Annotated in this window: 54 protein-coding genes and 1 other annotated feature (1 of these 55 cut by a window edge); of the genes, 38 read left to right on the top strand and 16 right to left on the bottom strand. The window is 52.3% G+C overall.

The genetic code is table 11. The annotated features are described in order from the left end of the window. The first annotated feature begins 130 nt into the window (after positions 1 to 130). From M3194_RS25535 to thrC, 7 genes are all read left to right on the top strand, one after another. Positions 131 to 520: a hypothetical protein gene (locus M3194_RS25535; RefSeq protein ID WP_251656922.1), complete on the top strand. Its 390-nt coding sequence runs from the start codon at positions 131 to 133 to the stop codon at positions 518 to 520. 29 nt (positions 521 to 549) lie between these two features. Next, a complete protein-coding gene (locus M3194_RS25540; protein WP_251656923.1) occupies positions 550 to 726 on the top strand; it encodes a hypothetical protein in 177 nt (58 codons plus the stop codon). Positions 727 to 793: 67 nt separating this feature from the next. Next, a complete protein-coding gene (locus M3194_RS25545; protein WP_251656924.1) occupies positions 794 to 1,870 on the top strand; it encodes a PQQ-dependent sugar dehydrogenase in 1,077 nt (358 codons plus the stop codon). A gap of 113 nt (positions 1,871 to 1,983) precedes the next feature. Then, the gene (locus M3194_RS25550) at positions 1,984 to 2,418 is read left to right on the top strand and encodes an SRPBCC family protein (RefSeq protein WP_251656925.1); all 435 of its coding nucleotides are present in this window, start codon (positions 1,984 to 1,986) and stop codon (positions 2,416 to 2,418) included. Next, on the top strand, positions 2,402 to 2,797 hold the full coding sequence (locus M3194_RS25555; protein WP_251656926.1) for an ArsR/SmtB family transcription factor: 396 nt from the start codon (positions 2,402 to 2,404) through the stop codon (positions 2,795 to 2,797). The genes M3194_RS25550 and M3194_RS25555 overlap by 17 nt, the downstream gene beginning before the upstream one ends. 410 nt (positions 2,798 to 3,207) lie before the next feature. Continuing rightward, positions 3,208 to 4,260: an undecaprenyldiphospho-muramoylpentapeptide beta-N-acetylglucosaminyltransferase gene (locus M3194_RS25560; RefSeq protein ID WP_285889558.1), complete on the top strand. Its 1,053-nt coding sequence runs from the start codon at positions 3,208 to 3,210 to the stop codon at positions 4,258 to 4,260. A gap of 111 nt (positions 4,261 to 4,371) precedes the next feature. Next, positions 4,372 to 5,772 carry a threonine synthase gene (thrC, locus tag M3194_RS25565; protein ID WP_251656928.1) on the top strand — a complete coding sequence of 467 codons (1,401 nt, stop codon included), beginning with the start codon at positions 4,372 to 4,374 and terminating at the stop codon, positions 5,770 to 5,772. A 79-nt stretch (positions 5,773 to 5,851) separates the two neighbouring features. Here thrC and M3194_RS25570 read toward each other — a convergent pair whose 3' ends face one another. Continuing rightward, positions 5,852 to 6,361 carry a methylated-DNA--[protein]-cysteine S-methyltransferase gene (locus M3194_RS25570; RefSeq protein ID WP_251656929.1) on the bottom strand — a complete coding sequence of 170 codons (510 nt, stop codon included), beginning with the start codon at positions 6,359 to 6,361 and terminating at the stop codon, positions 5,852 to 5,854. After that, positions 6,358 to 6,927: a bifunctional transcriptional activator/DNA repair enzyme AdaA gene (locus M3194_RS25575; protein WP_251656930.1), complete on the bottom strand. Its 570-nt coding sequence runs from the start codon at positions 6,925 to 6,927 to the stop codon at positions 6,358 to 6,360. The genes M3194_RS25570 and M3194_RS25575 overlap by 4 nt, the downstream gene beginning before the upstream one ends. Before the next feature lie 422 nt (positions 6,928 to 7,349). On the opposite strand from M3194_RS25575, the gene M3194_RS25580 reads away from it, so the two are divergent. After that, positions 7,350 to 8,255 (top strand): DNA-3-methyladenine glycosylase family protein, encoded by a 906-nt coding sequence (locus M3194_RS25580; RefSeq protein WP_251656931.1) that lies wholly within the window; start codon positions 7,350 to 7,352, stop codon positions 8,253 to 8,255. Positions 8,256 to 8,274: 19 nt separating this feature from the next. Further along, complete coding sequence (locus M3194_RS25585) at positions 8,275 to 9,021, top strand: SDR family NAD(P)-dependent oxidoreductase (protein WP_251656932.1); 747 nt, start codon at positions 8,275 to 8,277, stop codon at positions 9,019 to 9,021. 135 nt (positions 9,022 to 9,156) lie between these two features. On the opposite strand, the gene M3194_RS25590 is transcribed toward M3194_RS25585, so the two are convergent. Beyond that, positions 9,157 to 10,176, bottom strand: coding sequence for an LLM class flavin-dependent oxidoreductase (locus tag M3194_RS25590; RefSeq protein ID WP_251656933.1), 1,020 nt, complete (start codon positions 10,174 to 10,176; stop codon positions 9,157 to 9,159). A gap of 182 nt (positions 10,177 to 10,358) precedes the next feature. Here M3194_RS25590 and M3194_RS25595 point away from each other — a divergent pair, with 182 nt between their 5' ends. Beyond that, positions 10,359 to 10,637, top strand: a complete 279-nt coding sequence (locus M3194_RS25595) for a hypothetical protein (RefSeq protein ID WP_041613660.1) — start codon at positions 10,359 to 10,361, stop codon at positions 10,635 to 10,637. Between the two features lie 105 nt (positions 10,638 to 10,742). Here the strand turns inward: M3194_RS25595 and M3194_RS25600 are convergent, their stop codons facing one another. Beyond that, positions 10,743 to 12,224 (bottom strand): hypothetical protein, encoded by a 1,482-nt coding sequence (locus M3194_RS25600; RefSeq protein WP_251656934.1) that lies wholly within the window; start codon positions 12,222 to 12,224, stop codon positions 10,743 to 10,745. A 132-nt stretch (positions 12,225 to 12,356) separates the two neighbouring features. On the opposite strand from M3194_RS25600, the gene M3194_RS25605 reads away from it, so the two are divergent. Beyond that, entirely contained in the window at positions 12,357 to 12,833 is a 477-nt protein-coding gene (locus M3194_RS25605; RefSeq protein ID WP_251656935.1) for an NUDIX domain-containing protein, read from the top strand. Between the two features lie 42 nt (positions 12,834 to 12,875). Here M3194_RS25605 and argS read toward each other — a convergent pair whose 3' ends face one another. The 3 genes from argS to M3194_RS25620 all read right to left on the bottom strand — a co-directional run bounded on the left by argS (position 12,876) and on the right by M3194_RS25620 (position 16,234). Continuing rightward, a complete protein-coding gene (gene argS / locus M3194_RS25610) occupies positions 12,876 to 14,564 on the bottom strand; it encodes an arginine--tRNA ligase (protein ID WP_251656936.1) in 1,689 nt (562 codons plus the stop codon). Between the two features lie 57 nt (positions 14,565 to 14,621). Continuing rightward, positions 14,622 to 14,869 (bottom strand) — a binding site (T-box leader). A 42-nt stretch (positions 14,870 to 14,911) separates the two neighbouring features. Continuing rightward, on the bottom strand, positions 14,912 to 15,232 hold the full coding sequence (locus M3194_RS25615; RefSeq protein ID WP_251656937.1) for a thioredoxin family protein: 321 nt from the start codon (positions 15,230 to 15,232) through the stop codon (positions 14,912 to 14,914). 48 nt (positions 15,233 to 15,280) lie between these two features. After that, positions 15,281 to 16,234, bottom strand: a complete 954-nt coding sequence (locus tag M3194_RS25620) for an L-lactate dehydrogenase (protein WP_251656938.1) — start codon at positions 16,232 to 16,234, stop codon at positions 15,281 to 15,283. A gap of 553 nt (positions 16,235 to 16,787) precedes the next feature. On the opposite strand from M3194_RS25620, the gene M3194_RS25625 reads away from it, so the two are divergent. From M3194_RS25625 to M3194_RS25635, 3 genes are all read left to right on the top strand, one after another. Beyond that, positions 16,788 to 17,741 (top strand): ABC transporter permease, encoded by a 954-nt coding sequence (locus M3194_RS25625; RefSeq protein ID WP_251656939.1) that lies wholly within the window; start codon positions 16,788 to 16,790, stop codon positions 17,739 to 17,741. 68 nt (positions 17,742 to 17,809) lie between these two features. Beyond that, complete coding sequence (locus tag M3194_RS25630) at positions 17,810 to 18,724, top strand: carbohydrate ABC transporter permease (RefSeq protein ID WP_251656940.1); 915 nt, start codon at positions 17,810 to 17,812, stop codon at positions 18,722 to 18,724. 65 nt (positions 18,725 to 18,789) lie between these two features. Next, entirely contained in the window at positions 18,790 to 20,490 is a 1,701-nt protein-coding gene (locus tag M3194_RS25635; protein ID WP_251656941.1) for an extracellular solute-binding protein, read from the top strand. Positions 20,491 to 20,744: 254 nt separating this feature from the next. Here M3194_RS25635 and M3194_RS25640 read toward each other — a convergent pair whose 3' ends face one another. From M3194_RS25640 to M3194_RS25655, 4 genes are all read right to left on the bottom strand, one after another. Next, a complete protein-coding gene (locus M3194_RS25640; protein ID WP_251656942.1) occupies positions 20,745 to 21,485 on the bottom strand; it encodes a DUF4247 domain-containing protein in 741 nt (246 codons plus the stop codon). A 31-nt stretch (positions 21,486 to 21,516) separates the two neighbouring features. Continuing rightward, the gene (locus tag M3194_RS25645) at positions 21,517 to 22,023 is read right to left on the bottom strand and encodes a DUF4178 domain-containing protein (protein WP_251656943.1); all 507 of its coding nucleotides are present in this window, start codon (positions 22,021 to 22,023) and stop codon (positions 21,517 to 21,519) included. A gap of 30 nt (positions 22,024 to 22,053) precedes the next feature. Beyond that, positions 22,054 to 22,455: a DUF350 domain-containing protein gene (locus M3194_RS25650; RefSeq protein WP_251656944.1), complete on the bottom strand. Its 402-nt coding sequence runs from the start codon at positions 22,453 to 22,455 to the stop codon at positions 22,054 to 22,056. A 113-nt stretch (positions 22,456 to 22,568) separates the two neighbouring features. Then, positions 22,569 to 23,243, bottom strand: a complete 675-nt coding sequence (locus M3194_RS25655; protein WP_251656945.1) for a PspA/IM30 family protein — start codon at positions 23,241 to 23,243, stop codon at positions 22,569 to 22,571. A gap of 191 nt (positions 23,244 to 23,434) precedes the next feature. Between M3194_RS25655 and M3194_RS25660 the strand changes: the two genes are divergently transcribed. Together M3194_RS25660 and wsfD are read left to right on the top strand one after the other, a co-directional pair. After that, entirely contained in the window at positions 23,435 to 23,941 is a 507-nt protein-coding gene (locus M3194_RS25660) for a DinB family protein (protein WP_251656946.1), read from the top strand. Positions 23,942 to 24,103: 162 nt separating this feature from the next. Then, entirely contained in the window at positions 24,104 to 25,522 is a 1,419-nt protein-coding gene (wsfD, locus tag M3194_RS25665; protein ID WP_251656947.1) for a glycan biosynthesis hexose transferase WsfD, read from the top strand. 70 nt (positions 25,523 to 25,592) lie between these two features. Here wsfD and M3194_RS25670 read toward each other — a convergent pair whose 3' ends face one another. The 3 genes from M3194_RS25670 to M3194_RS25680 form a co-directional block, all read right to left on the bottom strand. Beyond that, the gene (locus M3194_RS25670) at positions 25,593 to 25,769 is read right to left on the bottom strand and encodes a hypothetical protein (protein WP_251656948.1); all 177 of its coding nucleotides are present in this window, start codon (positions 25,767 to 25,769) and stop codon (positions 25,593 to 25,595) included. Between the two features lie 47 nt (positions 25,770 to 25,816). After that, a complete protein-coding gene (locus M3194_RS25675) occupies positions 25,817 to 25,993 on the bottom strand; it encodes a hypothetical protein (protein ID WP_251656949.1) in 177 nt (58 codons plus the stop codon). Positions 25,994 to 26,461: 468 nt separating this feature from the next. Next, complete coding sequence (locus M3194_RS25680) at positions 26,462 to 27,694, bottom strand: aminopeptidase (protein WP_251656950.1); 1,233 nt, start codon at positions 27,692 to 27,694, stop codon at positions 26,462 to 26,464. A 179-nt stretch (positions 27,695 to 27,873) separates the two neighbouring features. Between M3194_RS25680 and M3194_RS25685 the strand changes: the two genes are divergently transcribed. Further along, on the top strand, positions 27,874 to 28,986 hold the full coding sequence (locus tag M3194_RS25685) for a M24 family metallopeptidase (protein WP_251656951.1): 1,113 nt from the start codon (positions 27,874 to 27,876) through the stop codon (positions 28,984 to 28,986). A 187-nt stretch (positions 28,987 to 29,173) separates the two neighbouring features. Here the strand turns inward: M3194_RS25685 and M3194_RS25690 are convergent, their stop codons facing one another. Continuing rightward, on the bottom strand, positions 29,174 to 30,091 hold the full coding sequence (locus M3194_RS25690) for a proline dehydrogenase family protein (protein ID WP_251656952.1): 918 nt from the start codon (positions 30,089 to 30,091) through the stop codon (positions 29,174 to 29,176). Positions 30,092 to 30,206: 115 nt separating this feature from the next. Here M3194_RS25690 and pruA point away from each other — a divergent pair, with 115 nt between their 5' ends. The 10 genes from pruA (at position 30,207) to M3194_RS25740 (ending at position 44,512) form a co-directional block, all read left to right on the top strand. Beyond that, positions 30,207 to 31,754 (top strand): L-glutamate gamma-semialdehyde dehydrogenase, encoded by a 1,548-nt coding sequence (pruA, locus tag M3194_RS25695; protein WP_251656953.1) that lies wholly within the window; start codon positions 30,207 to 30,209, stop codon positions 31,752 to 31,754. A 92-nt stretch (positions 31,755 to 31,846) separates the two neighbouring features. Further along, positions 31,847 to 33,343: a glycerol kinase GlpK gene (gene glpK / locus M3194_RS25700; RefSeq protein WP_251656954.1), complete on the top strand. Its 1,497-nt coding sequence runs from the start codon at positions 31,847 to 31,849 to the stop codon at positions 33,341 to 33,343. Between the two features lie 105 nt (positions 33,344 to 33,448). Then, complete coding sequence (locus M3194_RS25705; RefSeq protein WP_251656955.1) at positions 33,449 to 35,137, top strand: glycerol-3-phosphate dehydrogenase/oxidase; 1,689 nt, start codon at positions 33,449 to 33,451, stop codon at positions 35,135 to 35,137. A 190-nt stretch (positions 35,138 to 35,327) separates the two neighbouring features. Continuing rightward, on the top strand, positions 35,328 to 36,944 hold the full coding sequence (locus tag M3194_RS25710) for a response regulator transcription factor (RefSeq protein WP_251656956.1): 1,617 nt from the start codon (positions 35,328 to 35,330) through the stop codon (positions 36,942 to 36,944). Further along, a complete protein-coding gene (locus tag M3194_RS25715) occupies positions 36,945 to 38,735 on the top strand; it encodes a cache domain-containing sensor histidine kinase (protein WP_251656957.1) in 1,791 nt (596 codons plus the stop codon). After that, positions 38,732 to 39,730, top strand: a complete 999-nt coding sequence (locus tag M3194_RS25720; RefSeq protein WP_251656958.1) for a substrate-binding domain-containing protein — start codon at positions 38,732 to 38,734, stop codon at positions 39,728 to 39,730. Before M3194_RS25715 ends, M3194_RS25720 begins: the two co-directional genes overlap by 4 nt. A 130-nt stretch (positions 39,731 to 39,860) precedes the next feature. After that, positions 39,861 to 41,360 carry a sugar ABC transporter ATP-binding protein gene (locus tag M3194_RS25725; protein ID WP_251656959.1) on the top strand — a complete coding sequence of 500 codons (1,500 nt, stop codon included), beginning with the start codon at positions 39,861 to 39,863 and terminating at the stop codon, positions 41,358 to 41,360. Between the two features lie 84 nt (positions 41,361 to 41,444). Continuing rightward, complete coding sequence (locus M3194_RS25730) at positions 41,445 to 42,437, top strand: ABC transporter permease (protein WP_251656998.1); 993 nt, start codon at positions 41,445 to 41,447, stop codon at positions 42,435 to 42,437. A 121-nt stretch (positions 42,438 to 42,558) separates the two neighbouring features. Next, positions 42,559 to 43,524, top strand: a complete 966-nt coding sequence (locus tag M3194_RS25735; RefSeq protein WP_251656999.1) for an ABC transporter substrate-binding protein — start codon at positions 42,559 to 42,561, stop codon at positions 43,522 to 43,524. A gap of 121 nt (positions 43,525 to 43,645) precedes the next feature. Continuing rightward, the gene (locus M3194_RS25740; RefSeq protein WP_251656960.1) at positions 43,646 to 44,512 is read left to right on the top strand and encodes a YitT family protein; all 867 of its coding nucleotides are present in this window, start codon (positions 43,646 to 43,648) and stop codon (positions 44,510 to 44,512) included. A gap of 5 nt (positions 44,513 to 44,517) precedes the next feature. On the opposite strand, the gene M3194_RS25745 is transcribed toward M3194_RS25740, so the two are convergent. Next, the gene (locus M3194_RS25745) at positions 44,518 to 45,249 is read right to left on the bottom strand and encodes a glycerophosphodiester phosphodiesterase (RefSeq protein WP_251656961.1); all 732 of its coding nucleotides are present in this window, start codon (positions 45,247 to 45,249) and stop codon (positions 44,518 to 44,520) included. 170 nt (positions 45,250 to 45,419) lie between these two features. On the opposite strand from M3194_RS25745, the gene M3194_RS25750 reads away from it, so the two are divergent. From M3194_RS25750 to M3194_RS25800, 11 genes are all read left to right on the top strand, one after another. Beyond that, entirely contained in the window at positions 45,420 to 45,758 is a 339-nt protein-coding gene (locus tag M3194_RS25750; protein ID WP_251656962.1) for a metal-sensitive transcriptional regulator, read from the top strand. A 20-nt stretch (positions 45,759 to 45,778) separates the two neighbouring features. Further along, entirely contained in the window at positions 45,779 to 45,979 is a 201-nt protein-coding gene (locus M3194_RS25755) for a copper ion binding protein (RefSeq protein ID WP_251656963.1), read from the top strand. 280 nt (positions 45,980 to 46,259) lie between these two features. Beyond that, entirely contained in the window at positions 46,260 to 47,159 is a 900-nt protein-coding gene (locus M3194_RS25760) for a hypothetical protein (protein WP_251656964.1), read from the top strand. Between the two features lie 66 nt (positions 47,160 to 47,225). Then, complete coding sequence (locus tag M3194_RS25765; RefSeq protein WP_251656965.1) at positions 47,226 to 47,966, top strand: GTP cyclohydrolase II; 741 nt, start codon at positions 47,226 to 47,228, stop codon at positions 47,964 to 47,966. 78 nt (positions 47,967 to 48,044) lie between these two features. Beyond that, positions 48,045 to 49,421, top strand: a complete 1,377-nt coding sequence (locus tag M3194_RS25770) for an AraC family transcriptional regulator (protein ID WP_251656966.1) — start codon at positions 48,045 to 48,047, stop codon at positions 49,419 to 49,421. A 227-nt stretch (positions 49,422 to 49,648) separates the two neighbouring features. Beyond that, positions 49,649 to 51,172: a response regulator transcription factor gene (locus tag M3194_RS25775; protein WP_251656967.1), complete on the top strand. Its 1,524-nt coding sequence runs from the start codon at positions 49,649 to 49,651 to the stop codon at positions 51,170 to 51,172. After that, entirely contained in the window at positions 51,169 to 52,962 is a 1,794-nt protein-coding gene (locus M3194_RS25780) for a sensor histidine kinase (protein ID WP_251656968.1), read from the top strand. The genes M3194_RS25775 and M3194_RS25780 overlap by 4 nt, the downstream gene beginning before the upstream one ends. Before the next feature lie 19 nt (positions 52,963 to 52,981). After that, on the top strand, positions 52,982 to 54,544 hold the full coding sequence (locus tag M3194_RS25785) for a response regulator transcription factor (protein WP_251656969.1): 1,563 nt from the start codon (positions 52,982 to 52,984) through the stop codon (positions 54,542 to 54,544). Positions 54,545 to 54,636: 92 nt separating this feature from the next. After that, a complete protein-coding gene (locus M3194_RS25790) occupies positions 54,637 to 56,355 on the top strand; it encodes a type 2 periplasmic-binding domain-containing protein (protein WP_251656970.1) in 1,719 nt (572 codons plus the stop codon). 77 nt (positions 56,356 to 56,432) lie between these two features. Continuing rightward, positions 56,433 to 57,392, top strand: coding sequence for an ABC transporter permease (locus tag M3194_RS25795; RefSeq protein WP_251656971.1), 960 nt, complete (start codon positions 56,433 to 56,435; stop codon positions 57,390 to 57,392). A 20-nt stretch (positions 57,393 to 57,412) separates the two neighbouring features. Next, positions 57,413 to 57,671: the start of a carbohydrate ABC transporter permease gene (locus tag M3194_RS25800; protein WP_251656972.1), read on the top strand. It continues 644 nt past the right edge of the window; the window shows 259 of its 903 coding nt (coding positions 1–259); the start codon lies at positions 57,413 to 57,415; its stop codon lies off the right edge, out of view.

Below are 57,671 nucleotides of genomic sequence, written 5' to 3' on the forward strand. Positions count from 1 at the left end.
CTCAGTTCGGAATCGATTAATGCGGTTAATTGGCTAAGTTTTTTGCTTTGCGCGAAGGCGGAGGAGCTACGGGAGGAAGCGGGGGGAAGGAGCGACTAACTCGCCAGCTCCAAGCCAGACCGAGGAGCAGTTGCCGGATGTTTCGCCAAGCCCTCCGGTTGTTGAAAAGGAAGAGATAATAGTTATTCCTGCGAAGCTGGTTGGCTATCTGAAGGATTCCTTGCCTTTCTCGATGGAAGAGGTGCGGAAGATTTGGGTGAAAGGAACGATAATCCCCGCGGAACGTATGTATGTTATACTGCAAAACTTGAACGGGCTGGAGCTGACGAAGGCAGCTTCGGACAATAAGACGTTAAATGTCAAGACATTAATCCGGCTCGAGACCGCTAATACGATATACGCTATCCCTTACGACGTAAACACAAACGAATATCGTCTGGGAGCAGCTTCTCCTATTGAGAAGCAGCGTCCAGCCTACTCTGCTCGGACATTATTATTGATGACGCCGTTCAGAAGATAGGCCATATAACGGAATACAGCGATAGAATTATGCAGATGAACCGGGGTATCGTCTTTATGGACGGCAATTATGCGACACCGGATGGACTGACGGTTGGGATGACCAAAGAGGATGTGCTGCAGAAGCTGGGCAAGCCGAATTTGGAGCTGGAATCCAAGTGGAGCTACAAAATTGGCGGTTATCTGAAATTCCATTCTTTATTTTGACCACAATAAGATGAAGTACATCATGCTCAGTCAGCCTCTGTAACTATTGGGATAGGGAGAGATGGGGATGAGAAAGAGTGTTATGGCCGCAATCGTGTTAACGGTTATGCTGCTGGCCTCTTGCGATGGCAATAAGTCGTCCGTAAATACAGGCGGAGCACAAGAGCCGGGAGAACAAGCAGCCTACCAGGTTATTGCCGAGGAGCTGAAGGCTCCGTGGGTGATCGCATTTGACGGCGACGTGATTTATATTAGCGAGCGGGACGGCAATATTGTGCGGGTTGCTGACGGCAAATCGACGCGTATGACGGTTCAATTCCATAAGAACGTGCATGCTCAGGGCGAAGGCGGGTTCCTCGGCTTTGTGCTGGCTCCGGATTTTCAGACGTCGAAGGAGGCTTTCGCCTATCATACGTACGAAGAAAACGGAGAAATTCTGAATCGGATTATCGTGCTGAAGCTGGAGAATAACGCCTGGACGGAATCAAGGGCGCTGCTTGAAGGAATTCCGGGATCGTTTAACCATGACGGCGGCCGGATGGCGATTGGGCCGGACGGGCTTCTGTACGTCACGACAGGGGATGCCGGACAAGATGAGCTGGCGCAGAATCGGAACAGTCTGGCGGGAAAAATATTGCGCATGAAGCTGGACGGCTCGATCCCGAGCAGCAATCCTTTTCCCGAATCCTATGTCTATTCTTATGGGCACCGGAATCCGCAAGGATTGGCTTGGAGCGGCTCCGGCATGCTGTTTGTCGCCGAGCATGGGCCATCGGGCGACCCCGGAGGTCATGACGAGATTAACAGCATAGTGCCTGGCGGCAACTATGGCTGGCCGGTTGTCATTGGCGGACAGCATCGGGACGGGATGATCGACCCGGTCTATCATACAGGCGAGGGTACGATTGCTCCGTCGGGCATAGCGATGGCCGCGGGCAATAATCTCTTGATTGCCACCCTGAGAGGGGAGAAGCTGCTCCAATACAATACGCTGACCAAGAAGATGTCGACCGTGCTTGAGAATGAAGGCAGGCTGCGGGATGTCCGCGTTCATGACGGCCGCGTCTATGTCATTACAAATAATACGGACGGCAGAGGGACACCATCAGATAGAGATGACCGCTTACTGCTATTGGCGAAATAAGGCTGTTGACAGGAAACCATTTGGTTTCCTATAATGAAAAGCGAAACCAAATGGTTTCCTAATTAGCAAAATGGACATCGTAAATTCGAAATCATTATCGGAGGTATTTGATCATGAGCAGCGGAGTAAATGCATTGCCTGACGTTCGTCAGACGGTGGAGCTGAATGCAACTATTCAGAAGGTATGGAATGCCGTATCCACAAGAGAGGGAGTATCGGCCTGGTTCATGGCGCCAAGCGAGAGTTTTAAGCCGGAGATCGGCTGCGAATTCCATCTGGAGGCTGGCCAGTTCGGACAATCTCCATGTAAAGTGACGGAGGTTGACCCGCCCAACCGTCTGACTTTCAATTGGGGCAAGGACTGGACGCTTACCTTTGAACTGAAGGAGCTGGAAGGCGGCAAGACCGAATTCACGCTGATTCATGGCGGATGGGATGCAGATAAGGTTACCGAGTTTAACCAACCCCATACGGCTGTTCGCGAGCATATGGCCGGCGGCTGGGTTGGCATCGTGAAGAAGTTTGTCGGCTATGTCGAAGGACAATAATCTCGCATCGGAGCCGAAGCATGACGTCTTCCAGGCGATTGCCGATCCGACCCGCCGAAGCCTGCTGCAGCTGTTAGTCGATCAGGAGATGCCGGTGAACGTAATCAGCGGTCATTATTCCATGAGCCGGACGGCTGTGTCGAAGCATCTCCGCGTGCTTCAGGAAGCGGGGCTCGTGAAGGAGCGCAAGGTGGGACGCGAGACGCGTTACCGGCTGGAGCCGGAGCCGCTGCTTGAGCTGAAGCGCTGGCTCAGCTATTACGAGCGGTTCTGGGAGAACAAGCTCCAGGCGCTCAAGCGCTTCGTCGAGGAGGACATGCCGGCGGGCGAGCCGTCAGGTCCGCTGAAGATTGCAGAAGGCAAGCCGAAGGATCAATAATCAAAGCCGCGATTGGCCGAGCTAATGCTCGGACAGCCGCGGCTTTTTGTTATTGCGCCGGCTGGTACACCCGACATGCGATGGAAAGTTTTCGCCGCACACTGGAAATCAACAAGCCTGCTGGCTTACAATAGACGGGATAAGTGAGCGGATTAATGCTTTTGAAGCAAGAATCATCACGACCGTTGGTCGTGTGATAATTCTTAAGTAGATGCTTTTGAAGCAAGAATCATCACGACCTACGGTCTGGTGATAATTCTTAAGTAGATGCTTTCGAAGCAAAGAATCATCACGACCTACGGTGATAATTCTTAAGTAGATGCTTTCGAAGCAAAGAATCATCACGACAGGCCTATAGTAAGCCAGTCGTGTGATAATTCTTTTTAGGAGTGAGAGTATTGCGTAAAATCATGTTTACAGGCGGCGGATCCGCAGGTCATGTGACGGTAAACCTGGCGTTGATCCCCCATTTCATACAAGAAGGCTGGTCTGTGGACTACATAGGCTCGGAGGCTGGCATTGAGAAGCAGCTCATCGAGCCGCTGGGCAATGTGCGTTATCACGGCATTGCGACGGGCAAGCTGCGCCGTTACTTGGATTGGCAGAACGTGAAGGACCCGTTCAAGGTCATCAAGGGAGCCTTCCAGGCTTACCGCATTATTAAGAAGCAAAAGCCCGACGTCTTGTTCTCCAAGGGAGGCTTCGTATCCGTACCGGTAGTAATCGGCGCAAGGCTGAACAAGGTACCGGTGCTCATCCATGAATCGGATCTGACGCCGGGACTTGCGAATAAGATCGCCATCCCGTTTGCAGCGGGAGTCTGCACGACATTCCCGGAGACGCAGCAGCATCTGCCCGACGGCAAGTCCCATTATGTCGGAGCCGTAATCCGCGATCAGCTCAAAGCAGGCGACGCGGCGCGGGGCAGGAAATTCGCGGGCTTCGTCTCCACGAAGCCGGTACTGCTCATCATGGGCGGCAGCCTGGGTGCCCGCAAGATTAACCAGGCTGTACGCGCGTCGCTCGGCAAGCTGACGGAGAAATTCCAGATCATCCATCTGTGCGGCAAAGGCCAGGTTGATCCTGCCCTGCAGTCCCCGCAGTACAAACAGTACGAGTATGTGAACGAAGAGCTTCCGGATCTGCTTGCCATGTCGGATGTCATTATCTCGCGGGCGGGCTCGAACTCGATCTTCGAGTTCCTGTACTTGCGCAAGCCCATGCTGCTTATCCCTCTGACGAAGGAAGCAAGCCGCGGCGACCAGATTCTGAATGCGCGCTCGTTCCAGTCGGCAGGATTCTGCGAGGTGCTCTACGAGGAGAACATGACGCCCGAGACGCTTGTCGGCAGCGTAACCGACCTGTACGCGAACCGGGATAAGTACGTCGATAACATGCAAAAAAATGACCGCAAGGACGCATTGTCCCAGCTTATTGATCTGATCAAAAACACGGCGAAATAAGGGCCGGATCATCTTAAATGACCGCTTTTAACCAGCAAGTATGTCTTGTGGTTATGGCGGTCTTTTTCTATAATAGGGGGAAGGTTAGGCAATAGTAGGAGGGAATTACAGATGGAATATATCAGTACTCGCGGAAATGTAGGCAGAATCGGCTTTGTCGACGCATTTCTCATGGGTCTTGCGGATGACGGCGGTCTTCTCGTGCCTTATGAAATTCCGGTCGTTTCCGCGGCTAAGCTGAAAGAATGGCAGGAGCTCAGCTATCAGGAGCTGGTGCTTGAAATTTTCTCGCTTTATACGAATGATGAAATTCCTTATGAAGATCTGAAGAAAATGGTATATGACGGCTATGCAACGTTCCGCCATCCGGAAGTGACGCCGGTTCATAAGCTCAGCGACAGCCTTTATTTGCTGGAACTGTTCCATGGTCCTACTTTTGCATTCAAGGACATTGCGCTCCAGTTCATGGGTCAATTATATACGTACGTGTCCAGCAAGCAGAACAAGAAGATTCATATTCTGGGCGCAACCTCCGGCGACACGGGCGCTTCGGCCATCGAAGGTGTCAAAGGCAAGGAAGGCATCAAGATCTGCATCCTGCATCCGAACGGCAAAGTAAGTAAAGTGCAGGAGCTCCAGATGACGACGGTTCAAGAGGACAACGTCCTGAACCTGTCCGTTGAAGGCAACTTCGACGACTGCCAGCGCATCATCAAAGACCTGTTCGCGGATCTGGAGTTCAAGTCGGCTAACCATCTGTGCGCGATCAACTCGATCAACTTCGTGCGCATTATGGCGCAAACGGTCTACTACTTCTATTCCTACTTCCAAGTGGCGAAGCAGACGGGTGCCGCCGATGCGAAAGTGAACTTCAGCGTGCCAACGGGCAACTTCGGCGACATCTTCGCCGGCTACCTGGCGAAGCGCATGGGACTGCCGGTTGACAAGCTGATTCTCGCTACTAACGAGAACAACATTCTGGAGCGCTTCATCAAGGAAGGCGTGTACAAGCCGGGCGATTTCCGCACGACGTACAGCCCTTCGATGGACATTCAGGTGGCGAGCAACTTCGAGCGTTACCTCTACTACGTACTGGGCGAAAATCCGGAGCAAATCCGTTCCATCATGGACGGCTTTAAATCCGACGGGCAAATCGTCGTATCCGGCGATGCGCTCAGCAAAGTTCAAGAAGAATTCGCCGCGCATGGCGTACAGGGCCGCGAATGCCTCGATACCATCGCAGCTTATAACAAAGAGACAGGCTATCTGCTGGATCCGCACTCCGCATGCGGCGTAGCGGCAGCCAGTCAAACCGCAGAAGCCGGAACGGTAACGATCTCGCTGGCAACCGCGCATCCGGCGAAGTTCAACGAAGCAATTGAGCTCGTTGGCATTGAACAGGAGTTCCCCGAGCAAATCCAGGCGCTCTTCAATAAACCGCAGCGTCAGACGCTTGTTGACGGCACGCAGGAAGCAATCGTCCGGGAAATCGTGAAGTTCTACAACGCTTAAATATAAAAAGGGCTGCTCCGATCAACCGATGTGTAACAACGGTTGGTTCGGATCAGCCTTTTTTCTCGCCGCTATGGGATCAGCCTCGTGTTTGTTCCAGCTCAAGCAGCGCGGTCTTCATCGGAAGACCTCCGCGGTAGCCGGTCATAGAGCCTGTCTTGCCGACAATCCGGTGGCAGGGCAGGACGATCAGGAGCGGGTTGGCTCCTACGGCAGCTCCTACTGCGCGGGCAGCCTGCGGACGGCCGATGTTCTCGGCAAGATCGGAATAAGCAGCCGTGCTGCCATACTGCACCTCGCTCATCGCTTGCCATACCCGCTGTTGGAACGGGGTGCCGACCAGATCAAGCGGCAGAGAAAAGACGTCCAGGCTTCCTTGGAAATATTTCGTGAATTCATGCGTGTAGCGTTCCATCTCCGTATCCTGCCGGACAAGCTCATATCCCGGCAGGCGCGCTTCGGCCCATTCGGCCAGCTCGTCGAAGGATGCGCCTTGCGAGCCTACATAACAAAGGCCGTTATCGGTCGCGGCCAAATGCAGATTCCAGTCCTCATGCTGAAGCAGGGTCCAATATAATGGGTTGGTCATGGCTCTCGTTTCGCTCCTCGGTATTGGGTTGGGGTAAGTCCGGTTGCGCCAAGAAATCTCGTGGCAAAATGGGCGGCGTTCATAAAACCCACGTGCCCTGCAATATCGGTAACGGGCAGATCCGTTGAGGTAAGAAGCTTCATCGCCTCCCGGATCCGGATTTGCTGAATATAGGCTGCGGGCGTTGAACCCGTTAGTCTTTTGAACGTTCTCTGGAGATGATAAGGGCTGAGATGGAGCACGTCGGCAAGCAGCGTCAAGGTTAGCGGTTCATGGTAATGCGCTTCGATATAGGACCGCGCCTGCGTCTCCCATTCTTCATCGGGCAGCTGCTGCTGGACGGGCTTGCACCGCTTGCACGGACGGAATTGTTCGGACAGAGCATCGCTCGCGGTCTGAAAAATCCGTACATGCGAACGGTTCGGCGGCTTCGACTTACAAGAAGGCCGGCAAAAGATTCCCGTTGTGGTCACTCCATAATACCATTGCCCATCGCAAGACCTGTCATTCGACAGAACGGCATGCCACTTGTCCTCCGGTATGCGTGCTGTATCGCTATTTCCCATTTTGTTCACCTCTAGGCTCAGTATACCTCGAATCCCCGTCAAATCGTAAGCAAGTCGGAATGAAAGCGCAAGATTACGAAAGCAGGCGGCGGGCTTTGTATGTTTGAATGGATGGAGTAGAATGGAGGAAAAGCTTACGAAGTAAGAATTACCACCATTGGCTTCTTACAAAGCCATAAAGTGTGGTAATTCTTTAAGCTCATGCTTACGAAGTAAGAATTACCACCATTGGCTTCTTATTAAGCTATAAAGTGTGGTAATTCTTTAAGCTCATGCTTACGAAGTAAGAATTACCACCATTGGCTTCTTATTAAGCTATAAAGTGTGGTAATTCTTTAAGCTCATGCTTACGAAGTAAGAATTACCACCATTAGCTTCTTACAAAGCCATAAAGTGTGGTAATTCTTTTTAGGAGGTTGTCCATGACAAAATCAACGCTGCGCATCGAGGTGCCGGAGCCTTTCAACTATAAAGAGACACTCAGCTACCTTAGGAGATCATCGAATGAACCGCTCTATCAGGTAGAGGACGACGCGGTATACCGGCTGATCCCAATGGGGGCCGACGAAGAGCCGGCGGCTGTAGAGATTCAGGCATCCGGCAATGACGAACTGCTGGTGAGGTTTATCGGTGAGCCGCAGGTCAGTGAGGGGCGGCAGAGGAAGGCCGAAGCTTATATCCGCGATTGGTTTGATTTCGGGACGGATTTGCTGCCCTTCTACGAGATGGCTCGCTTGGATCCGCTTCTTGTTCAGACGATTGATCGCTTATATGGTCTTCGAAATATTGGAATTCCGGATCTGTTCGAAGCGTTATGCTGGGGGATTATCGGGCAGCAGATTAATTTGACCTTTGCGTACAAGCTGAAGCGCCGATTCGTAGAGGCGTATGGCCGCAGCGTGGAGCGGGAGGGACGTACGTTCTGGGAGTTCCCGGTTCCCGAGGTTATTGCCGCGCTGCAACCGGAGGATATGGCATCGATGCAGATGTCCGTCAAAAAATCCGAATATCTTATTGGTGTGGCCAAGCTGATGGCGGATGGCGCATTAGATAAGCAGCGGCTTCTTGAGCTTGGAGATACCGGCGTAATCGAAAAGCAGCTGACCAGCATTCGAGGCATTGGCCCATGGACGGCTCATTACGCGCTAATGCGTTGTTTGCGTCTGCCGGATGCTTTTCCGATTGCGGATGTAGGGCTGCATAATTCGATTAAAGCTTTGACCGGCAGCAGCTCAAAGCCTGCGATCAGCGAGATCAAGCGGATGGCGGAGGGCTGGAAGGGCTGGGAGGCCTATGCGACATTTTATTTATGGCGGATGCTGTATTAAGGAAGGGGTATGGATCGGGATGAAATTTGATGGAAAAGTAGTCGTCATTACGGGTGCGGGCAAAGGAATCGGCGCAGCGCTCGCCGCTGCTTATGCAGCCGAAGGAGCAAGCGTAGCGGCGCTTGAGCGTGACCGGGATTTGGCGGAGCAGACGGTAAGCCGCATTACTGAAGCGGGTGGTCAAGCTGTTGCCTTTACAGTGGATATCAGCAGACCGGAAGAGATTGAAGCGGCATTCGCGGCTATAGAAGAGCTGTTTGGCCGGATCGATGTGTTGATCAACAATGCCGGCTTGGGGAAATGGAAATCCCCTTATGATCTGGGCTTAGACGAATGGGATTATGTACTGAATACGAACTTGAAGGGCACGTTCCTGTGCGCAAGAGAAGCGGCCAAGCGCATGCGTGACAATGGAGGAGGAGCGATCGTGAATCTCGCCTCGACCCGCGCGCTGATGTCCGAGCCGAATTCGGAGGCGTATGCAGCGTCCAAGGGCGGGATTGTCGCGTTGACGCACGCGCTCGCCGTATCGCTAGGGCCGGATCATGTACGAGTAAACGCGATCAGCCCGGGCTGGATCGAGAACGGCGATTACGACGCGCTGCGTCCGGAAGACCATACCCAGCATCCTGCAGGAAGAGTGGGGAAGCCGGATGACATTACACGTGCCTGTTTCTATTTGACCGATCCGGCAAATGATTTCGTTACGGGAATCAACCTGGTCGTCGACGGCGGTATGACGCGGAAAATGATCTACGAGGAATAGCCGGGAACGGAATGCGGCTGCGTTGGAGTTCAATAAAATCAGCTGTATTTGAAGCAATGAGGCGAACAGAGGTTACGCTGGATAGAATCCAATGTAACCTCTGTTCGCCTTATTTAACGGTTATTCTGCCTATTCCTATTCCTGTCCCTGTCCCTGCAGTCCAAACGCCTCGGCAATTAAACGGTAAGATTTCACGCGCGCGTCGAAGTTGTGAATCGAGCTCATCACGAGCACCTCATCCGCCTGGTATTGCTCCGCCATCTTCAGGATGCCGGCCTTCACCTGCTCCGGCGTGCCGATAATCCGGCGCTCTCTTGCGCGGTTAATCCGGTACAGATCCGACTCCGTGTACGGGTAATCGTAGGCCGTTTGCACGGACGGGAAGCTAAGCTGGTCAACGCCGTTCTCCAGCAGCAGGAAGAATAAGTCCGTGCTGAGCGCAAGCTCATTGGCTTCTTCCTGCGTGTCTGCGCAAATCGCGAGCACGGCAATCATCGAATGAGCCTTGTCATTGATGACGGAAGGCTCAAAGTTCTCCAGGTAATGCTTCATCGCGGTCTCGCCGCCCTGCGTCCCGAAGAATTGTGCGAACGCATAGCTTGTTCCCAGCTGGGCGGCGATTCTTGCGCTCTCGTAGCTTGAGCCAAGCAGCCATACTTCAGGGATCTGCTCGATAGACGGGGCAGCATGCAGCCCGGCAAATGGATGGCCCTCGGACATTTTTTCGCGCAAGTACCCGATTAAATCCATAATCTGCTGCGGATACTTGTTAATATCCACAAACTTGTTTTCTTGAAGCGCACGGGTCGCCATCGGCATCCCGCCCGGGGCACGGCCAAGACCAACGTCAATTCGGCCTGGATGCAGAGCCTCCAGCAGCTTGAAGTTCTCCGCGACCTTGTAGGCGCTGTAATGCGGAAGCATAATACCGCCCGAGCCTACGCGAATACGCGAGGTAGCCGCGGCTAGATGGGCGATCAGAATTTCGGGGCTGGAGAAGGATAACATTTTGCCGGCATGATGCTCGGAAATCCAGTACCGGCCGTACCCCAGCTTATCGGCCTCTTGGGCCAGGCGGGTTGTATCCGCTAGCGTGGTTGCCGCTGTCTGTCCTTCGTTAATATGTGACTGGTCGAGAATACCCAGTTTGATCATGAGTGCGGTGCACCTCCAGTGCGAGTAAGTATATGCAACCTTGATTATACTCTAATTCGCGAACTGTTACAAAAATAAGTACAGTAGGTGCGAAGCCGCATCCCAAGGCGCAAATATTGACTTCAGGCGCTATAAAGGGTATTATTACACAAGCTTGAATACGAATAGTAAGGGTGAAGATCTTGAATTCGAAACTTCAAATTAAGAGCGTAACCTTAGCGGACAAAGACTTGAAATCCGGTTTATTCCAGTACATTATGACGCTTGCCGACGGCTCCAGAGCAAGACTTTTCTACAGCAACAAACCAGAGTGGCATCTGACAGGCGTAACCCGTCTGCTCAACGTTCCATGCCCGCTGTGCATGAAAGACTACTACTGCGGCTGCTTTGAGAAAAATGCAGAGCTGTTCGACCGTCAAGTGAATGAGCATGATTTTATTCCTGCATCCATGAGAGCTTAAGCTTTTTTAGAATGATTGAACAAACGGCTTCGTCTAGCGTTGAACCGGCTGCTGCCCAATCGGCAGAGGTTCGCGCTAGTCGAAGCCGTTTTGTATGGCAATATTTTATTCCCGTGCCCCGCCTTCAACGATATCAAAGTAATAATTAACGGGGTCCTCGCAGGTTGACCAGTCCTCCAAGGTTTGCGGCGCGCATACCAGCATGCGGTTAGCCGTCACCGGGAGCTGCTCGTCGCTGATCGGGTAGATCCCTTTCTCATCAACTCCGAAGTTGTCCTCGTCCTTCATGGCATAGCTTCCTTGCGAGCCCTCAAACGCGCGGTCCAGCTCAATCCTCACATAACGGTGATCTCCGCCTGATGGCTTCAAGTCAATCAATTTCAGGGTTTGCACACGCTCGATAAAACGCTCGGCCATCATCTGTCTTGAATATTGCAGCCATTCGTCTGTCTTGTATCGTGTTAACGTTACGGTCTGATCATCGTCGTGATAAATGGCAGATGTATGAAGGTAGCGATCAGTTGCCGGATCATGCTCTACCCATTCGAATTTCAGCTCTTTCACCTGAGCATTCTCCGATAATGTGGTCTTAAAGCTCTGTATTCTAGCCCGATTACTGACTGGGGTGCGTGCCGCAACCATTCTCCACACCCCGTCAATGCCAACCTCCTCGGCCGATATATGGCGCATGGTCGTGTTCTTTGGTTCTGAAGCCAGATGATTCGCAATTCCGGGCACTACAAGCTGCAAAGCATACAGGAGTAAACCCAGCAGGGCTGCCTTACGCTTAACCGCGAGATTGGTCCTTGATTTTCGGAGGAATAGAAGGCAGATGGCAAAGCCCAGCGGCAGCCGGAAGCCGTTCATCGAAAACGTGAATCCTCCCAGCAGCAAATAGCCAACGAGCCTCCAGCCCAATCCTTTTTCCGGCTCTGCGCGCTTGCGGTAAAGCAAGACCAAACTTCCGATCACAAGCACGGAAATGAAGAGAGTCGGCACAGCCCCGGAATAGGACTTGTTATATTGCTGGTAACCATACAAGTAATAGCCGGAGTAACGAACGGTGACGCCATCCTTGAATTTCTCGCGATGGACATCGTCGATGAATATATCGGATAAATTCCCGGGTCCCTCGCCTGCGCCGTACTGATTTCCAAGCACATCCTTGCCTGTTGGATCGGTGATGGTCCACTTGAAGCCTCCGGTGTAGGTAAAGGTGTCGTTGGTGATCCGAGAGATATGAAGTAACTGTCCGGAGCTACGGTTCGGATGCGGAACGACATTCAATTGGATATAAAAATCGTTTTCCCGCTTGCCGACCTTCTCCAGAACAATGTCCGAATCAAATTTCTTGGCAATAACCAGATCAAGCTCGGTCTCTCCAACCTCCTCCGGAATCCATTCCGGCTTCAGGGAAAACTCTGCGGATATCCCTTCTTTAACTAAGGAGAGGCTATATCCGTCCTGGTTAATGATTCGTTGGTACACCGCCGAGCTGCGGTTATTGTACAGCCAAGATGCCGTCCACAGAATACTAACAAGAAGAGTAAACGCCGTAATTTGCAAAATAATCTTTTTCCTATCCAAGATGTCCATTCCCCGCTTTCGGTCCATCCGTAAAAACCTATAACTATATACACTGGAAAAACAAGGAATGTTGCGGTTAAGGTTAGAATTTATAACGGACTCATTCCTAATAAGACAAAGGCGGGAAATGGCATGGAGAAGATACGTCTACGGGCATGTGCTTTGATTGTAGTGAATGAAGAGATTTTGCTAATCGAGTTTAAGAACGATAATGACGACGGCGTGCATTATAACCTTCCGGCAGGCGGCCTTGAAGCTGGAGAAACGCTCGCGGAAGCAGTGAAACGGGAGGCTCTGGAAGAGGCTTGCGTGGAGGTAGATGTTGGTTCGTTGGCATTTGTATACGAATATCAACCCGCGAAAAATAACCGCATCTACGGAGATACTCATTCAGTAGGGGTTACCTTTGAATGTACCCTGAAGAACGGTTCAATCCCCAAACTCCCGGATACTCCTGACCCTAACCAGACGGGCGTAAAATGGATTCCGATTTCGGAGCTGCACGCTGTTCAGCTGTACCCGGAGATCAATGAGGATATCATCAATTACTGTTGCGGGAGACAGTATCGAAATTATGTTGAGGAATCCGACATTCAAAGGAACAAGTAATTAACGGGGGCAGCGGTAAAAGCGGCTGCCCCCGTTAATTATCTACATTTCCTTCAGCGGTTTTACTCCCAACAGCTGCAGCCCGTCTTGGAGAAGGTCAGCCGTCATGCGGACAAGCGCAAGCTTGGCGCCTTGCTCGGCTGCATGGCCGGTAATGATTTTCTCGTGATGATAGAACCGGTTGAAGGTTTGAGCGAGCTCGATAAGATAACGGGCAACAACAGACGGTTCATGCCGCTGCGAAGCTAGCGCGAGCGCATCCGGGTAGCGCATCAGCGACTTGGCCAGCAGCCAGGAGTGGTCGCCTTCGGCATATTGGTAGTTGGCGGTTTCAGAATGGTTATCTCCTGTGATGCCGCCTGCTGCTTTATGTAGTAAGCTTTGTGTCCGGGCATAGGTGTACTGCACGTATGGCCCGGTCTCGCCTTCGAAGTTAACGACGTCCTCAAGCGAGAAGTTCACCTCATGCAGCCGGGAATGGAGAAGGTCGCCGAAGATCACCGCGCCAACGCCAACGGCTTCCGCAACCTCTTCCTTACCCGCGAGGTTTGGATTTTTCTCCTCAATGATGCGCAGAGCATGCGCTGCCGCTTCATCCAGAACATCCTCAAGAAAGACGACCTTGCCTCTGCGGGTCGACATTTTTTGCCCGTCCATCAGCATCAGGCCAAACGGCACATGCTTGCACTCTTTTGCCCAATCCAAACCCATACGCTCGAGCACCAGGAACAGCTGGCGGAAATGCAGGGACTGCTCTGCGCCAACCACATACAGGAGCTCATCGCCTTGCATCCGGTCATGGCGGTAGATCGCGGTGGCCAAGTCGCGCGTAGCGTAGATGGAGGAGCCGTCGGATTTTTTAATGATGCAGGGAGGGAGCCCTTCTTCGTCGAGACGCACGACTAAGGCGCCGTCGCTCTCTTCAAGTAGTCCGAGATCCGACAGCCGATCGACTACGGCATCCATTTTGTCGTTATAGAAGCTTTCGCCAAGATAGTGGTCGAAGGACACGCCTAGACGGTCATATAGCTTGTTGAAAGCGGCGAGACTATCCTCGATGAACATTCTCCAATAACGGTGAGCTTCCGGGTCGCCGCTCTCCAGCTTGACGAACCATTCCCGCGCTTCCGTCTCCAGCTCCGGCTGCAGCTGTGCTTCTTCATGGAAGCGGACATACAGCTCAAGGTAGGCTTTAATCGGATCCTCGGCTTTGTAAGAGGGGTCTCCCCATTTCAGATAAGCCGCAATCATTTTGCCGAATTGGGTGCCCCAGTCGCCAAGATGATTAACGTTAACCGTATCGTAGCCTACCTTGCGGAGCAGGTTGTATAGCGCGTTGCCGATCATCGTCGAACGCAGATGCCCGATGCCAAACGGCTTGGCGATATTGGGGGAGGACATGTCGATAATGACGCGTTTGCCCCCGCCAATGTCCGGTATTTGCGCTCCGCCATTCTGTACGAATTGTTCTACTACGGCAGCGCGGTTGAACTTGAAATTAAGGTAGGGACCGGCAGCGGATGTTGTCCACTGACTGCTGCCAGGCAGGGAAGCGGCCAGTTGTCCGGCAATTTGAGCGGGGCTTTGCTTCATCGTCTTCGACAGGGCAAAGCAGGGGAAAGCGACGTCGCCAAGCAGCTCGTTAGGCGGGAACTCCAGAAGCTCCGCAATTTGCTGGCTGGATAAGGAGCAATGCTCCGCCAGACTTGCGGCAATCATTTCTTTTAACATAAGGGTAAGCCTCCTGAAAAAATGGTAGCAAAAATAAAAACATAAAACCCCCGTCTCGTAAGAGACGGGGGTTAATCCCGCGGTGCCACTCTTGTTGCTTATTGGCAGGCGGAAGAATAATAATCGCGCTGCTCTAAGCATCTCGCCGTTGTAACGGTACTGAACCGGGCAGGCCTACTGCAGGTTATAGGTTCGGCCAGCCATCTCCCGGGTCCTTTTCGCAAAACGCGCCATCGCCGGCTTTCACCAACCCGGCTCGCTGCTCATGGGCATCATCCTGCTACTATCCCGTTCCTCGATGTTATATAACGAACATCATACTTGATATTATCTGAATAATCAATTTATTATTTCGTCCGATGACTAAGAATTTCAATAAACGACTGGCAGGCTACGAATGTCCGCATCACTGTAATCGGCTCGCCATCCTTATACAAGACTATGGCAGGAACGGCGCGCAGCTCAAGCGGAGCGGCTGTCTGCGGGAACAGATCGATGTTAACGGAAGCAATGGCCATCTCCCCGCGAAGGGAGGGAGCGACGGCCTCGAGTTGTCCGGCAATCGTATGGCAAGGCGTGCAGAAGGTGCTGCGGTACAGAACAAGCACGGAGTCTCCGCTCGCGATTGCTTCCTGTAGCTGTTGATCAGTGAGCTGGTTCAAAGACATAAGAGGTTATCTCCCGGATAATAAGAATGAATGATGTCCTCCATTGTATCATCCCAGCTTCAACTGCTCAATTGCCCCGCGAATGATACCGCATGAAAAATCCATCTGCCGATCTTCTTCCGGCGTCAAATTAAGCTCAATAATTTCCTTTACTCCGCTGCGGGTAATGATGGCGGGAACGCCTGCCGCCATGCCTGTCTGGTTGTATTCCTGCTCCAGGATGGAGGAGACGGCGATGATGCGGTGCTCATCATACAGAACGGAGCGGGTGATGTAGGCAAGCGCATTGCCGATGCCGTAGTGGGTGGAGCCCATGCGGGTGTAAATTTCCCAGCCTGCATTCTTGGTCTGCTCGGCAATTTCATTCAGCTTGAGATGGCCGAACCGGACGGGATGCTGGGTCAAAATATCCCCTATCGGCTTGCCGCCGATGGTCACATGCGACCATGCCGGGAATTGGGATTCTCCGTGTTCACCCAGCACGTAGCCGTGCACGCTTCGCGGATCGACGGAGAAATGCTCGCAAAGCAGCGTCTTGAGTCGGGCTGAGTCAATGGATGTGCCGGAGCCTATAACCTGGCTGCGGGGTAGTCCCGAAAGCTTCCATACGATATAAGTAACCACGTCAACCGGATTCGCCGCCGCCAGAAAAATACCGTTAAATCCGCTGTCCATAATCCGCGGAATGATATGGCCATAGATGTCTGCGACCGCGCTTAGCATGCCCATACGGTCCTTTCCTTTTGGCGGGTAACCGCCGGCGGACAGAATAACGACGTCCATATCTGAGCAATCCTCGTACGTACCGGTATAGATCTTCGTGCGGGAATGGATAAAATCCATGCCATGCGACATGTCGAGCGCTTGCGCCGCTGCGCGGTCAGATGTCCGTCCGATTAGCATAATCTCGTCGCATATCGACTGATTGATAAGGGAATACGCGCAGCTTGACCCCACGTTGCCAACCCCGACGATCGCTACCTTGCGCGCTTTGCTCCTCATGCCTATCCAGCCCCTTACCCTAAGTGTTGTTACTTCTAGTATATGGGCTTGCATACCAATCATGTGACGGCGAAGTTACGATCATGTTTGTCTTTCTTCCATTGCAGATAAACGGACGAACATAGGCTGTTAGAATGGTGCTATCCGCCCCGCAACCATGTCAAAAGTCTTGCCGGCGAAGGCGAAGATTGGCGTTTATGCGACCAAAAGCTCCAAGATACTACATAATACGACAAACATATTTAATATGTTATATAGATTAAATGAAATCAGATGAAATAGATAATTAGAGAAATACCCATGTTTTGTTTGAAAATCCAGCTTTTTTGCTCAAATAACCCCTAAAATCGTTCATTGGTCGTATTGATTATATATATTAAATATATTATATTAACATATATGAAACCGCTTTCACCTTTGGGGAAAGTTAGCCAATTCCGCGATTGAAGTAGCAAGCTGCTTTTAGCCTAAGCAATTGCTAGCGAAGTATGAATCATACCACTGGAAAAGCCCGGTCGCGGGTGTGTTATTCATTTAGGAGGTGGAAGAGACAATGATTGTGAACGAGGCAAAAGTGGAAGTCATGCCGATCCCGAAAAAAAAGAGCGAGACTTGGTCTAGAGTTTGGTATTTCAGGCACGCCTACTTATTTATGCTTCCAGCTGTTATTTGGTATCTGGTGTTCAGCTATTATCCGATGTACGGCGTTTTGATTGCATTTAAAGATTTCAAGTACAACTTAGGAATTATGGGAAGTCCATGGGAAGGACTGCGGTTCTTCAAGCAGTTCTTGAATGACTCCAGCTTTTATTCGGTCCTCAAAAATACGCTGTCGATCAGCGGCCTTAAGCTGTTGTTCGGATTTCCGGCACCGCTGATTCTCGCCTTAATGCTTAATGCCGTGATGCGCAGCAAAATAAAGCGGATCTTCCAAACGATTTCTTACTTGCCCCACTTTGTATCCTGGGTCGTTGTCGTAACCCTGATGCAAAAGATTCTTTCTCCCAACGTTGGTCTTGTGAATGACATCCGCGAAAAAATGGGACTCGATTCGATCTTTTTTATGGGAATGCCGTCCTTATTTTATCCTCTGGTCATCACTTCCGATATCTGGAAGGGGATCGGATGGGGATCCATCATTTATTTGGCCGCCCTAACCAACATCGATCCACACTTGTATGAAGCCGCGGAAATGGACGGGGCGGGCCGCTGGAGCAAGCTGTTCAAAATCACGCTGCCAACCTTGGTGCCTACGATCGGCATTCTGCTGATCTTCTCCTTAAGCGGCATTCTGAATGCCGGGTTTGACCAAATATGGCTAATGCAGACGCCTGCTACGTTAAGCGTCTCTGAGATATTGGACACCTACGTGCTCAAGACGGGTATCCAGCAAGGACAATTCGCTTATTCCACGGCGATCGGATTGTTCAAATCGGCAATCTCGCTGATCCTTATTATAACGGTTAACAAGGTAGCCAAGAAGGTAAGCGACGTATCTCTATGGTAAATGGCATGAATGCCATTTAGGTGATGATTCATTTTAGAACTTTGCTAATTCATTTCAGGAGGTGTGGGATGGGCACGAGAAGAATGTCGACAGCCGATAAAATTTATTCGTCCTTGAATTATGCCGTGCTGATCATATTTTGCCTGACGGCACTCTACCCCTTTATTTATTTTTTAGCGCTTTCGTTCAATGACGGCTATGACGCCATGAAAGGCGGCATTTACTTCTACCCTCGCGTTTTTACGCTTGAGAACTATTCCAAGGCATTTAATAACCCGCAGGTCTTAAATGCCTTTACGATTTCCGTTTCGCGTACTTTTATCGTAACTCTATGCTCCGTCATGCTGACTTCTTTGCTCGCTTACGGTCTTTCGCGGAAAGGTCTGCCGGGAAGGAAATATATCGTCTTTTTCTTCTTCTTTACGACCTTGTTCAGCGGCGGATTGATTCCGACTTTCATTTTGTACCGGCAAATTCATATTATCGATACGTATTGGGTGCTCGTGCTGCCCGTGCTGTATGACTTTTTTAATGCGATTGTAATGAAGACGTTCTTTGACGGGATCCCTCCGAGCTTGTCGGAATCAGCCCGAATCGACGGCGCAAGCGAGCTGCAGGTGTTTGCCCGGATTATTCTCCCGCTGTCCATGCCTGTACTCGCAACCATAGCTTTGTTTGTAGGAGTTGGCGTGTGGAACGACTGGTTTACCGGTCAGTTCTTCATATCGAAAGAAAACCTTCAGCCCGCAGCGACATTCCTGAACAAGATGATCAGCGAAGCGTCCTTCCAGACGATGACGGGTTCGGGCGGCGGATCGTCTATCCAAAACATGAGTCAATCCCAAATGGAGCTGCGGGGCGTAACGCCGGAAGCGCTGCGAATGACCTTTGTTATCATCATTACAACTCCGATTCTCTGCGTGTATCCGTTCCTTCAAAGGTTCTTCGTAAAGGGTGTACTGGTAGGTTCGCTCAAAGAATAGTCGCGAGGGGTATAAAAGGCATTGCCTTTTATATATACAATTAAAAAATGAGAGGGGCTTGTCAAATGCGTAAAACCAGATTAAAAGGTTCTCTTGGCCTGGCTGCTGCGATCCCGCTGCTTGCATTGTCGATGTCGGCGTGCAGCGATAATGGGGGGAACAACGAACCAAATTCGACTGCAGGAAACGCAACGAATACGGGGCAAAAAGAAGCGGATGCACCTAAGCAGGTCACGTTAACCTTCCTAAGCGCCTGGAATGGCGGCGGAGCAGGCTTCCCGCAAGACCAGGTGAACAATCCGGTAGCCAAAGCGATAAGAGAGAAGACTGGCGTCACGCTCAAGATGGAATCGATCACGACAAGCGAAGTCGAGAAGCTGAATACGATGTTCGCTTCCGGCACGGTTCCGGATATCGTAAACGCTCCGTACTGGTCGACGACTGGCGGCGAAGGACAAGTCATCAAGAAAGCCGCTCTGGAAGGTCAGCTTCTTGACTTAACGCCTTATCTCGATAAATATCCGAATGTGAAGAGATTGGTCACAACCGGCATTGCGAAGGACTTTGCCGAGTTTGACATGAACAGTCCCGATCTGGAAGGCAAGCAGTATATTATTCCGACGGAAACGCCTGACGGTTCGATCGAAAGCATTCATAACTGGAATTATGGCCTTTTTGCCCGCGGCGATATTTTGAAGGCGCTGAACGTAAACGCGGCGGATATTGATACCCAGGAAGAGCTGTACGACTTGCTGGAGAAGATCAAAAACGGCAATTTCAAAGATATCAGCGGCAAGCCTGTTATTCCTGCCGGCACGATGCACAACGGCTGGGATTCCAGCCAGTTCACGAAAGGCTGGACGGGTTACAATATTTCGGACTTCCGCGAGGAAGACGGCAAGCTGAACTTCTGGGCTTTATCCAAAGACGAGGAAGACAAGATGCTGTATATGCGGAAGCTGATCAAGGACGGATTATTCGATCTTGAAGCGTTCAGCAACACCGACACGACAGCCAAAGAGAAGCTGACTACCGGCAAGCTGGCGGTATTTGGAGCCCAACCTCTGCTCCTCGATCTGCAAAAAACGCTGTATAAGACCAATCCGGAAATGCAATACGAGCTGCTTGGTCCGTTTAAGAATAAGAACGGTGAAATCGCGACGCAGGTTGAGAAGCCGGGACGTTCCGGATTCCCTGCCATCTTCTTGAGCGCGAAGATCAAAGACCCGGATGCCGCTCTTCGTTACCTTGATTTCGTAAACAGCGACGAAGGCCGCCTGCTCGCTTACTGGGGGATTGAGGGCACCCATTATACGATGGCGGACGGAAAGCCGCAATGGATTCCGGACGTGAAGAAGCAATTTGACGAGAACCCGGACTTGAAGCGCGACGCGGGACTTAACTTCCTTCCGGGAAGATTCATTGGCGCATTCTCCGATACGGTGACATGGCCGAAAACGGAAGAACAAAAAACGCAATGGGATAAGCTGGAGGAAAGCTTCTCGGCGAAAATGCCGATTAAAATTATTGATAAAGTAAGCGCGACCTATCTTGAAAGAGAATGGCCGAAATATCAGCAATATCGCGACAAGATAGGCGGCTTTGATTTTAACGCGGAATTGCAGAAAGCCTACTTCGCGAAATCGGATGAAGAAGCTTTGAAAATCCTTCACAATGCTCAAGATAAGTTCAGGGATGCCGGTGTAGAGGAAATGACCGAGTTTGTCGCTCAAAAAGCTGCAGAACGGGACGACATTGGCTACTAAATGCAGGCTGCATTAACATAACTTACGCAAAAAAACCGTCCCGCAGCGACAGCTCGGACGGTTTCTTTGTGTCTATTGCTTGGTTCTTTGGCGAAAACCACAATCTTCGTCTGTGGGCGCATAGTCGCAGCATTAATAATTACAAGTTGGAGGAGAGCTTAACGCTGTCGCGCATCGTTAAGCCAACTCCTCAAAGCAGGCAGGGCCGACAAAAAAGCCAACCAGATGGGCTGGTTGGCTTCATCACATAGGCATCATCGCCGCCGCGATACGCGGCCGGAGCCCATTCGGATCTTCGGCGCCGATCTCTTCGGCTTGGTGAAGACCGACTTCTTCTTCGACGAGCTTGATGAGCCTCCGGTAATAACCTTGCCGGTTGTACCGGAGGAACCGCCGCTGCCGCTGCCGGTGCCGACCGCAGAGGAATCGGCGTTCTTCGAACGCTTGAAGATCTTCCCGGTCCGGTTGACCGTCATCGGCGGTGCTTTTTTCAAATCCTGATCGGTTGGCTTATGGTAGGTGGTCTGCGGTTTATAGACGTCTTTCTGGGAGTAACCGCGATAATTGCCATGCCCGTACCTGCCGTTATCGAACAGATCGCTCAACACGCTGGCTAGCAAATAACCTTCAAGGAAGCTGCTGCTGTAATTATTGCGAACATATTCCTTGGAGTCGATCTCGATCAGCGTATCCGCCGGATCATCAGGAGCCTGCTGGATCTGGATGACCTCGTCGTTGTAGACGAGGAACATCCGCTCGGTGCTTTCCGCTGACTGCTGCTCCGGCTTTTTCTTATCGATAAGCTGCTTCGCGACCTCCGGAACGGTCTGGTCCGTTGCTCGGTAGACATAAGACGTCTGGTTGCCCGAGCCGTTCACCGATTCAAGCGGGTACTGCTCCTTTACGGTGTCGGAGATCGCACAGGCAGCGAGCATTGGAACAATGAAGCTGATTAATAATATGATTTTGATGCTATGAAGCCACCATTTCTTCATCATGCTCCTCCTAAAAAGAATTGCGAAGCAATTATGCGCCCCTGATCACGCGAACATCGGCAGGGAGCACCGATTCGCCGACATACAGCATGAAGCGCCCGTCCAGCCATTCCACGCGGAGCAGCTTCATATCGTCGGACTGATACTGCCATACATACTGCTCGCCGCCTTGCATGAACGGCGTTTTACCGCTCGCTGCAATAACGCCCGAGTAGTTCTCTTCCATATGGTAGGCACGGTCGTCCAGTTCAAGGGTAGTCGGCACCTCGTCAAAGGTATCGAGTCGTCCGTCGATCTGCTCGTACAACGCGTACACGGTTCTTTCCCGTTCTTCAATTGACAGGTAACGGATGTCCGTCCCGTCCTGGAGCGTCAGGACAACCGCATTGCGGCTGCGGTTGCGGCTGCTGCCCGTCACCTGATACGTGACCAGGGAGACTTCGCATACATCGCCGGGTGCCAGAGACAAAATGCTTTTCTCCGCTTTGACAGGCTCGGGTTTAGCCATAATATTTTTAATCCGTTTAAAAATGCTCATCAAGGTTTACTCCTTCGTACGATTGTTCTGTTACACCGATGCAATGATCAGCGAGCCAGCAATATGAAGGGAACCGGCGATCAGCGCGTAGCCGATCTTGCCCTCGTGAATGCCCTTATCCAGCTGAATACCGGCTACAGCTCCAAAAATAATACGGAAAATCGCTTCAACAATCAGAAGGGTAATAAACGATACAAGCGAGATCACAAGAGCTTCCCACATGTACGTTGCCTGTCCGATCGACGACGCCAGAATGTACGCCTGCGCGCCTAGCTTCATCACAAATCGGACCGCTACAGCAATATTACCATCTTTCATTTCCTTAAAATCATGGTATTTCGTGGACAACGAGTCTAAGTACATGAGGACAAAAAGCAGCAGCGCCCCAGCGCCTGTCCACACCGGAATTTGCAATAAATCCGTCCAAGTCATGAATCTATCCCCCAATAAAGTAGTAGAACTGCAAAATCCGCCGGCGCAGCCGTCAAAGCGATGGCGCCGGCGGACATCATACGTCAGTCCATTTTATTCAATGCGTGACTGGGCTATTCCTTCTTCTCGTATTGCTTCAGAAGTGCGGCAAGCTCATCTTCAACCGCTTTATCCTTGCCCAGAGCGGCGAACTCATCGTCAAGCGACTTGCCTTTCGATTGTGCCAGTTCGTTGCTTGCTTCGGCGCGGGCTTCTGCTTGCAGCATTTTTTCTTCCATGCGTTTGAGGCCTGCGCTTGCAGAGTCGGAGCTGAAGCCGGCGAGCGATTTGTTGATATGCTCCTGCGCTTTCGCCGCTTGGTAGCGGGCAACCAGCGTCTCGCGCTTGTTCTTCATTTCCGTCAATTGCTTGCGCATTTCGTCAAGCTTCGCGCGAAGGTTATCGGCCATTGCTTTATTGCTGTCAAAGCTTGTTTTGTATTCCGCGGCTTTTGCTTCTGCCGCTTTCTTCTCTTCCAGCGCCCGGCGGGCAAGGTCGATATTCTGAGCTTGCGCCGCGATATGCGCCTGCTCGCCGCGTTTTTCCACCAGTTGAGCTTGCTCTTCATACAGCTGCTTGAACTTTTTCTCGAGGGCGATCTGAGCGGCTACCGCTTTCTCGGCATCTTCAAGATCTTCTTGCATGTCACGGATATATTGGTCAGTCAGCTTGATTGGATCTTCCGCTTTCTCAATCAAAGCATACACATTCGATAAAGTAAGGTCGCGCAGTCGTTTGAAAATTGACATTTTAAACATCCTCCCGCATTTTTCGATTTTCAATATTGGAACTTATAACACCTACATACGATTATACGCTTATATTAGTTTCATTTCGATAGTTCGGGAAAAAGTGGTGCCCTGGCTTGATTGAACCAATTTAGCAATGTTTGGTAAAATTAAATGGCAAGTATATCTTCATACCAGGGAGATGAACAGGAATGAGTCATGAAATTATCCGTCAATATGAGTATCATATTTGGGCTAATAAGCGGCTGTTTGAGCATTTGAAGCAGCTTCCCGAGGAAGTGTATGCGGCTGAGGTTCAAAGCGTGTTCCCATCCGTTGCCGCAGTGCTTGAGCATTTGTATGTAAGGGACGAAATGTGGCTTGCTGCCATATCGGGGGAGAAAGCGGACCTGATCCAGCTCGTTAACCGTTTGACGGAGGAAGCGAAGGGGCTGACCGCTTCTCAGCTTGAGGAGCGTTACAATCTTGTTGCGGGCCGATTTCGCGAATTTATGGCCGGTGTTGATGATCTGGACAAGCATACGTCCATTACGCATCCGAGGGCGGGCTCTATGACAGCGCCAATATCCGGGCTTATTCAGCATGTTGTGAATCACGGGACGTATCATCGGGGGAATGTGACGGCAATACTAAGACAACAGGGTCATCCTGGCGTTGCTACGGATTATATCTATTTTCTGTACGGGCAATTTAATTAATCCACAGGTTTATCCACATTATCAACATGGCTAATCCCCAGATATGATCGAGATTTACATAAAGTTAATAACATATCCACAGCAGAGGCTGTCCACATAAAGTCCTAGTCCGGAAGTCAGGTCATACATGCAAAAATGTAGAGATTTGTCGGAGGTTCTCCCTTGAGATCATGGATTCGTTTGGAGTGGCTTATGGTTATTATTGCGGCCGCTGTCATATTGCCGCTCTTATTCTTCAGCCCAATCGGAGTTGCGAATAATGGCGACTTTTACCGCATGATGCTTGCGGGAGGCATTGATTTTGCAGATCCTGGCGAATCCTACCGGGATAAGTACTTCGGATATTTCCATTCGTTATATCATTATGGCCCTTTCTCTGCGGAGAGCTATGTCTCCTCTCAGATTATCCTTGTGTTTGTTGCGGGGATGATCGGCAGGCTGGTCAATTCGCAGCAGTTCGACATCCGGATCTTGTCGCTGCTGTATTCCGTGCTGTATATTGCGGCTTTGCATGTAATCGTCAAATATAATAAGCAGCGCTCGATTGTTAGTAATACCGTCCTTGTCGCAAGCTTGTCGCTGGTATTTCTGGATATCGGGTACGCGGCCTATTTCAATTCGTTCTTTGGGGAAGCCGTCACCGTCATCTTTTTGCTGCTTACCTTCGGATTGGCACTAGCCTTGCCCCGCTCGGACAAGCCTTCCATCTGGCTGTTAACGGCATTCTTCTTATGCGCGGTTTGTCTGGTTGGCACCAAGCTGCAAAACGCGCCCATCGGCCTTCTGCTCGTGCTGCTTGGGCTGCGCTTCCGGAAGCTTCGCGCCGATCGGGCATGGCGAAGAACGGCAGGGACCTGGTCGGCCGTCCTGCTGCTTGCAACCGTTACGATGTACGCCGCCGCGCCAAACCAGCTGAAGCATATTAACCTGTATCAGACGGTGTTCTTCGGCGTGTTGAAGGATTCTCCGGATCCGGCCGCGGATCTCAGGGAGCTCGGCATGCCGGAAGCGTTAAAGGTAAACGCGGGCACGAACTTTTTTCAAGCGGATACGGTTATCAGGCCGGATGATCCTCGTATTCTTGAGGCGTTAAAGGGCATCAGCCATAAGGACGTGCTTCTGTATTATGCAAAGCATCCGGGCAGGTTCATGCAGAAGCTGGAGCGTGCTTCGCGAAATGGCATGAGCATCCGGCCGCTTTACTTGGGCAGCTACGAGAAGGAGGCGGGCAAGCCTTACGGGGCGGTCAGTTGCGCGTATAGTGCCTGGAGCTCGTTCAAGCTGAACCGCATGCCGAATAACCTTGGTTTTGTTGCAGCCTTTGCCGCAGTCTATCTCATTATTCTGGTTGTTGAATATGTAAGGCGGAGAGGGTCGGTGCAGCAACGGCTGTATCTGGAGGCTTTGCTTGTAATCGCGTTAGCCGGGATGTTTGGGTTCGCGGTACCGTTGGTTGGAGATGGCGAAGCAGATCTTGGCAAGCATCTGTTCCTGTATAACGTCTGCTTCGATATGATGGTTGTGGTTAGCGTAATGTACGCGGCGAAGATGACCGTAAAGCTGATTTCAGCAAAAAGATGATACAAACAGCAGGGCTGCCCGCGTGGAGGAGGATCTCCATGGCGAACAGCCCTGTTTTGCTATGCGCTGCTTATCCTTGCGCGCCTGGACGGAGACGGACGACGCCGATCTCGGAAGCGTTGATGGCAAACGCGTTGCCGCCTTGGTTAATCGTTGCGTTCGCGGATTGGCCAACGCGGACGTTTGTTGTGCCCGAGCTCCATTTGACAACATTTTTGTCAGCGGATTTTGTTCTTTTGCGACCCATTCAAATCACCTCCTCGTCTGTCTGGCTTGGACGAATGAAGAGACTGATTAACGCTTGCGTTTCTTTTGCTTCGCCAGCTGCTTCGTAATTCGCACGTTAACGGCATTGCTCGCGAGCACGTTGCCGGCTTCAGCGGTTGCCGATGCGTTTTGATAAATATTGATGATGATGTAATTGTTATGGCCGACGCGGTACCGGTATGTTTTCACATTCTGATGAATCAAGGGGGGCCTCCTCCTGATAGATAAGATGTTTATAGTCTATGCTTGATAAGTAGAGTCGGTCGCGGCTAATATATTGATCGGGTTGCGCAGGAAAGTATCTCCTTCCGGTTGCTGTTGTTATCTTGATATTCTGATCGAATGTTCAGCGGTTATATCAAGATAACAAAGGCAAGCGCTAACGCTCCTCCATGAGATACTTTTCCTTCTCCACCTATCAATCATTGAGGGAGGGACGAAAAAAAGAGTGGAACCGGCTTAAAGCCTAGTTCCACTCTTTATGGTCTCAAAAAATAATCGATAGGATTCGAAGAGAAAATATCTCCCGGAAGAGTGTAACGCTTGCCTTTGAAATCGTGAGATTACTATAAAAACTTGATTCAAATCCTCACGATTTCAACAGCAACTGGAGGGAGATATTTTTTCGGCGGGATCACCGTCGATAACAACGTCCTGAAGGATAGCTGTCGATTAAAACGCCCAGTTGCCGTTCACAAGGATAGGCTCGCGGGTGCCGTCTTCCGTGATGCCGTAGAGGTTGAGCTCGGCGGAGCCGACCATGAAGTCGGTATGCGCCATGCTTTGGTTCAGGCCTCTTTCGAGCAGCTCCTCGCGCGACAAGCCGGCGCCGCCTTTGATGCAGGACGCGTACGCGCTGCCCAGTGCCAGATGGCAGGAAGCATTTTCGTCGAAAATCGTTTTGTAGAACAGGATGTTCGAATCCGAGATTGGCGATTTATGCGGCACAAGAGCGACCTCGCCCAGGAATTTCGCTGCGTCGTCGGTATCGAGCAGGCCTTTGATTGCTTCCTCGCCTTGCTCGGCCTTGAAATCGACAACACGGCCGTTCTCGAAGGTGAACGAGAAGTTATCCACGATGTTGCCGTTATAGCTGAGCGGCTTGGTGCTGGAGATCGTTCCGTTTACGCCGGTACGAAGCGGAGCCGAATAGACTTCTTCCGTTGGCAGGTTCGGTACGAACCAGGTGCCTTGTTCATTTTGCTTGCTGCCGCCGAGCCAGATCTGATCCTTGGGCATTTCGAGCGTCAGGTCAGTGCCAGGAGCCACATAGTGAAGATATTTGTAGGCCTTATCGTTCAAGTAATTCGCTTTGGTTTTCAATTGCTTGATGTGCGCTTCCCAAGCGGCGATAGGATCCGGCTGGTCGGCACGCACCATTTGGAAGATGGTATCCCACAGCTTTGCGATTTGCTCCTCTTGCGGCAAATCCGGGAAGACCTTGGCTGCCCAAGCGGCAGACGGGGCTGTCGCCAAAGACCAGGTGAATTTGAACGCCTGCGCCATCTGACGGTATTTCTCGCTTGCGGTGCGGGCCGTGCGGTCAGCCGTACGGATGCGCTCCTGCGGCACGCCGCGAAGCAGATCGGGATCGGCGGAACCGATGGTAATGGAGGCAGCGCCTTTTTCCGCCATTTCGGTTTTTTCGCCGGCAGACCACTTCGGTTCCTCCAGGAAGGATTCAAGCGGCGCAAGATCATAATGAAGACGGGATACGGCATCGTCATGCCAGAATACTTTTACCTGGTATGCGCCGGCTTCGTACGCTTTCTTCACAACGAGCCGAACGAGCTCAGGCGCATCAATTGTCGCATTAACCATAACCGATTGTCCTTGTTGTATGTTCGCTCCGATTTTTACGATGATGTCCGCATAGTTGTTTAATTTTTGCTCAAAAGTCAGCATGGGCTTCATTCCTCTCTCGTTAAAAATTTATGTATAGTTTCCTGTGGACCCTATAGCTATAGTATGAACTTATTTTCGAGGAATTTCAAAATAATAGAGGCGGGCATTCGTTTGGTTACTACACTCGACCGCGTTATAATAGCTAGGTAGGTGTTAACTGAGAAACGGAGTGAAGAAGCATGGAATCCATTTGGCAAAAAAGAAAAGGGCAGCTGGCTGCCTATTTGAGAGACAACAACATCGATATCGCCTTTATTACGTCTTCGACGAATGTATATTATTTCACGGGCTTTTATTGCAACCCTCATGAGCGGTTCCTGGCACTGGCTCTGGATGCGCGTACCGGCGAGGAGACGCTCTATATGCCGCTGCTTGATCTGTCTGCGGCTGAACCGTTTGGAGGAGACGGCACTCTCGTGCCTATATCGGATACGGAGAATGCTTATGACGTGCTGAGACAGCATACGGCCTCGGGCGCAACGGTTGCGGGAATCGAGAAGGAATCCGTATCGATTGCCAAGGCGGAACGGCTGCAGGAGGCGCTGGAAGGAGCACGCTTCGTAGATCTGGAAGGCTTCATACTGTCGCTTCGCACCAATAAAAGCGAGGAAGAAATCAGCAAGGTGCAGGATGCCGTCATTATGGTGGAAAAGGTAGTTGCTCACGCCGCTTCCCATGTGAAGCTCGGTATGACGGAGCTTGAGCTGACGGCGGAGATTGAGTATCAGATGCGCAAGCTTGGCGCAGACCGCCCGGCGTTTGAATCCATCGTGCTGACCGGTGCCCGTTCCGCGCTGCCGCATGGCACGCCGGGGTATGAAACGATCAAGCACGGCGATTTCTTGCTCATTGATATTGGCGTGCAAGCGGCAGGCTATTGCTCGGATATTACAAGAACGTTTGTGATGGGCGAGGCTTCGAAAGAGCAGCGAGCCATCTATGATACGGTGCTGGCGGCCAATAGGGCGGGGATTGCAGCTTCCAAAGCCGGCGTCACATTGGCTTCTGTGGATAAAGCTGCCCGCGATGTTATTGAGAAGCAAGGTTTTGGGCCGCTGTTCACCCATCGCCTTGGCCATGGCTTTGGCATGGATGTGCATGAGCAGCCTTCGGTATCCGGGCAAAACCAGTCGATTATCGAGCCGGGTCTGCTGTTTACGATTGAACCGGGTATCTATGATCCGGTAATCGGCGGCGTTCGGATTGAGGATGATGTGTATATTCAAGCGGACGGCTCCGTCCGGGTGTTGACGAGCTATCCGAAAGAGCTGATTGTGTTGGGGAACAACTAGCATAGTCAACAAAGCGGCTTGGTCGCGAGGCTTCGTTAGCGGGGCAGGGGAGGAATGCTTTCCCATATGGGGGGATGCCAACAAAGGCCAAAGTCTTCACGATACCGTGGGACTTTGGCCTTTGCTGCAATGGCTTACGCTAACGCTAACGCGAAGTCCATGCTTAACGTTTAGCTCCGCAGGCTCCTTATTTCAAAGCGTTCTTCAAAACCAATATCAAATTAGCCGGTTTCTCCGCCAAGCGGCGAGTGTAATACGGATACCACATCGTGCCGTAAGGCACGTAACAGCGGACGCGGTAGCCTTCCTGCGCAAGCTCGGCTTGCTTGCCCATCCGCAGGCCGTACAGCATTTGAAATTCGAAGGCGTCCTTCGAAATATGGTTCGCAGCGGCGAAGTCCTTGGTCCAATTGATTACCTTGTCGTCATGGGAGGCAACGGCCGTGTAGACGCCTTTTGTCAGGCGATGCTCAATAAGCTTCTTGAAGTTATCGAGTACCTGACCCGCGCTCTGATAAGCCACTTCCGGGGGCTCTTTATACGCGCCCTTCACCAGCCGAAGATTAACCTTCTCCTTGCTCAGCGCCTGCACATCATCCTCCGAACGGAACAGATAAGCCTGAATGACGGTGCCGCAATTGGTCATCCAGCCTGCATGCAGTCTTCGGACGAGATCGATAGTCGCCTGCGTGTACGGGGTATCCTCCATATCAAGCCGGACAAAGATCCGGCTGTACTTCGCCTCCGACACAACCGCCCGGATATTGGCGTGGCATTGCTCCTTATCCAGCGCGAGGCCGAATTGGGTCGGCTTCAGCGAGACGTTGGCGTTTGCTTTTCGCTTCGCAATCTCGCGGACGATCTTTAAGTACTCATCCCTGTAGCCTTCTGCCTCCTTAAGGTCCTTGATCCCTTCTCCCAGATGGTCCAGCGTTACCATAATGCCTTGATTGTTCAGCTCCTCCGTCCGATCCATCGCTTCTTCCAGATTGTCGCCGGCGATGAATTTGGATGCGAGCTTGCGGCCGTAGCGGATGGACAAATGCTCCACAAGCTTGTTGCCCGTAATGCTTAGCAGTGTTCGGCGGTAAAGGCCTCCACCCATGTCAATCGCTCCTTTCTGTGCGCTTTCAATATCCTAAGAGACTTCCTAAGACATAACGTCCAGCCGGATGAACTATAAATGGAATAGTGAGCATGTATCGAAGGGGGATGCGGGTATGAGGGCAACTTTTAAGAACGAGCCGTTTACGAACTTCCAGATCGAGTCGAATAATAAAGCCTACGATGCGGCGCTGGCACTGGTTAGATCAAGGCTTGGAAGGGAGTATCCGCTCGTTATCGGAGGACGCCGGATTACGACGAACCGAACCGCGATATCTACAAATCCGGCTTCCAAAAACCAGGTAATCGGCGTTGTCTCCCAAGCGGATGCCAGCCTTGCGGAGGAGGCCATTAGGGCGGCAGCGCGCACCTTCGACAGCTGGAAGCATACCGAGCCGAACGAGCGGGCCAGGTACTTATATAAAGCTGCGGCACTGCTGCGGCGGCGCAAGCACGAATTTTCCTCGTGGATGACGGTTGAAGCGGGTAAAACGCGTGCCGAGGCCGATGCGGATACGGCAGAAGCGATTGACTTCATGGAATTCTATGCGCGCGAGCTGCAGCGTATAAGCGAACCGCAGCCCCTAACTCCTCTTGATGAAGAGGAGAATCAACTTTATTATATTCCGCTTGGCGTCGGTATTGTCATTCCGCCCTGGAATTTCCCTCTTGCCATTATGGCGGGAATGACGACAGCCGCGCTTGTCTGCGGAAATACGGTTGTCCTGAAGCCGGCGAGCCCGACATCCGTTATTGCGGCGCAATTCGTTGATCTGCTGGAAGAAGCGGGGGTGCCGGCCGGCGTAGTCAATTATTTGCCGGGTCCGGGCAGCGAGGTGGGGGATTATCTCGTTGATCATCCGCTCACGCGGTTCGTCAGCTTTACCGGTTCCCGCGAGGTTGGTCTCAGAATTAATGAACGGGCGGCGAAGACGCAGCCGGGGCAGCAATGGATCAAGCGCGTCATCGCCGAGATGGGCGGGAAAGACGCAACTATTGTGGATGAAGATGCGGATCTGGACCTGGCTGCGGAGTCCATCGTTGCTGCGGCTTTCGGCTTTTCCGGGCAAAAATGCTCCGCCTGCTCGAGAGCAATCGTCCACGAAGCGGTGTACGATGAGGTGCTCGCCAAGGTCCTCGAGCGGACCAACCGGCTTACGGTAGGGGATCCTGCGGACGTCTCCACGAATGTAGGAGCCGTTATTGACGATAAGGCATTCCGTAAAATCCAGGAATATATCGAGATCGGCAAAGGGGAAGGGCAGCTGGTAGCGGGAGGGGCATCGGATGATTCGGTGGGCTATTTCATTGAGCCTACGATTTTTGCCGACGTCGATGCAAATGCCCGCATATCGCAGGAGGAGATTTTTGGCCCGGTGCTCGCTTTCACCAAAGCGGAGTCTTTCGAGGAGGCGCTCCGGATGGCGAACAATACCGAGTTTGGCTTGACGGGGGCGGTGATCACGAGGAACCGCGCGCATCTGGAGCTGGCGCGGCGAGAGTTTATGGCAGGCAACCTGTATTTGAACCGCAAATGTACGGGCGCGCTTGTTGGTGCCCACCCGTTTGGCGGATTTAATATGTCGGGTACGGATTCGAAGGCAGGCGGACGAGATTATCTGCTTCTTTTTACGCAGGCCAAAATCGTATCGGAGCGCTATTAACCGAAGGGAGTTTGGCTCCGCGCCTCGAATAGAATACAATAAGTGGTAGAAGGCACTTGGGATTGCAGGATACTAAAAGGGGATCGATGATAATGACGCAGCAGGAAACTTATATGATCGCGCTTGACCAAGGAACAACAAGCACTCGCGCGATTCTATTCGATAAGGCGGGGAGCCCGCGCGCTGTTGCCCAGACGGCGGTGGACTGCGCGTTCCCGCATCCGGGCTGGGTGGAGCAGGATGCAGAGCAGCTCTGGGAAACCTCCCGAAAAGTCATTCGCCAGCTGCTTGAGAAGGAAGGGCTGACGGCGGAGCGCATTGCCGCAATCGGAATTTCCAATCAGCGGGAAACGACGATCATTTGGGATAAAACAACGGGAAAGCCCGTCTATAACGCCGTTGTGTGGCAGTCGCGCCAGACATCGGGCATTTGCGAAGCCTTAAAGGATGCAGGCCATGAGACCGCGATCCGGGAGAAAACGGGGCTGCTTATCGATCCTTATTTCTCCGGCACGAAGGCGAAATGGATGCTTGACGAGGTAGAAGGAGCGCGCGACAAAGCCGCCGCGGGCGAGCTGTTATTCGGCACGGTAGACAGCTGGCTGATCTGGAAGCTGACAGGCGGCGCTGTTCACGTAACGGATTATTCGAATGCGTCCCGTACGCTGCTGTACAACATTCATGAGCTGAAGTGGGACGCCGAGCTGCTGGAATGGCTGGATATTCCGGCGGCGATGCTCCCGGAGGTGCGTTCATCCTCCGAGGTATACGGCACAACGGAAGCATCGTTGTTCGGCGGTTCTATTGCCATTGCAGGCGCTGCGGGCGATCAGCAGGCGGCTTTGTTCGGGCATGGATGCTTTGAGAGAGGCGAGGCGAAAAATACGTACGGCACCGGCTGTTTCATGCTCATGAACACCGGGGCCGAGCCGATCCGCTCCGAGCATGGACTGCTCACGACAATTGCGTGGGGCATCGACGGGCATGTGGAATACGCGCTGGAGGGCAGCGTCTTTGTCGCGGGTTCGGCGGTGCAATGGCTTCGCGACGGCATGGAAATGATCGAATCGTCCGAGGAGAGCGAGAGACTTGCGTCTTCGGTGGAGTCTACCGAAGGCGTTTACGTCGTGCCCGCTTTTGTCGGGCTGGGTACGCCTTACTGGGACAGCGATGTCCGCGGTGCGGTATTTGGCATGACGCGCGGGACGCGGCGGGAGCATTTTGTCCGGGCAACGCTGGAGTCGATTGCTTATCAGACGAAGGATGTGCTGGATGCGATGGAGCAGTCGGCGGGCATTCCGCTTCAGACGTTATGCGTGGACGGCGGGGCTATCCGCAACAGTCTGCTCATGCAGTTCCAAAGCGATTTGCTGGAAGTACCGGTTGAGAAGCCGGTTATTAGCGAGACAACGGCGCTTGGCGCTGCTTATTTGGCGGGGCTTGCGGTAGGCTATTGGCAGGGCCGCGAGGAGATTTTGGAGCAGCGGCGGCTAGACAGCGTCTTTGAACCGTCGATGGCGCCGGAAAGAGTGAAAGAGCTGTATGCCGGCTGGCAGAAGGCCGTGCAGGCAGCGATGGCTTTTCGATAAGTAGATAGGAAGGAAGACCGTGGCTTTTCTTTATGATGCGTAATAGCATAATGGAGAGATGTTCGCGGTTTTCTTTTTAGACATAAGCGATAGGAGCGGTTCGTAATGGCAAGCGGGAACAGGCATGAGGGAGAACCATACTTTTTTAACGCGTTAAAGAGAGAGGAGCAGTTCGGAAGGCTTCAGGCCGAGGAATATGATCTGCTCATTATCGGAGGCGGGATTACGGGTGCGGGCATCGCGCTGGATGCGGCAACGCGGGGGCTGAAGACGGCGCTTGTGGAGATGCAGGATTTTGCCGCGGGCACGTCGAGCCGCTCTACCAAGCTGGTGCATGGCGGTCTGCGATACTTGAAGCAGCTTGAGATCGGAGTGGTAGCGGAGGTTGGCAAGGAACGCGCAGTCGTATACGAGAACGGGCCGCATGTAACAACGCCGGAATGGATGCTGCTCCCGATCTACAAGGGCGGCACCTTCGGGACGTTCAGCACGTCGATTGGGCTTCGCCTGTATGATTTCCTGGCTGGGGTCAAACGCAGCGAGAGACGAAAGATGCTTGGAGTGGACGAGACGGCCCGGCGCGAGCCGCTTCTGAAGAAGCAGGGATTGAAGGGCGGCGGCTATTACGTTGAATACCGCACGGATGATGCCAGGCTGACTATCGAAGTGATGAAAAAAGCAGTCGAGCTTGGCGCATGCGCCTTGTCTTATGTGAAGGCCGAATCGCTGCTCTATGATAATGGGCGGGTTGCTGGCGCGAAGCTGCATGATGAACTGACAGGCAGAACCGGACAAGTAAAGGCGAAGGTCACGATTAACGCGGCCGGCCCTTGGGTCGATACGATACGGGAGAAGGACGGCTCCAAGAAGGGGAAGACGCTCCATCATACGAAAGGCGTTCATCTCGTGTTTGACCAGAAGCGGTTTCCGCTTGGCCAGGCTGTCTACTTCGACTCGGCGGACGGCCGAATGCTGTTTGCGATTCCCCGCGACGGGAAAACGTACATCGGCACAACCGACACCGATTTCCGGTCGGATCTTGTCCATCCGCGGATGACGGCTGCCGACCGGCAATATATTCTGAAGGCGGCTAACGATATGTTCCCATCGCTCAAGCTGAAGGCGGAGGATGTAGAATCCAGCTGGGCTGGCGTACGTCCGCTTATTCACCAGGAAGGGAAAAGCCCCTCCGAGATTTCCCGGCGCGACGAGGTGCTGGTGTCGCCATCGGGCTTGCTCTCCATGGCCGGCGGCAAGCTGACCGGCTACCGGAAGATGGCCGAGACCGTCATGGATCAGGCAGCGGCGCAGCTTGCCAAAGCTGGACGGAACGGTACCGGCGACAGCCGGACGATGACGCTGCCGATTTCGGGCGGCGAGGTTGGCGGTTCCGCGGGCTATCCAACGTTTGTCGCGGATAAAAAGGCAGCAGCTGTCGCAGCGGGCCTTGCCGAGCCGGATGCAGAGCGGCTGGTCCGCCGGTTCGGCTCGAATATCGATACCGTTCTTGGGCTGCTGCCCGAAGCGCAGGAGGAAGCCATCCGCAGAAAGCTGCCCGTCACGCTTCTGCTGGAGCTGCTCTATGCCATTCGCTATGAAATGGCCTGCAAGCCGGTCGATTTCTGGATCCGCCGCAGCGGCAGCCTCCTGTTCGACCGCAGCCGGGTGCAGCGCTGGAAGGATAGCGTGCACGGTTATATGGCGGAGCTCTTCGGCTGGTCGGCAGGAGACAGCGCCATCTACGCGGAGGAGCTGGAGTGTGAGCTGCAGCTGGCCGTGACTCCTTCGGAGTAGGGGGAGCCGGTAGAAGTTAAATAGATAAACGGTAGAAGCGGGTGAAGCTTGGCTCACTCGCTTTTTTGTTTGCATCGGTAACCTTCGAATAGGATTAACCTTCCTTTTTCTCATTGCCGGCCTCCTCCTCCGATGACTATAATAAAAGCGCATACAATTCCAATCCTGAAAGCTGCTAGGAGGAACCGCCTTGTATACGATATTGCTGGTAGATGATGAAGCGGTCGTGAGGGAAGGCATCAGGGAGCGCATCCCGTGGGGGGAGCTTGGGTTTAATTGCGTGGCGGACTGCGAGAACGGCGTGCAGGCACTGGATGAGATTGAACGGCTGCGTCCGCATATCGTGCTGACGGATATTAACATGCCGTTTATGGACGGGCTGGCCTTATCCCGCGAAGTGATGGAGCGTTATCCGGATACGAAGGTCGTTATTCTGACCGGTTACGATGATTTCGAATACGCGCAGCAGGCGCTTAAACTGAAGGTGAAGGACTTTATCTTGAAGCCGGTGACGGCAGCCGAATTGTCGGCGATGCTGCATAAGCTGCGGCTGGAGCTGGATGAAGAGAAGAAGGAGCGGGAGGACCTGGCCCGGCTGCAAAGCCAGCTTCACGAGAGCATGCCGCTCCTTAAGGAACGCTTCCTCGAGCGGCTGTCGACGATGGCGTTAAGCGAAAGGGAAATTGCCTCGCGGCTGTCCTATTTTCAGCTTCAACTGGGGGGGCCTTGCTATCTGGGGCTGGCGATAGACACGGATAGACTGGAAGAGCAGACCGGCGCCGATACGGACCGGGAGCTGCTCCGGTTCGCCGTATACAATATTGCACATGAAATTATTAGCGGGGAGCCTGGTGCGGCAGTATTCCGCAGCAGAGAGGAACGGGTCATGGCCATTCTTGGCGGTGAACGCGATGAGCCGCTGCAGGAAAAAGCGCAGGAGCTTGCGGAGAAAATCCGGCAGCTGGCGGTTCAATTCTTGAAGCTGACCGTTTCGGTTGGGATCGGGACCAGCGTTCAGGGCTATACGCGGATTAGAGAGTCCTGCAAGGCAGCGGTCGCCGCGCTGGATTACCGGCTTGTTCTCGGGGATAACAGCGTGATCAGCATCCTCGACATGGAAAAGCGCCAAAGCTCGCCGGCAGGGCATCCGGCAGAGTTCGACCGCGAATTAATAGCCGGTATCAAGACCGGTACCGCCGATGAGGTGGAGCGCGCGATTGAAGCGTTGATCCGGCATAACAAAGCAGAGCTTACAAGCATCGATCATTGTTATTTGCGCATACAGAAGACGATTCTCGCCGTCATGCAGGCGCTTGGCGATATCGGCTGCAAGGAGTCCGAGGTATTCGGAGCAGGCGTTAATCCGATGACCGAAATTTATCGGTTCAGGACGATGGATGAGATCGGGGAGTGGCTGAAGAGAGCCTGCCGTCAAGCCGTTCATAGCGTTACGGCAGCTCGTCATGATCAATGCCGCTTCCAAATAGAAGCAGCTATCGCCTATCTGGAGTCCCATTACGAGGATGAGGAGCTGTCGGTGAAGGGCGTGTGCAAGCAGGTTCACATGAGCGTCAGCTATTTCAGCGCGGCCTTCAAATCGCATACCGGCAGGACGTTTGTTGAATATGTGACCGCGATTCGGATGGACAAGGCGAAGGAGCTGCTGAAATTCACGAGCCTTAGAACCTATGAGATTGCGGCTAGAACCGGTTACAGCGATGCGCAGTATTTCAGCGTATTGTTCAAGAAGCACACCGGGGAATCGCCAACCGATTACCGGCATCGAACGGCCGCGGAGCAGGCATAGATGGAGCTATTTAAATTCAAGAGCATTCAGACCAATATCGCTGCCGCCTCTGCTTGTCTTATTCTCTTAACGGCCATTCTGTTAGGCGTGATTTCCTACCAGCTGTCGGCATCTTCCGTCCGCGAGACTGCCCAGGATTATACGGCGGAGCTGATCCGGCAGGTGAATGCCAATATCCAGACGTACATCACCAGCATGGAAAATATATCGGTGCTCGCCCTCAGCAACGAGGATGTCCGCGAGCTTGTCGGTGAAGCGGGCAGCAACCGGACAAGCTCGGAGGAGCTTGCCCGTTCGCAGCGAATCTCGGCGTATTTTCACTCCATAATCGCTTCCCGGAAAGATATTGCTTCCATCAACGTGATTGGCTACAACGGGAGTTTCGTCTCGGACCGCGGGCAGGCGGAGCTGAATCCAAGCGTCAGGCTGGAGGAGCAGCCTTGGTACAAAAGCGCGCAGGAAGCATCCGGCCGGATCGTCGTCTCCTCCTCCCATGTCCAGCATATGTTCAAGGATGAATATGACTGGGTCGTATCGCTCAGCCGGGAGCTGTGGAGCAAGGATCAGACGGAGCCGCGCGGCGTGCTGCTGGTTGACCTGAATTTCAGCGTCATTAACGATACGCTTAACAACATCGATCTGAGCAAGCGCGGGTACGTGTTTATCGTCGATGAGGACGGAAATATCGTGTATCACCCGCAGCAGCAGCTTATCTACAGTAACCTGAAATCCGAAAAAATCGACGAGGTGCTGGCCAAGGGCAGCGGCAGCTTTACGACAGACGAAGGGAAGACAAGCCGCATCTATACGATTCAGGACAGCGGCTTTGGCTGGAAAATCGTCGGGGTATCCTACGCTAACGAGCTGATCGGCAATAAGCGCGAGATGCAGCTGTCGATGGTAGCGGCCGGGATCTTTTGCCTGATCGTGGGACTTTTGCTCGCCGTGCTTGTTTCGCGCAACCTGTCCCGCCCGATCAAGCAGCTGCAGGAGCATATGAAGAAGGTGGAGAAAGGGATTTTTAATATTCGGGTGCCCATAGGCAATCCAAGGGAAATCGCATCGCTTGCCCGGACGTTTAACCTGATGGTCGTCAAGATTGAAGAGCTCATGAGCCAGGTTGTCCGGGAGCAGGAGATTAAGCGGAAGAGCGAGCTGACGGCACTGCAGGCCCAAATTAATCCTCATTTTTTGTACAATACGCTGGATTCGATTATTTGGATGGCGGAGGGGAAAAAGACGGACGAGGTTGTCCTGATGACTTCCGCTCTGGCCAGGCTGTTCCGTTCCTCCATCAGCAGGGGGCAGGAGCTGGTCTCGATCCGGACGGAGATTGAGCATGTCGCGAACTACTTAACGATCCAGAAGATCCGGTACAAGGACAAGCTGGATTTCCATATCGATGTGGACCCGGATATTTACTCTTGCCGTACGCTTAAGGTGCTTCTGCAGCCGCTGCTTGAGAATGCAATCTACCATGGCATCAAGAATAGGATCGGAACGGGAACGATCCAGGTCACGGGCGGCAAGCGGGACGATTATATCTGGTTTGAAGTGAGCGATAACGGCGTGGGCATGGAGGCGGATACGCTCCGATCCATTCTTGAGCCAAGGAAGAGCGACAGGGAAAGCAAAGGGGTCGGGGTCGTTAATGTCCATGAACGGATCCAGCTGTATTTCGGCAAAGAATTCGGCTTGTCCTACAAGAGCGTCCCGGATGAAGGGACAACGGTCACGGTCCGGATTGCGGCCATTCTCGGCGATGAATATGCCGGAGGTGTTGGCGCATGAGTGAATACCGCCGCAGATCGGCATCTGCCGTCCTTGCAGCCATCCTTGTTCTTATTGCTGTTGTCGGGATCTATAAGTGGGCGGCAAGCCAGCGGACAGAGAAGAACGTCGACATCATTGTGACGGTAAAAGCTAAAAGTTCGGCCATCGACTTCTGGAAGGTGCTCATAACCGGCGTGGAGGATGCCGCGAATGAATTTGGCGCAACGGTATCGGTGATCGGGCCTCCCGCCGAGACTCAGATTGACGTGCAGATGAAACAGCTGGAGCAGGCGATTCGCGAGAAGCCGGACGCGATTGTGATGGCGGCAACCGATTATAACCGGCTTGTCCCCGTCGCCCAAAGAATCGTCAAAGCGGGCATTAAGCTGATCACCGTGGACTCCAGCATTAACAGCGATGATGCTCTCAGCTTTATCGCAACGGATAATAGAGCCGCCGGACAGAAAGCCGGAGAAGAAATGGCCAAGCTGCTGCCGGAATCGGACTCCTCGAAAATAGCGATTATGAGCTACGTTTTTGGTACGTCCTCGCAGATGGAACGGGAGCAGGGCGTGCGCGAGTGGCTGCGGAGCAACTCGCGGATTGAAGTGGCGAATACGTTCTACAGCGAAGGACAGCTCGACAAGGCTTACGAGCTGACCAAGGAGCTGCTACAGGCAGATTCGAGCATAAAAGGCATTGTGGGCTTGAACGAGCCGTCAACCGTTGGGGCGGGCAAGGCGATCCAGGATCTTGGCCTTAGCGGCAAGGTAAAGCTCGTCGGCTTCGACAGCTCGGTGGATGAGGTGAAGCTGCTCGAAGGCGGCGTGCTGCACGCGACGGTTGTCCAGAAGCCGTACAATATGGGTTATTTAAGCGTGAAAACCGCTATTGAGGCGGTACGCGGACAGAAGGTTCCGAAGCTGATAGATACGGAATCGGTCATCATTAATAAAGACAATATGTACACGGAACAAAATCAGAAGCTGCTCTTCCCGTTTGTGGGAGAGTAGCTTTTTTTCTTAGGGAAAGGGAAATGGAAATCAGATGTTTTTCAACTATTCAAATACATTATTCCATTCTGGCAAGGAAGGCGCGGATTTACAATGAGTGTAGTTAACAGCGGGATGGAGTGAGGCAGGCATGACGGACATACTCGTTCACATGGAAGGAATCGACAAGCATTTTCCAGGCGTTCAAGCCTTGCAGGACTGCCGCTTCGAATTAAGGCGGGGCGAGGTGCATGCGCTGGTCGGCGAGAACGGAGCCGGCAAGTCCACCTTGATGAAGGTGCTGACGGGAGTCTATCAGAAGGACGCGGGGAGCATTACGTATGATGGACGGGAAGTTGAGATACCAAGCTCCAAAACAGCGCAGAAGCTTGGCATTTCCATTATCCATCAAGAGCTGAACCTGGCGCCTGATCTGACGGTAGCCCAGAACATCTATATCGGCCGCGAGCCGCGGCGGGGATTGCGGTTGTTCCTGAACGAGCGGGAGCTGAAGCGCAAGGTGGAGCGGTTGTTCAACCGGCTGAACATGGATCTGGATCCGGATGAAGCAGTCGCTAATCTTACCGTTGCGAAGCAGCAGATGGTGGAGATCGCCAAGGCATTATCTTACGACGCCAAGGTACTGATTATGGACGAACCTACCGCGGCGCTTAGCGATTCGGAAATCGACGATCTGTTTGTCATCATTAATCAGCTGAGGAGCAGCGGGGTTGGCATCGTCTACATCTCGCACAGGATGGATGAGCTGAAGCGGATTACCGACCGGATCACCGTTATGCGGGATGGACGATATATCGATACGGTCTCAACGGCTTCCGTAACGAACGAGCAGATAATCGCGATGATGGTTGGTCGCGAGATTTATGACGGCACCAAGCAAGGCCAGATCGCGGAGAACAGCGAAACAGTGCTGGAAGTGAAGGGGCTTAGCCGCAAGGGCGCGCTGGATAATATCAGCTTTAAGCTGCGCAAAGGCGAGATTATCGGCTTCGCCGGTCTGATCGGGGCAGGCCGAACAGAGGTAGCAAGAGCGATCTTTGGCGCTGATCCGCTTGATTCGGGGGAGATAACCGTGCATGGCCGCAAGGTTGTGCTGAAGCAGCCTTACGATGCGGTGCAGGCAGGAATCGGCTACTTGTCCGAAGACCGCAAGCGTTACGGCTGCATCGTGGAGATGGATGTGAAAACGAACGTGGCTGTTGCCTCGCTAAGGCAGTACGTGAATCCGATAGGCTGGGTGAACCGGGCCAAGATCAAGAAGGCGGCCGATCAGATTGTCGACATGCTGAAGGTGAAGACGCCGCATATTGACCAGGAATTGAAATTCCTCTCGGGCGGCAATCAGCAGAAGGTCGTTATTGGCAAATGGCTGACCCAGGGCTGTGACATTCTGATCTTCGATGAACCTACGCGGGGAATTGACGTAGGAGCGAAAAGCGAGATTTACAAGCTGCTGAACGATCTGGCTGCCAAGGGCAAGTCGATTATTATGATCTCCTCGGAGCTTCCGGAGATTCTGCGTATGAGCCATCGCATTATCGTCATGTGCGAAGGACGAATCACGGGCGAGCTGAGCCGCGAGGAAGCGACGCAGGAGCAGATTATGCGATATGCCACGTTAAGAGCCTAAGATCGGAGAAAAAGATGATGCTCTCGGAAGTGTGGCATTCATTGAAGGGGGATACGCAAAATGAAAATGCAGCCAAAAGCCGAAATGTCGCAGCTTGGCGGCAAGCAGACCGGGCTTATTCTGAAGCCTGGCGCTCTGCAGCAGGTGCTTGCTTTTGCCAGTCTGATCGTCCTGATCCTGGTATTCACATTCTCGTCCAGCAATTTCTTTCAATTCTCGAATATCGTGGGCATTCTGCTGTCCACCGCGGTTACCGGTGTTCTGGCCTTAGGCTCCACATTCGTCATTATAACGGGCGGCATTGACCTGTCGGTCGGAACGGTGATGACCTTAAGCGCGGTCATGACCGGGGTGTTCATTACGTATTGGGGCCTTCCGGTCCCGCTTGGCATTATCGGCGGTATTCTGACGGGGGCGATATGCGGTCTGTTATCCGGGGTAATGGTTGCCAGGCTCAAGATCCCGCCTTTTATCGCGACGCTTGCCATGATGATGATTGCCAAAGGTCTGGCCCTTGTTATCTCCGGCACAAAGCCGATCTACTTCAACGATGATCCGGTGTTCAGCGAAGTGTCGCAAGGCTCGTTCTTTGACGAGATTATTCCGGGGTTTGCAATCCCGAATGCGGTTGTGATCTTCTTCATCGCCGCGATTATCGGAAGCATTCTTTTGTCGAGGACGATTGTTGGCCGTTACAACTTCGCTCTTGGCAGCAATGAAGAGGCGACAAGGCTTTCGGGCGTTAACGTGAACTATTGGAAAATCGTGATTTACACGATTACCGGCATCTTCACCGGTCTGGCGGGTATTCTGATTGCCTCCCGGCTTAATTCCGCTCAGCCCGCTCTGGGCTCCGGTTATGAGCTTGAAGCGATTGCCGCGGTAGTTATTGGGGGGACGTCGCTTAGCGGCGGGAAAGGCACGATTATAGGCACGGTTATCGGTGCTTTGATCATGAGCGTGCTGACCAACGGGCTTCGGATTCTGTCCGTTCCGCAGGAATGGCAGACGGTAGTTGTCGGCTTCGTTATCCTGCTCGCGGTATATGCGGACATCCTGCGCCGCCGCAAAGCGTAGTTCGCTAGAGGCTCCGCCTGGGGGATGTGCCGGGACCGGAGATTCTATACAGGACTTATAAAACCATATCAAAGGGGAGATTTCGGTGAAGAAGTTTACGGCAGTGCTGCTTGTGACGTTAATGGCGGTTGTTATGTTGAGTGCCTGCGGTTCGGACAACTCGAATTCGGGAAGCAAGTCCAGCGGCAACAACGGCGGGACCAAAGCGAGCGGGGAGAAGATTTATATTCCGATTATCTCGAAAGGGTTCCAGCATCAATTCTGGCAGGCGGTCAAATCCGGCGCGGAGAAGGCGGCAACCGAATTCAACGTAGAGATTACGTTTGAAGGCCCGGAGACCGAATCGCAAGTGGATAAACAGATTGAGATGCTGCAGGCGGCGCTCGACAAGAAACCAAGCGCCATTGGTTTTGCCGCACTCGACAGCCAGGCTTCGGTTCCCCTTCTTCAAAAAGCGAAGGATGCGGGCATTCCGGTGATTGCCTTCGACTCCGGCGTAGACAGCGATATCCCGGTTACAACGGCATCGACGGACAATTTGGCTGCAGCTGCCCTTGCCGCCGACAAAATGGCGGAGCTGATCGGCAGCGAAGGCGAGATTGGCGTAATCGTCCATGACCAGACCTCCGTTACCGGCGTGGACCGCCGCGACGGCTTCGTGAACCGGATTAAAGAGAAATATCCGAACATCAAGATTGTCGATATTCAATACGGCGGCGGCGACCACCTGAAATCGACGGACCTTGCCAAAGCGATGATCCAAGCGCATCCGAATATTAAAGGCTTCTTCGGCGCAAACGAAGGCTCCGCCGTAGGCGTAATCAACGCCGTAACCGAGCTGAAGAAGGAAGGCCAAATTACGGTAATCGGCTTCGACTCCGGAAAGGCGCAGCTTGACGCGATCAAGAGCGGCGTGATGGCCGGAGCCATCACCCAAAATCCGGTAGGCATCGGGTACGAAACGGTGAAAGCGGCAGTAGAAGCCATCCGCGGGGAAAAAGTCGAATCGACGATCGATACGGGCTTCTATTACTACGATAAGTCCAATATCGACAGCGACGAGATTAAAGCGGTCTTGTACGAATAAGAGCAAAAAAATAGCAGCCGGGTGTCATATAAATGGACGCCGGCTGCTATTTTTTTTGATTCGGATTTTTGAAAAGATCTTAGTATTGTGTTAGGCTAAAAAGAAAAGGCTGGAGGTCACGATGGCAAAAGCGCATAAAAAATTATCTGCATTAGAGATGTTAAAAAGGGTCTTTTTTATCACGATCGGGTCTGTATTAATGGGTGTAGCACTGGAATTATTCCTCGTACCTAATGATGTTATCGACGGTGGAATCACCGGTATTTCCATTATGGTATCCGAATTAACCCACTTGCCCCTTGGTCTATTCATCTTCCTCTTGAACATTCCATTCCTGTTCATCGGCTTTAAACAAATCGGCAAAACCTTTGCCATTTCCACGTTATACGGTATCGCGGTTATGTCTATTACCACACAGCTGCTTCACCATGTTCATGCTTTTACGGAAGAAAAACTGCTCGCCGTTCTGTTCGGTGGTATCATTCTTGGTGCCGGCGTAGGTCTGGCGATCCGCTTTGGCGGTTCCCTCGATGGCACGGAGATTGTTGCGATCCTCGCATCCAAAAAGTTCGGCATGCCGGTCGGGCAGATCATCATGATCGTAAACGTATTTATCTTTATTCTCGCCGGTTTTGTGTTTGAATGGAATTCTGCCATGTATTCGATGGTTACTTATTACTTGGCGACGAAAGTCATGGACATCGTTGTTGAAGGTATTGAGGAATCGAAATCCGTTACTATTATTTCGAGCGCGTACGAAGAAATCGCCGAGACCATTATGACTCGTCTAGGCCGAAGCACGACGTATATTCAGGCACGCGGCGGTTATTCCAGAGAAGAGACGCAAATGGTTTATTGCGTGGTCAGCCGTCTGGAAGTTGCGAAGCTGAAAGCGATTGTGCATGACATTGATACAAGAGCCTTTATCGCGATCGAAAATGTCGCCGACGTACAAGGCGGCGGCTTTACGAAGAAAAGCATCCATTAAGCGGATTAAAGCTTGCTTAGAGCGGCAGTGAGCCGGTCCGGGTAATCGGTAATGATGCCTGCGACTCCCGCTTGGATCAGGCGATGCATCTCGGCCGGTTCATTCACGGTAAACACGTTGTAGATCACGCCATGCTGGGCGGCTTCAGCGACCCAGTCCGGCAGCACCGCATAATGCGAGGCATGCAGGGCGGCTGCTCCGATCGACAAAGCATATTTCCACGGGCGGTATAAGCCTTCCATGTACAAAATACCTGTCGGAATGTCCGGCGCAAGCCGCTTGCATTCGATCAGCGAGTAATGATTGAAGCTCGATAGGATAACCTGATCCTCCATCCCGTAAGCACGAACGGTTTCGATAACCTTTTGCTCCATTCCGGGGTAAGGTACGATGCCGTTTTTTAGTTCGATGTTGATGAAGGTCCCCGTCTGTTTGGCAAGGTCAAGCAGCTGCTCAAGCGAAGGAATCCGTTCATCCTTGAACGCGGGAGAGAACCAGCTTCCGGCATCCAGCTGCAGCAGCTCCTCGGATTGCGTTTCAGCGACAAGCGCGTTTACGCCTGCTGTACGTTTCAGCTTCTCATCATGGATGAGCACCAGCTTGCCGTCCTTGGTCATTTGCACATCCGTCTCGATCCCTGTCGCGCCAAGCGCGATCGCCTTCTCGAAGGCGATCATCGTGTTCTCCGGATAGCTGCCGGAAGCTCCCCGGTGCGCATAATTCACAAGTGTTGTCATAACCGTTCTCCCACTCCCATCCCCATCATAAAATTGAATTAATTTTACTTTACTTCTGATTTGTTTGCGGCATATTAATCTCGATTATATTTATGCTGAAATTGCGGATTGCATACCCCTAGGGGGTATGATATGATAAGATTAAGCCATACCCCCTGGAGGTATTTAAGATGATTGAACAAGAGAAGACCCCGCATTGCCATACCGATCAGCCGGACCAGCAAGGCGCCGAGCGGAAGAGTCATCATTCGGATAAAATGAAATCCAATCTCGTATCCCGCTTAAACCGGATTGAAGGTCAAATCCGCGGCGTAAAGGCGATGATCGAGAAGGATACGTATTGCGATGATGTGCTTAACCAGATCGCTGCCGTGCAGTCGGCGCTGAACGGCGTAGGGAAGCTTCTGCTGGAAGGTCATCTGAAAAGCTGTGTAATGGAACGCATTCAGGCGGGAGAAAGTGAAGTTATTGACGAGCTGCTCGTTACGGTAAATAAATTAATGAAATAAGATCGGGAGGGATTAAGGTTATGGCAAATGCAACGTTGAAGGTAGAGGGCATGTCCTGCGGACATTGCGTAAGCGCAGTAGAGAAGGCGGTTACCGGAGCTGGCGCAACCGGTTCGGTTGATCTGGCTGCAGGCAAAGTAACCATCCAGTACGATGAGAAGAAAGTATCGCTTGATGCAATCAAAGGCGCTATCGAAGATCAAGGCTACGACGTCGTTTAATAGCTAGTCAGAATAGTGAGGCGTTGTCAGCTCCGAAGGAGTCTGGCAGCGCCTTTTTATGCTAGTTGGCTCAACCGCCTATTTACGAATGAACGTGTGCGGTATCATCGTTAAGCAAGGCAATATGCTCATTGTCCGCATTACCATACACATTTAATAAAAGCCTCGAAACCCGCTTCTTCAAGAGGGTTTCGAGGCTTTTTTGCGCTTCCGCAGATGATTAGCAGATACCGGCTGTGGGTATATTGTTAGGGATAAATGGAAGGAGCGTATCCGTAACATGCAACGAAAACGCAGAAATCGACACCGCAAATTACATATTGGACTTATGGCCGTTTTATTATCCGCCGCTTATACAACCAGCAACACAGGTTGGGCGGCTTCCAATTCTGCCTCAGCGTCAGGTTCAGTCTTCAGTCAAGCTGGCACACGTCTGGCGGACGACGAGTCCTCCAGCCATCATCACCATGCTCATGAGGAGCATAACCAAAGCGCCACCGTACAATGGAGCTTCTCCCCGAAGCAGCCGCAAGCGGGCAAGCCTGCGGCTATTCAGCTTGCGGTCGCGGATGCTAAGGGACAACCTGTTCGAAGCTTCTCTCTTAACCACGAGAAGGAGATTCATCTGATCGCGGTGAGCAGCGATCTGAGCGAGTTTCAGCATCTGCATCCCGTGGATGACGGAACTGGACATTTTACGGTGGATACCATCTTCCCGAATGGTGGAGCCTACAAGCTGTTTGCCGATTTTATCCCGGCAGGGGGAAGCCATCAGGTAGCGGACACGGAAGTGGAAGTTGGCGGTAAGACTGCACCCGCCGTGCCGCTTGTTCCGGACAAGCAGCTCGTTCGGATGGTGGCCGGCACACAGGTAACTCTCCACCCCGGTCAACTGCAAGCAGGCAAGGAAACCTCCCTCGCCTTCTCCTTCAAGGACGCCGCAACAGGTAAACCCGCAGAGGATATGGAGCCCTACCTCGGTGCGGCCGGGCATGTCGTGATTATCAGCGAAGACTTAACGCAATATCTACATGTCCATCCGAAGGATGGGCAGACGGCGGGGCCGGAAGCTTTATTCGAGACGGAATTTCCTGTTCCCGGCTTGTATAAGGTATGGGGCCAGTTCCAGCGTCATGGCGATACTTTTATTGCTTCTTTTACAATAAAAGTAGGGGAATAAGCATAGCTGCCGCGACCCTTGAGCAACCTAGGTCAATAATGGAAGCGAAGGGATGGTTTGTGAGTCATGAATGAGAAAGTGATCTCGATATTGGAAGGTAAAATCCGGCATGTCGACACCGAGGATGGGGAGATTTATCTGGTTGGTCCCATTAAGCTGCCGGTTAATTTGGATGACGAGACGGTTATTTTCCATTGGTATTGCTGGCTGCTCTGCAAGGAGGAAGTAGATAAGCTCGAAGATATTATACATAAGCTGTCCGGCGCTAACCTTGCTGAAATGCAACAGTCGAGCGTGCTGGTTTACGGTGATTTCGAGAATGCCGACGAGGCATTTATTCGGATGCACAGCATTTGCCATACGGGAGATATATTCGGCAGCAAACGCTGCGACTGCGGCTACCAGCTGCATCAATCGATGAAGATGATTGCGGCGCAGGGGGCGGGAGCGCTCTTTTACCTGGCTAATCATGAAGGGCGCGGCATTGGGCTGTTCAGCAAAGCAATGGCTTATCTGCTTCAGGAGGAGGGCTTCGATACGGTTGAAGCGAACCTGAATTTGGGCTTTGTTGACGATGCGCGCAATTACGGCGATGCGATACGGGTACTGCGGGCCCTGCGGCCAAAGAGCAAGCCGGTTACGCTTATCACGAATAATCCCCGCAAGCTGGAGGCGCTGCGCGCCGCCGGTCTTGATGTAGCCGACCGGATTCCGCTATGGGGCGATGTATCGGAGTATAACGAGAAATATTTGCAGACCAAGATCAACCGTTCGGGTCATCTCGTCAGCGGCTGTCCGGAACAGTAGGTCTTAAAGAGCATCGTCCCCAATAACTAAGTTCTGTGATATAATCCAAGGAAAAACGCTGGAAGCGGGGCGGATCGCGTGACTTGGCAGACGAATCGGGACGGGGAAGTACCGGAAGTGAAGCGCGAAATCGCTCTTGAGAACTTTCGGCTGGCGTTTCAGCTGGTCGGCACGCATTGGCGGACAGTGGATAAAGGCTGGTCTTACGCGGAGCATCAGCATCCGCTGCTAGAGCTGAATGTTGTGCTTCAAGGCAGCCAAGCAGCCATGGTGTCCGGCCAGGAATATATCCAGAACGCGGGTGACCTGCTGCTGATCCGGCCGGATGAGCTCCATCGGTGCCGTAATGCGGCAGAGGAGCCGATGACTTATTTTGCCCTTCATCTGGATGTCGACGATCCGGATCTATATGATTTGCTTGGCAGGATCGAGCAGCATCTGTTCCATGCGGACTCGCCGATTGTACGGCAGTTAATGCCTCATATCGAAGAATTGATGGAGATCTGCTCGGCCGATTCGGACTACGATATGAGTAGACGGCTTGATATCCGGATAAAGGTGATGCAGGTTTTGCTGATCCTTACGATGGAAGCCAGAAGCTTATCGCAGCCGCATCCGGGACGAAGCGGAAGGCCGCATGGCGAGTATTCCGTCCCCTTATTGCGTCACCGGGAACGGATTTCGCTGGAGAAGAAGGTACAGAGGTTATTTTCCGCGCCATACATGCGGGATGACCAGAGGGATGAGGCGACGCTGCCTTCCTTCCGCTGGGCGGGCGTATTTACGCTCCAGATCGACGATAAAGCTTTCTGGCAGTCCACGGACCGCTTCTGGATGAAGGAGCAGCTGACGGAGGATATGAGGGAGCTCGGGACGGTCGTTGTTATTGAAGACGGACCGTTTATGAGTGCTGCGGTATTGACCGCGAGGCATACCGTTCCGAATATGGAAGAGATCGTTTTGAAGAAAAAAAGAACGCTCGAAGAAAGGCTTCGCATTCCGATCAAGCTTGGGTTTGGCGGCATTACGGCAGCGGTATCGGAGCTCCGCTCCTTATACCGGAACAGTCTTCGCCAGCTTGGCCATGCGGGGGAAGAGGACGAGGAGCTGCTCCGCTATGAGTTTGTCAGCCGCATCATCCGCTCGGCGATGCAGATTATCGAGACCGAGTACGGGGATAAAGAGCTGTCGCTGGTCAAGCTTGCGAAGCGGCTTGGCGTGACTCCGAACTATTTAAGCGGACAATTCAGCGCTCAGACGGGGGCGACCTTTACCCATCACCTGACAAGCATCCGGATGCGCCAGGCCATCCGGCTGATGAGGGACACGAATATGAAAATATATCAGGTTGGCGAGCAGGTCGGGTATGCGGATCATGCCTACTTCAGCCGTTTATTCAAAATGACGGTAGGGGTAAGTCCCGCCAAATACCGTCTATCCCAGCAATCATCCTGAATCTCTCATAGACTTGCAGCAGCCTTCGAAGAATTCGGGGGCTGAATATTTTTAAAGCGAAACGTAGGCTTCATATCCTTGGGGAGAGACCATTCACACTTTAGTAAACGCTTACATATTACCTTAAAATAATCCAACAAATCATATGTCTGTCACATTGCTGATGGTTTTCCCCTATGTGACACTGGGTTTAGATGAAGATTAACGCCTGAAAGGTGGTGCTCCCCATGTATAAAGTGCTGGTCGTCGATGATGAACCGTTCATGCTGGAGGGCTGGAGGACGATGGTGGATTGGGAGGCGCATGGCTTCCAGCTTTGCTGGGCGGTATCGGACGGCAAGGAAGCGATGGAGATGATGGAGCAGGAAGTTCCCGATCTCGTATTTACCGATCTTCAGATGCCCGTGATGGATGGACTGGAACTGATCAGGCAAATGAAACGAAGCCATAGGCTTGAGAATATAACAACGGTGATCGTCAGCGGCTATTCGCGGTTTGATGCTGCGCAGTTCGCGATCCGTCATCAGATTGAGCAGTATTTGTTAAAGCCGTTAATAGAGGAAGAGATCCATGAGCTGCTGAATACGCTCCGGATAATGCTTGATCAGCGTAAATCCGCGGAAAGCCTCGCAAGCGAAAAATTGTCTGCCGTATTTGCCAGAGCGCTGCAGGAGGAGTCGGAGGAAGCGCGTGCCTCGCTGCTGCAATTACTGGATTGTCCTCCCGATGCGATTGGAAGACTGATACTCGTGGACACCGGGAAAGCAGCCCCGGCCAAGGAGGAGTTCGAAGCGATTGCGGCCGGATTGCTTTCCGGTTGCGGTTGTGTAGAGGATACCGCAGGATTGGCAGGACTGCTGGTCTGGTCGCGGCAAACGGATAGCGCGGATGCCGGGCTGGATTCGGATATTCGAAGGATCGCGGCAAGGCTGGCAGGCGAGTGGCCATTATGCTCGATCTATATCAGCGGAAGCACGCGGGGATGGAAGCAAATAAGGCAATTGCATAAACAGCTGCTGGAGCTTCGCAGACGAAGTCTGTATAAGGGACAGCCCGGTATTTACTGGCATGAACAAGCTCTTGAACCGGCTCACTGGCGGTGGGGGGATGCGGCAAGCCGGGCATCGGCTTTGCTGATGGCCGCAGAATGCAATGATATTGCTGCGATCGAGAGTGCCGCTGGCGCATTAGCCGAGTTCATTGCAGGGACAGCCGAGCCGGCAGACAGCATGGCAGCATGCTTGTCTTATCTGCAAGGCGGATTGCTGCGCTCCTATCATAAGGCGGGCGGCGATCCGGTTCATCCGCCGGACTGGATGCTGACGGAGTACGCGCGGCATGCGAATGTACGGGAGCAGCTAACGGAGGTTTGCTTGAAGGCTGCCGGGCAAATGGAGGAGCTGAACAACAAGCGGCCGGAAGGAAGGCTTCAGGATGCCGTTGCTTATGTGACCGCCCACTACCGGGAGAAGCTGCAGCTTAAGGATCTGGCGGAGCTGTTCAGGCTCAACCCGGTCTATCTGGGCCAGCAGTTCAAACGGGTAACCGGTTATTGCTTTAACGATTACATGCATCTCCTGCGGATCAAGGAGGCGAAGAAGCTGCTGCTTCGAACCGATTTGAAGGTGTCCGCCATCGCCAGTGAGCTAGGTTATCACAGCACGGAATATTTCGGCTCGGTCTTTAAATCCCTTACGAAAGTGTCGCCTTCGGCTTACAAATCAAACCAAAAAGGGGATTGGCTAGGGTGAAGATTTCGAATAAAATCAACGATATTCCCCTGAATCTGAAGTTTCTTATGATCTACTTGTTATGCATCCTCATCCCGATTATCGGCATCAACGTGTTTTTCTACCAGCAGAACTCGGACAATATCCGGATACGCGAGCAGGAGAACCTGCGCAAGTCGATGGACCGTGCGGCAGCGGAGCTGCACAGCATGATTGACGAGAGCGTTGCGGTCAGCCATTCGATCGAAGGCGATGATTCGCTGAACGAAGTGCTGGACAAAACGTACGACAGTCCCGTCTCATCCTATGAAAGCTATGACAGCGTCCTTCGCAATAAGCTGAAGCGTTATATGCCGGTATATCCGAACATCCTGGAGCTCCGGATTTATACGTATAACCGGTCCATTCAGACCGGAAGCAATTATTATGTCATTAACCAAAAGGAAGTGAACAGTCCTTGGCTGTCGCCAATCCTGAAGCAGCCCGGTCACGCATTCCGCGTGGTCGCTTATACCGAGACGTCCGGGACGACGGGCCCTTCCAAGAAAATGAGCGTCATCAGCGACATGGACCAAGGCTTCAGCATCGTAAAGCCGCAATACCGGAAATTCCTTCGAGTCGATCTGAACGTGGACAAAATCTACGATATTTTGTCCAGGGAGAGCGACAGCCTGCGGCTTGAGCTGGTCAATGAACATAATGAGATCGTCGCGGAAACGGGGGACCATGGCAAGCCGGTCTATGCCGCGGATACGGCGGATTGGGGGACGGATGAGGTATTTGTGTCTAACCTTGGCACAGTCAGCTATGTGCAGGGCTGGAAGCTGGTCGGCCGGGCAAATAATGACCGGATTACCGGTCTCCTCGACGAGGCGAGGCGGTCAATTCTATGGCTCGCGGTGATCAGCACGCTTATTCCTTCGCTCCTTATTTTCGTGATGCTCCGTTCCTACCATTATCGGATTAAAAAGCTGGCCCGCCATATGGACCGCGTGCGCAATGAGCGGTTTGACCAAGTGATGCTGCCCGAAGGAAAAGACGAGATTGGCGGGCTTATTAACGCCTACAATATGATGACCAGAAAGATTAATACGCTGATTAATGACGTCTATAAGCTGGAAATTCATCAGAAGAGCCTCGAGGTCGAACGGGTGCGGATGGAGATGAACATGCTCCAGAGCCAGATGAATCCGCATTTCCTGTTTAATACGCTGAATGCGCTGCTCGTTGTGGCGACGAAAAACGGCTACAAGGATGTCACCGAAATTATTAAAAGCCTGTCGCTTCTCCTGAGGAGGCTGCTCAGACGGGCGGATGATCTGGTGCCGCTTAAGGAAGAGCTGCAATTCACCCTTATGTATTTGCAGATTGAGAAATTCCGGTTTGGCGACCGGTTTGATTACGTTATGGATATTGATCCGCACGCAAATGAAATCAAGGTGCCGATCATGAGCATTCAGCCGCTTGCCGAGAATGCCTGCAAGCATGGGCTGCAGGCGATTAAAGGCGGAGGTATCGTCCGTATTGAAGCACGGATGTCCGAACGGGGGCTAACCGTCTCCGTAGCCGACAACGGAATTGGCATGGAGCAGGCTTTGCTTGACCGGCTGCAGCAGGCCGTCCGTTCGGAGGAGGCAATGGAAGGTCATGTCGGTCTGCGCAACGTGTACCGCAGGCTGGAGCTTTTCTACCACGAGAGCGTGCAGTTCCGGATGATGAGCGGACCGGAAGGCGGACTAACTGTCAGCTATCAGATTCCGCTTCAACAGCTTGAGCACACGCAGACGAAGCCGCCGGGAGCCGCCTCATAGAATCGAAAGGGGGAGCAAGATGTACCGCGTTCTGCTTGTTGATGATGAACCGTTTGCGATAGAAGGGCTGCAGTTATTGATTGACTGGGAGAAGAATGGGTTTGAGGTGGAGGCGGTATGCGGGGATGGCGAGGAAGCGGCCCGCTTGATCCGGGAGTCGAAGCCCGATCTGGTTGTGACCGATATTCGGATGCCTTTTATGGATGGATTAGAACTGATCACTCAGATGAGATTGGAAGGACATAAGCAGACAAAATTCGTCGTCATGAGCGGCTACAGCGATTTTGAATATGCGCGAAGAGCGCTTCATCTCGGCGTCTCCCACTATTTGACGAAGCCGATTATGAGCGACGAAGCAGATGAAGTGCTGGAGAGCCTGAATAAAGTATTGGGGGAAGAGGGCCGGAAGAAGCGGGCGGTTTGGTATAATGAGCGCTTCTCTCGGCGCCGGGCTTTATCGGCATTCATCCGCGGCGAAGCGTTATCGGACGAGGAACTGACTGCCGTTGACCGAATTTCCGCGGAGGCTGGCTGCTGGGCGTATATCCATGTGGAGCTGGAGGAATCGGTGCTGGCCGCAGCCTTAGAAGCCGTCGAGAAGATGCTGGAATCCGGAGCGAGAGCGGAAGGAACGCCAGGGGGTTACATTCTTAATCAGGAGATCGCCTCCTTTGGTCTTATCTGCAAGCTTCGGGAAGACAACAAACCGGCTTTGCGGGAAATCGCGGAGCTTGTCTATGAGCAGATTCGGAAGGCGGTGAATGGCGGCTTCAGCCTGGTCGTCGGAAGCGCCGTGAGCGAGCTGACCGATATTAGCGTCTCCTTCCGCCATGCGATGGAAGCGAGCTCCTACCTCTTTTTTGACCGGAAGCAGGGGCCTCTCTACTACGAGGAGATCAAAGAGCAGGGCTTTGGTTATGATTCGCATCTGTGGGGTGCGGCTGAAGGGATCATCGAGGCAGTGGAAACCAATAACGAGCTGCAGATTATCGAGCGGCTGCAACGCATCTTCGATCATTTTGCCGGGCAAATGACGATGCCTTCCCTGATCTCTGCTTTCGCAACTCATATCATGGTGCAGTGCTCCGGCATCTGCAAAGAGCTTGGCGGCGATGCGGATCGGCTGCTCGAGAGGACCGGCTCCCCGCTTGCCGGGGTAAATGAGCAATCCTTGCTTAAGCTGCATGCGTTCTTGCTGTCCTTCTGCTTGATGTGCCGGGAGGAGCTGGCGGCTCTTCGAAGCAGGCAGCAAGGAGGGACGATTGCCAAGGTAGAAGAATATTTGCGCGTGCATTACCGCGAGTCCGTTACGGTCAAGGAAATTGCGGAAATTTATTTTATGAATCCGGTCTACCTGGGCCAGGCTTTTACGCGAAAATACGGGGTCAGCATTCACGAATATATTCATCATCTGCGCATGGACGAGGCGAAGGAGCAGCTGCACAAGAAGGAGATTTCCGGGGCTGCGCTTGCGGAGGGTCTTGGCTACTGCAGCTATCAGCATTTCCTGAAGCAGTTCGAGAAGCGTTACGGGATGAAGCTCGCCGAGTATAAAAAAACAATAACAGACCTTAAATCATAGGGGGATAATGCTTAACTCTGATTATGATGTAAACGCATACATCTGCTTCATAATGAAGAAGCAAGCACACAACTCGTAGGAGGAGAAGCAAAATGGGGGTTAAAGCAAAGAAGCCATTATTGACAACAGCGGCAGTCGCACTCGCATTAAGCATAACCGTAATGGGCTGCAGTAACGGCAATAACGGCGGCGAGAACAGCGGCGCATCTGCAGCACCGTCTAACGCGGCAACAAACAGCGGTAACGCAAGTCCGGAAGCAACGGAAGAAGCGCTGAAGCCAATTGAGATTTCTGCGTTTATCGGTGCACCGGGACAACAGCCTACAGCAGACAACAAGCTGTTCAAGAAGATTAAAGAGGATCTGGGCATTACATTCAAGCCGGAGTTCCTGGTCGGCGATCTGGAGCAGAAGCTTGGGGTTATGATTGCCGGCGGCGATTATCCTGACTTGATTACAGCGAATCCGAAGCTTGTAACATCCGGTGCCGTTATTCCGCTTGAGGATCTCATTGAACAATACGCTCCGAAACTGAAGGAGCATTACGCGAAATATTGGAACAGAATGAAAGACCCTTCTGACGGCCATATTTACTGGCTGCCGAACTACGGCGCTTATCAAGGCGATGTGAATGAAACTTATTACAGCGGTCCGGCATTCTGGATTCAAAAAGCGGTCCTGAAGGAGTTCGGCTATCCGAAGCTGCAAACGCTTGACGAATACATGAAGCTGATCCGCGATTACCAGGCGAAATATCCGGAAATCGACGGTCAGAAAACGATTGGCTTTACGACGCTTGCTTCCGACTGGCGGACCTTTGGTCTCTTGAATGCTCCCGAGCATTTGACCGGCCATCCAAATGACGGCGGCGTAGTGGTAGACAATGGCGTAGCAAGCGTGTTTGCGACAGCTGACTTCTCGAAAACCTACTACAAAGAATTGAACAGCCTGTATAACGAAGGGCTAATGGATAAAGAGGCATTTACGCAAAACTATGACCAATACCTGGCGAAGCTTACTACGGGCAGCGTGCTTGGCATGTTTGACCAGCATTGGAACTTCCAAACGGCCGAAGACTCCTTGAATACGCAAAACAAGTCGGACCGCACGTATGTAGGTTTCCCGCTGGTATATGACACAAGCATCAAAGACTACTACCGTGACCGCGCGGTTATCAACTTGAACAACGGATTTGGTATCTCCGTGGACGCGAAGGATCCGAAGCGTATTATCCAAGCACTTGAACAGCTGATGGACGAGAAATACCAGAAGATGTTCACTTGGGGCGAAGAAGGCGTCGACTATCAAGTTGGTGCTGACGGGAAATATACTCGTACTCCTGAGCAACGCAAAAATTATGAAGACCCGGCTTGGAAGCTTGCAAACTTGGGAGATGGTATTTTCGGTTACCTGCCTAAGCTTGAAGGTACGCTGAGCGACGGCAACGCAACAACGCCAGGCGGTGACCCTCAGGAGTTCTACGACAGCTTGAAGGATGTCGATAAAGAAGTTCTGAACGCTTACGGACATAAAACATGGACCGAATTCTTCTCGATGCCGCAGGATAACCCGGTTTATTACCCGGCTTGGCAAATCGACCTGATTGACGGTTCGGATGCTTCGATTGCAAACAAGAAAATGACGGATGCCTCGCTCAAGTTCCTGCCTAGAGCGATTATGTCGAAACCGGATCAATTCGATAAAGTATGGCAGGACTACGTGGATGAATATAAGAAGATCAATGTAAAAGCATACGAAGACCGCATTAACGAACAGATTCAATGGCGTATTCAAAACTGGACCAGCCAGTAATACAGACAGCAGAAAGCGGAAGGGATGAAGCAGACTGCCTCCCCCTTCCGCTTTATCTTTGGAGCGGAGGAAGAGAAATGGCCAAACCTGTTGACGCATTAGCTGCAAAGGCTACTGTCCAGCCGAAAAAGACTCGTCGTAAATGGTTCAAAAACCAGAGTCAACTGATGTGGATGTCCCTGCCCGTACTCCTGTATGTCATGCTCTTCTCGTATTACCCGATTTGGGGCTGGACCATGGCATTTCAGAACTACAGACCTGCCAAATCGTTTGCCGAGCAGGAGTGGGTAGGATTAAAGCAATTCAAGTTCTTGTTTACCGATGACGGCTTTTTGCGCGTGCTTCGCAATACGATTGGCATGAGCGCCATTAATATGATACTAGGTTTCGTAACCGCTATTATTTTTGCGATATTGCTTAATGAAGTGAAGAACAAGCTGTTCAAACGTTCGATTCAGACCATTTCGTATTTGCCGCATTTTCTGTCATGGATTATCGTTACGGGCATTGTTGCAAGTTCTCTTTCCGTAGACGGCGGTATCGTCAATGAGGTGCTGATCAAGCTTGGCTTTATTAACGAGCCGATCCTGTGGCTTAGCGAGCCTAAGTATTTCTGGGGTATTGTTGGCGCATCGCATGTCTGGAAAGAAGTCGGTTGGAATGCAATCATCTATTTGGCGGCGATTACGTCTATTGATCCATCGCTGTACGAGGCGGCAGAGATCGACGGAGCTAACCGTTATCATAAGATGTGGTATATAACCTTGCCGGGCATCAAGTCTATCGTCATTATTTTGCTCATCATGAACCTGGGCTGGATTCTCGAAGCGGGCTTTGAAGTGCAGTACTTGCTTGGCAACGGCGTTGTTGTGGACTGGTCGGAGACGATCGATATCTTCGTTCTGAAATACGGACTCAAGCAGGGCAACTACTCGCTGGCCACCGCGGCAGGCATATTCAAGACCGTCGTCAGCATTACGCTTATCTATGCCGCGAACACGATAGCGAAGCGATTCGGCGAGGAAAGGCTTATTTGATAAGGAGGGGACAGAATAGCATGAGAAAAAGAACACTTCAGCTTGAGCCGGCTATCTTTAATACAGTAAATGCGATTATCATGTTGATGCTGGCCGTTGTTACGCTCTACCCCTTCTTGAATACGCTTGCCGTATCCTTTAATGCGGGGCTTGATACGATTCGGGGCGGCATCTACATCTGGCCGAGAATATGGACGCTTCAGAACTATAAGGCCGTATTCATAACAGGGACAGTATTTAACGCATTCTATATCTCGGTTGCCCGTACGATATTAGCTA

This window comes from Paenibacillus glycanilyticus, assembly GCF_023715145.1.
In the GTDB taxonomy this organism is placed as follows: Bacteria; Bacillota; Bacilli; order Paenibacillales; family Paenibacillaceae; genus Pristimantibacillus; species Pristimantibacillus glycanilyticus_A.

What these genes read in the sequence shown, in the direction of transcription:
- M3194_RS25540 (WP_251656923.1), top strand. Translation starts at nt 550, where the DNA reads ATGCAGATGAACCGGGGTATCGTCTTTATGGACGGCAATTATGCGACA.
- M3194_RS25545 (WP_251656924.1), top strand. Translation starts at nt 794, where the DNA reads ATGAGAAAGAGTGTTATGGCCGCAATCGTGTTAACGGTTATGCTGCTG.
- M3194_RS25550 (WP_251656925.1), top strand. Translation starts at nt 1,984, where the DNA reads ATGAGCAGCGGAGTAAATGCATTGCCTGACGTTCGTCAGACGGTGGAG.
- M3194_RS25555 (WP_251656926.1), top strand. Translation starts at nt 2,402, where the DNA reads ATGTCGAAGGACAATAATCTCGCATCGGAGCCGAAGCATGACGTCTTC.
- M3194_RS25560 (WP_285889558.1), top strand. Translation starts at nt 3,208, where the DNA reads ATGTTTACAGGCGGCGGATCCGCAGGTCATGTGACGGTAAACCTGGCG.
- thrC (WP_251656928.1), top strand. Translation starts at nt 4,372, where the DNA reads ATGGAATATATCAGTACTCGCGGAAATGTAGGCAGAATCGGCTTTGTC.
- M3194_RS25570 (WP_251656929.1), bottom strand. Translation starts at nt 6,361, where the DNA reads ATGACCAACCCATTATATTGGACCCTGCTTCAGCATGAGGACTGGAAT.
- M3194_RS25575 (WP_251656930.1), bottom strand. Translation starts at nt 6,927, where the DNA reads ATGGGAAATAGCGATACAGCACGCATACCGGAGGACAAGTGGCATGCC.
- M3194_RS25580 (WP_251656931.1), top strand. Translation starts at nt 7,350, where the DNA reads ATGACAAAATCAACGCTGCGCATCGAGGTGCCGGAGCCTTTCAACTAT.
- M3194_RS25585 (WP_251656932.1), top strand. Translation starts at nt 8,275, where the DNA reads ATGAAATTTGATGGAAAAGTAGTCGTCATTACGGGTGCGGGCAAAGGA.
- M3194_RS25590 (WP_251656933.1), bottom strand. Translation starts at nt 10,176, where the DNA reads ATGATCAAACTGGGTATTCTCGACCAGTCACATATTAACGAAGGACAG.
- M3194_RS25605 (WP_251656935.1), top strand. Translation starts at nt 12,357, where the DNA reads ATGGAGAAGATACGTCTACGGGCATGTGCTTTGATTGTAGTGAATGAA.
- argS (WP_251656936.1), bottom strand. Translation starts at nt 14,564, where the DNA reads ATGTTAAAAGAAATGATTGCCGCAAGTCTGGCGGAGCATTGCTCCTTA.
- M3194_RS25615 (WP_251656937.1), bottom strand. Translation starts at nt 15,232, where the DNA reads ATGTCTTTGAACCAGCTCACTGATCAACAGCTACAGGAAGCAATCGCG.
- M3194_RS25620 (WP_251656938.1), bottom strand. Translation starts at nt 16,234, where the DNA reads ATGAGGAGCAAAGCGCGCAAGGTAGCGATCGTCGGGGTTGGCAACGTG.
- M3194_RS25625 (WP_251656939.1), top strand. Translation starts at nt 16,788, where the DNA reads ATGATTGTGAACGAGGCAAAAGTGGAAGTCATGCCGATCCCGAAAAAA.
- M3194_RS25630 (WP_251656940.1), top strand. Translation starts at nt 17,810, where the DNA reads ATGGGCACGAGAAGAATGTCGACAGCCGATAAAATTTATTCGTCCTTG.
- M3194_RS25635 (WP_251656941.1), top strand. Translation starts at nt 18,790, where the DNA reads ATGCGTAAAACCAGATTAAAAGGTTCTCTTGGCCTGGCTGCTGCGATC.
- M3194_RS25640 (WP_251656942.1), bottom strand. Translation starts at nt 21,485, where the DNA reads ATGAAGAAATGGTGGCTTCATAGCATCAAAATCATATTATTAATCAGC.
- M3194_RS25645 (WP_251656943.1), bottom strand. Translation starts at nt 22,023, where the DNA reads ATGAGCATTTTTAAACGGATTAAAAATATTATGGCTAAACCCGAGCCT.
- M3194_RS25650 (WP_251656944.1), bottom strand. Translation starts at nt 22,455, where the DNA reads ATGACTTGGACGGATTTATTGCAAATTCCGGTGTGGACAGGCGCTGGG.
- M3194_RS25655 (WP_251656945.1), bottom strand. Translation starts at nt 23,243, where the DNA reads ATGTCAATTTTCAAACGACTGCGCGACCTTACTTTATCGAATGTGTAT.
- M3194_RS25660 (WP_251656946.1), top strand. Translation starts at nt 23,435, where the DNA reads ATGAGTCATGAAATTATCCGTCAATATGAGTATCATATTTGGGCTAAT.
- M3194_RS25670 (WP_251656948.1), bottom strand. Translation starts at nt 25,769, where the DNA reads ATGGGTCGCAAAAGAACAAAATCCGCTGACAAAAATGTTGTCAAATGG.
- M3194_RS25680 (WP_251656950.1), bottom strand. Translation starts at nt 27,694, where the DNA reads ATGCTGACTTTTGAGCAAAAATTAAACAACTATGCGGACATCATCGTA.
- M3194_RS25685 (WP_251656951.1), top strand. Translation starts at nt 27,874, where the DNA reads ATGGAATCCATTTGGCAAAAAAGAAAAGGGCAGCTGGCTGCCTATTTG.
- M3194_RS25690 (WP_251656952.1), bottom strand. Translation starts at nt 30,091, where the DNA reads ATGGGTGGAGGCCTTTACCGCCGAACACTGCTAAGCATTACGGGCAAC.
- pruA (WP_251656953.1), top strand. Translation starts at nt 30,207, where the DNA reads ATGAGGGCAACTTTTAAGAACGAGCCGTTTACGAACTTCCAGATCGAG.
- glpK (WP_251656954.1), top strand. Translation starts at nt 31,847, where the DNA reads ATGACGCAGCAGGAAACTTATATGATCGCGCTTGACCAAGGAACAACA.
- M3194_RS25705 (WP_251656955.1), top strand. Translation starts at nt 33,449, where the DNA reads ATGGCAAGCGGGAACAGGCATGAGGGAGAACCATACTTTTTTAACGCG.
- M3194_RS25715 (WP_251656957.1), top strand. Translation starts at nt 36,945, where the DNA reads ATGGAGCTATTTAAATTCAAGAGCATTCAGACCAATATCGCTGCCGCC.
- M3194_RS25720 (WP_251656958.1), top strand. Translation starts at nt 38,732, where the DNA reads ATGAGTGAATACCGCCGCAGATCGGCATCTGCCGTCCTTGCAGCCATC.
- M3194_RS25725 (WP_251656959.1), top strand. Translation starts at nt 39,861, where the DNA reads ATGACGGACATACTCGTTCACATGGAAGGAATCGACAAGCATTTTCCA.
- M3194_RS25730 (WP_251656998.1), top strand. Translation starts at nt 41,445, where the DNA reads ATGTCGCAGCTTGGCGGCAAGCAGACCGGGCTTATTCTGAAGCCTGGC.
- M3194_RS25735 (WP_251656999.1), top strand. Translation starts at nt 42,559, where the DNA reads ATGGCGGTTGTTATGTTGAGTGCCTGCGGTTCGGACAACTCGAATTCG.
- M3194_RS25740 (WP_251656960.1), top strand. Translation starts at nt 43,646, where the DNA reads ATGGCAAAAGCGCATAAAAAATTATCTGCATTAGAGATGTTAAAAAGG.
- M3194_RS25745 (WP_251656961.1), bottom strand. Translation starts at nt 45,249, where the DNA reads ATGACAACACTTGTGAATTATGCGCACCGGGGAGCTTCCGGCAGCTAT.
- M3194_RS25750 (WP_251656962.1), top strand. Translation starts at nt 45,420, where the DNA reads ATGATTGAACAAGAGAAGACCCCGCATTGCCATACCGATCAGCCGGAC.
- M3194_RS25755 (WP_251656963.1), top strand. Translation starts at nt 45,779, where the DNA reads ATGGCAAATGCAACGTTGAAGGTAGAGGGCATGTCCTGCGGACATTGC.
- M3194_RS25760 (WP_251656964.1), top strand. Translation starts at nt 46,260, where the DNA reads ATGCAACGAAAACGCAGAAATCGACACCGCAAATTACATATTGGACTT.
- M3194_RS25765 (WP_251656965.1), top strand. Translation starts at nt 47,226, where the DNA reads ATGAATGAGAAAGTGATCTCGATATTGGAAGGTAAAATCCGGCATGTC.
- M3194_RS25775 (WP_251656967.1), top strand. Translation starts at nt 49,649, where the DNA reads ATGTATAAAGTGCTGGTCGTCGATGATGAACCGTTCATGCTGGAGGGC.
- M3194_RS25785 (WP_251656969.1), top strand. Translation starts at nt 52,982, where the DNA reads ATGTACCGCGTTCTGCTTGTTGATGATGAACCGTTTGCGATAGAAGGG.
- M3194_RS25790 (WP_251656970.1), top strand. Translation starts at nt 54,637, where the DNA reads ATGGGGGTTAAAGCAAAGAAGCCATTATTGACAACAGCGGCAGTCGCA.
- M3194_RS25795 (WP_251656971.1), top strand. Translation starts at nt 56,433, where the DNA reads ATGGCCAAACCTGTTGACGCATTAGCTGCAAAGGCTACTGTCCAGCCG.